The organism is Nocardia seriolae NBRC 15557 (genome assembly GCF_007990715.1).
GTDB lineage: Bacteria > Actinomycetota > Actinomycetes > Mycobacteriales > Mycobacteriaceae > Nocardia > Nocardia seriolae.
In genome coordinates this window covers 1-57671 of sequence record NZ_BJWY01000005.1, presented here as the reverse complement: position 1 = coordinate 57671, position 57671 = coordinate 1, and the positions used below count along the sequence as shown (strand labels likewise).

Here is a 57671-nt window from a genome sequence, read left to right as displayed (position 1 = left end):
GGCAACACCTTCGCCGCCCAGTGGCAGGCCGACGTCCCCGGCCTGACCGCCGAGGTGGTGTCCCTGCTCGAGCGGCTGCGCCTGGTCGAGCTCGTCGACGGCGGGCTGCTCATCCTGCCCGCGCTGGCCCGCTACCGGGGTGCGATCGTCACCATCCGCACCCGTGCGGAATCCGAATTGTTCCTCTCCCCAACGCAACTCGACTCTCACGCGCAAACCAACTCTCCCGCGCACAACGACGCGGACAGCTCCACACAGAAGGGATCCGGGCACTGATGGCCGACCACATTCACGGTGGAGTGCGCTTCGTCCCCACCCGGGCGGGCATCATCAACCTGTGGGACTACCGCGACCAGGAGTTCTGCTTCGCCGACGGCCGCCTGGTGCTGCGCGGGCCCAATGGCTCGGGCAAGACCAAGGCCCTCGAGGTGCTGTTCCCGTTCGTGCTCGACGGCCGGATCGAGCCGCGCCGGCTCAACCCGTTCGCGGGTGAGGAACGCACCATGAAGTCGAACCTGCTCTACCGCAAGCAGGAATCGGCCTACTCCTACGTGTGGATGGAGTTCGCGCGCGGCAGCTGGGACTCCCCGGAGACGGTGACCATCGGCATCGGCATGCGCGCCACCCGCTCAAACGACAAGGTGACCCGCTGGTATTTCGTGGCCGACGGCCGGGTGGGCGTGGACTTCTCGCTGCTGGGCCCCGACGACCGGCCGCTGACCCGCAAGCAGCTGGCCGAGCAGATCGGCTCCGACGCCATCGTGGACCGGCCGGTCGAGTACCGCAATGCCATCGACGCCCGCATGTTCGGCCTCGGTCAGCAGCGCTACGACCAGCTGATCAATCTCATTCTGACGCTGCGCCGCCCACAGCTGGCCAAGAACCTCGACCCGCGCGGACTGTCCCAGGCCCTCACCGACGGCCTGCGCCCGCTCGACGAGCAGCTGATCCTCGACGCCGCCCGCTCCTTCAGCGATATGGAGGAGGTCGGCCGCACCCTCGAGGGCCTGATCCAGGCCGACACCGCCACCCGCGATTTCGTCAAGGTCTACCACAAATACCTTGCCGTGCAGGCGAAGACGGATATCGACCAGGTGCGCACCCGCCTGGACGCGGTCACCCACTCCGGCACCGCCCTGCACGCGGCCGCCGCGCTGCGCCGCCGCCGCGACACCGAGCGCGCCGCCGCCGAGACCCGCGCCGAGGACGCCGACCGCGCCTACGAGCAGGCCCTCGCCGACCGCGAGACCCTGCAGCGCTCCAGCGCCTACGAGGGCAAACAGCAGCTCGACGACCTCGCCGACGCGGTCCGCCGTCTGGAGACCTCCGCCGCCGTCCACAACGACAAGGCGTTGAAGTCGCGCCAGACCGTCGATCAGCGTCTCGAGGAATCCGAACGCGCCCAGGCCGCCGTGACGAACGCATCGTCGGCCCTGGCCCGTGGCGAGGACGAATTGCGTTCCGCCGCCGAGGAAGCGGGCATCCCGTGGACGACGCTGCCCGAGTCCGCCCGCGCCGACAATCTCACCACCACCGTCCGCTCCCACGCCGAGGAACGTGACGCCGACGTCCGCGCCGTCCGCCGCGCCCTGACCCTGGTCGACCAGGCCGTCACCGAACGCACCCGCGCCGAACGCGCCGCCCAGCGTGCCGTGGAGGCGCGCGAGTCCGCGGCCGCCGAATTGGCCGCGGCCGAAGCCGGAGTCGCGCTCGCCCGATCGAATACCGCTGTGTCCCTGCGTGACTGGTGGGACACGCACCGAGAGGTCTACTCCCCCATCCGGACCGGCCTGTTCGAGGCCATCGACGATGCGCTCGCCATGGTCGGCACCGAGCAGGCCCCTCCCCGGGACGCCACCTCCGGCGGCAAGGCGAAGAAGGGGCGCGGTACCGCGTCCGGCGAGGCGGCCGGAAATCGTTCCGCCACAACGGGCGCGGGCGGCGCGGCGTTGGAAGCCGCCGAGGCGAGGGCAGCGCTGGCCATCGCCCTCGACGACGACACCGCTCCCGCCACACCGGCGGAGGTCCTCGCCGAGCGCACCGAACCGCTGACCGACGAGATCCGCGCACGGCGGCAGGAGGCGCGTGCGCGCGCCGCGCAGGCCACCACCCGGGCGGGTGAGCTGCGCGCCGAGCGGGAGTCGGTCGCGGCCGAACGCGACGACGCGCCAGCCGGTTTCGCGGCCCGCACCGATATCCGGCCGGACCGCCCGGGCGCGCCCCTGTGGCGTCTGGTCCGTTTCGCCGATGCCGTCCCCCCGGCGCGGGCGGCGGGGATCGAGGCGGCCCTGCAGGCCGCGAACCTGCTCGACGCGTGGGTGTGCCCCGGCGAGGAACTGCCCGAGCACGCCTCCGATCAATTCCTGGTGCCGCTGCCGCCGGGAGAGCGGCCCTCCGGGCGCACGCTCGCCGACGTCCTCGTGGTCGAGGACGACACCGATTCACTGACCGTGCCACGACAGACCGTGGCCGACGTCCTGGCCTCGATCGCCCTGCACGAATCCGACGCGGCCGACGGCAAGCGGGCCTCCGGCAAGGACGACCCCGCGCCCGGGAGCGGTTCCGCACAGCGGGTTTCCGGTGCGGCGGCCCAACCGGTCGCGTCCGGCGGCGGTGTCGCCATAGGCGCCGACGGCCGCTTCCGGCAGGGGGTTCAGGTCGGCCGTCACGTCAAGGCGGACGCGGAGTTCATCGGCACCACCGCGCGTGCCCGGCGACGCGAGCTGCGCCTGGCCGAGCTGGCCGCTGCGATCGAGGCGGCCGTGACCGAGGCCGAGATCGCCGCGGCCGCCGAACAGGCCGCCACCGACGAACTGGGCCGGATTTCGGCCGCCGCCAAGGCGCTTCCGCGCACCACCGCGGTCACCGCGGCGCTGCGGGGCGTCGCCGAGGCGGCGGGCATGCTGCGCTCGCGGGCCGAGGCCGCCGGGCAGGCGGAGCGGGATCTGGATCAGGCGGTGGCGGAATACTCCGCGGCGGACAAGAAGGTCCGGGCCATCGCGGCCGATCACAAGGCGCCGCGGGATCCGGCCGAACTGGACGCGTTGGCCGCTGCCGTAAGGCATTTCGAGAACGCGGGGACCGCGCTGCTGCGCCTGCGCGGGGATCATCAGCGTGAGCACGAGCGGGCGCGGGAGGCCGGGGATCGGCTCGAGGAGTCCAAGGATCTGGCCGAGGCGTTCGCCGAGGAGGCCGAGGCCGCGCGCAGCGGGTATCAGGAGCAGTTGCGCAAGCTGGAGACGCTGCGCGACGCGCTGGGAGCCGGTGCGGCCGATATCGATCGGGAGCTCGAGGCGGCCCGGGAGAAGATCGACGCGGCCCGCGCCGAGCAGAAGGCGGCCCGCAAGGCGGCCGCGGAGGCCATCGAGGCCGTCGGTACCGCCGAGGGCGCGCATCGGGCCGCACACGACACGCTGGGCACCGCGCTGACCGAATTGCTCGCCGACGTCCGGCATCTGGCGCCCTACGCGCGCCCGGACCTGCTGAGCCTGCTGGGCGCGCCCGCCGAGATCCGCTGGCCCAGCAGCGATGCCGCCTGGCCGACGCCCGAGCAGCTGCTGTACCGGATCGAGAACGGCGACCCGGAGCAGGCGCCGAAGGTGCTGCCCGACGAGGTGTCGGCCCTGTTCGAAACCCTCGCCACCGCAACGGCTTCGGTGCGCGCCGGTGAGGCGGCGCGCAAGGCCACCCGCAGCGCGGTCACCACCGCCCTGCAGGAATTCGACGCGGCGCTCACCGCCGCCCGCCAGGACTACCGGCTGCACTGGGATGCCGCCGACGGCCTCACCGTGGTCCAGGTGCACGACGATCACGGCCTGTCCGCGCTGGCCGATTTCGCCGAGCGCATCGGCGGCGCGCGCCGCGACCAGGAACTGCTGCTCACCGACGCCGAGCGCCGCATCCTGGAGGACGCGCTGCTCACCGGCCTGGCCCAGCAGATCCACGAACGCACCTCCGACGCCCGCGATCTCATCTCCCGCATGGGCACCGAGATGAAGCAGCGGCGCATGTCCTCGGGCAACACCATCGGCGTGCACTGGGTGCTGGCCGACAACCTCTCCGAACCGGCCCGCGCGGTCTGCAAGCTCCTCGACCGCGACTCCGCCGACCTCACACCCGAGGACCTGTCCACCATCCGCGCCTACTTCGCCGCCGAGATCCGCACCGCCCGCACCGCGCACCCGGAACGCTCCTTTCCCGAGATCCTGGCCGCCACCCTGGATTACCGCGCCTGGCGCATCTTCTCGTTCACCATCCTCACCGCCGACGGCACCGAGGACCGCCTCACCGTGGCCCGCCACAGCGCCCTGTCCGGCGGCGAACAGTCGGTCTCACTGCACCTGCCGCTGTTCGCCGCGGCCCACGTCATGCTCGACTCGGCCGACCCGCAGGCGCCCCGCCTGCTGGCCCTGGACGAGGCCTTCGCCGGTGTCGACGACAACGGCCGCAGCGAACTGCTCGGTCTCTCCGTGCAATTCGACCTGGACCTGTTCATGACCGGCTACGACCTCTGGATCACCTACCCCCACGTCCCGGCCTGCGCCCACTACGATCTGGCCCACTCGGCGGCCGAGAACACCGTCAGCGCAACCCTGCTCGTCTGGGACTCCGACGATCTGCTCGCCGAGCACGACGGCTCCGATCTCACCACCGCCCTCGGCTCCCCCAACCGCCGCCGTCTCCCGCACGGCCTCGAAGGCGCGATCCCGCTCGACGAGGAACTCGAAACGGTGGGCTGACAACCGAATCCGCCCCCGGGGGCCGACGCGCCCGGTCGTCGCGTGACGACGCACCGATGCGTGGCCACCGGACGCCGCCGGAGACCTACTGCGGGGCCGACGGTGTCGTCGATTCGTCACACGACGATCCACCGCCCTCAGCACCGGTCGCCTGCGGCGTTTCGGCGCGATACCAGGACCGCAGAGAGCGCATGAAGGTGGTCTGCTTGTCGGCGTGGGCGCTCATGCGCTGCAGGATGTCGTCGAGGGTGGCGACCGCGTCGACGATGCACGGCCCCCTTGTTGAGCATGACGCATTCGGCGCGGACTCCCATGGCGGCGTCGGTGATCTCGGCGCGTGAGGGCCGCCCCGAACGCGCCAGCTGATCGAGCACCTGGGTCGCCCAGATGACCGGCAGGTGGGCCGCCTCGCACAGCCACAGAATCTCCTCCTGGAGCTCGGCCAGGCGCTCGTAGCCGCATTCCACGGCCAGATCGCCGCGCGCGATCATGACACCGGCGCGGGGACGGCGCATCACCTCGAGCAGGATGGCGGGCAGGTTCCGGAAGCCCTGCGCGGTCTCGATTTTCACGATGACGCCGAGTCCGTCGCCGCCGAGCTCGTCGAGGGCGGCCAGCAGATCGCTCACATCCTGGCGGGTGCGCACGAACGACATCTCGACCAGGTCGGCGTGCTCGATGACGAACGGCAGGTTGGCACGGTCGGTTTCGGTCAGGGCGGGCACCGGCAGGGTGGTCTCGGGCAGGTTGATGCCCTTGCCGGCGCGCAGTTTGCTGCCGGGCGCGGTGGCCTCGGTGATGGTGACCGTGATGGTGTCCGCGTCGCAGTCCAGGATCCGGCCGGTGATCCTGCCGTCGTCGAACAGGATCGGCTGGCGGCGGCGGACATTGCCGAAGACCTCCGGCAGCGTACAGCCGATGCGCGGCAGACCCCGGGGCGGGACCTCGGCCGGAACGCAGTCGCGGGTCAGCAGCAGCGTGTCCCCCGGCGAGAGCACCAGGTGCTGCTCGACCGGGGGCAGCGGGCCGACCTCGGTGATGACGCCGGTATCGGCGACCAGTTTCGTACCGGCCAGGATGTAGGCGGTGCGGCCGGTACAGGCCAGCGCGCCCCCGGCGTCGGCGTGCACGACCGTGAACAACCGCTTGGCGTCGCGGGCGTCTTGCAGCCGGAAAGTGGAGGTGGGGGCCAGCTTCGACAGCCAGGCGGCGTCCACCGGCAGCACCGGGACGTCCGCGCGCGGCGGCGGGCCAGGCCGATCGATCGGGGTGAGCCAGCACCACGCCGTCTCGGTGACCCGGCCCAGCACGTCGCGCACCGGGCGCAGCTTCACCACGGGCGGGCCCTGGGCGATCGGGCCGGTGCGCAGCTTCGGTCCCGCCAGATCCATTGCGACACGGCACGATCGCGGGCCCTCCCGCCGCAGTTCGGTGATCATCGCGGCCCAGGCGGCCGGATCGTCGTGGGCGCAGTTGATCCGGGCGACGTCCATGCCCCGGTCGACGAGATCGGCGATGAGCTGGGGGTCGGCCGCGGCCGTTCCGGGCAGGGTGACCATGATGCGGGTCGAGCGCCGGGCGGGCGCGGGCCCCAGCAGCTCGAAGGTGCGCCGCCGCAGCACGTTCGCCCCGGCGGTGTACCCGTTGGGCGGCAACCGGTCCGGATCGTCGGAGTGCGCCAGCGCCCGCGCCGCCGTGCCGATGGCGTTCAGCGTGGATGCCACGTGCCCCTGGCTGCGCCCGAGCGAGGACAGTCCGAACGCGGCCAGCCGCCGTTGCAGCCCGCGCAGATCGAACTGGCGGATCGCCCAGTAGTGCACGAGATTCAGCGCACCCGCGCGATGGCGCGGGTCGACGCCGGCGATCCGGACCGCCCATTGCCGTTCGGCGTCCGCCAGCGCGTCTCGCAGGGTGTCGATTTCGGTGATGATTCGGTCGAGGTCGCCGATGCGCACGGCCCAAGTCTGGTGGCGGGGTGCGGCGCGGCCTAGGGACCTTCGCCCCCGAATGGGATCAATATCGCAATCCGGTTGCGCCACGCCGGGTTCGGCAACCCCGCTGAACGCGCGGTCCGAACCGCGATCGATCCTGCCCCGACTTACCCACTCACCCGCGTGTCGCAGGGCGGCGCGCCGTAAGGATTGGACCATCGGCAAATCAACAGTTTCGCGGTTGGGCGTGTATCGACTAAAAATGTTCTCCGTGCCTACCGGAATCACCTGTCAGCCATCCGGACTCCCTGGACGGGGGTCCAGATGACTATTGAACATCCGCGCGAGGACGAGGTCAGCCAGCTAGCGCAACGGGTCGAGAAGGCCCGGGGTCGGCTGGCCTACCAATACGATCCCGCTCTCACCGATGCGCTGTCGGAGACCGAACTGGTCGCCGAGCGCGATCTAGCCGAGCGCATTCGCGAGCAGGAGCGGGCTCAACGCTGGAAGCAGGCCGAGGCCGCGGCCAATGCCGCCGATCGCGCCCGGCAGACCACCGAAGAGATTGAGAAGGCCGACATTCGCGACTTGCTGCTCGCCCGCAAGGCGATCGCCGCGCAGCGGCGAGAATCGAGCCCGCACGCCAAACTGGCGTCGCTGTACAAACATCGCGCGTGGAGCCAGCGCGCACTCGCGGGAGTGGTCGCCGCGGGCATGCTCTGGTCCGCGGTCAACGTGCAGCACAATATCGCGCCGGGCGGTGCGAGCGATCCGCTCTACTGGTTCAGTTACCTGCTCGAAGGCATGATCTCGGTCTGCCTCGTGATCATCATGATCGGCACCAACAAGGTGGCCGAGTGGGGTGTGATCGACAGCCGCAAGCAGGTCGTGGTCGCCGAGATCGCGCTGCTGAGCCTGACGGTCATCCTGAACACCTACCCGTATCTCAAGCAGGGCAGCTGGTACGACGTGGCGGTGCACACCATCGCACCCGTCATGATCGGTGTGGCGCTGCTGATCCACAATGCCGCGGCCGGACGGTACGGCCTGGCCATCGTGCGGGCCACCGACCAGATCCGGGATCTACCCGATCCGGGCGAACAACTACGCCGCGCCGCACCGACCGTAGTGTCGTGGCCCAGCCGCCCGCAGCCGCCCTCGGCGCCCACCCCGACCCCCGCCCTGCCCGCGGCCCCGGTCGAGGCCGAGCGGACCGTTGAGGCCGATGCCCGGGTGGTCGAGCCCGACACCCGGGCCACCAAGTCCGAAACCCATTCGGACAATGGCAAGTCCGCCGACAAGGAACGCCGCTCCGCCACCGGCAAGACCCGCAAGGCCGAAGAGGACGAGCGCTCCCCGCTCGCCGACCTGACCGACCCGGTGCCCCCGCTCAATGTCTACGACACCGGCCAGTTCCGGATCGCCGAGACCCTGGAGCAGGAACTCGCCGAACTGCAGGCCGCCCGCCGCCGCGCCCGCACCGCCTCCCGTCCCCGCAACGGCAGCTCCCTCGACGACTGAGCCGCCACCCGAATCGGCCACCGCCCCACCGGCTCCGGCCGATCCACCCGCCCGCCACCCCGGTGCCCGCACCCAGCGGCACCGGGGTGGCGTCGTTTCCGGCCGCCGAAATCTCCGTCGGGGGGATCCGGACACCCCTTGCGCCCCTGCGGATTCGCCTGACAGAGTGAGCCGATGCTGAAGCAGGTGGCCGACGGCGTCTGGGTGCGGCAGAGCGCGTGGGTCTGGAGCAACGCGACCGTGGTGCGCGGCGAGGACGGGTTGATCCTGGTCGATCCGGGCATCGACGGCTCCGATCTGGACGAGCTCGCCGATGAGGTTGACCGGCTGGGCATTCCGGTGGTCGCCGGGTGCTGCACCCATCCGCACTGGGACCACCTGCTGTGGCATTCCCGGTTCGGCGACGTGCCGCGCTACGCCACCGCCGCGTGCGCCGAGCTGGCCACGGGAGCCCGGGAACGCGCACGGGCGATGGCGGCGGAGAGCGCGTCGGGCGTCCCCCTGGAGTTGGTCGCGCTCGTCACCCCGCTGCCCGCGGACGGCGGGCCGGTGCCGGGCGAGATCATCGAACACGGGGCACACGCGGTCGGCCACGCCGCGGTCCTGCTCGCCGACCGTGGCGTCCTGATCGCCGGAGACATGTTCTCCGACATCCTGATCCCGATGCTCGACGCGCGCCGCCCCGGCCAGATCGACGCCTACCGGTCGGCCCTCGACCACCTGGAAGAGGCTGCGAAGCGCATCGAGGTCCTGATCCCCGGCCACGGCACGGTCGCCGAGGGGCCCGAGGTAGCCGCACGCATCACCGCCGATCGCGCCTACATCGAGGCCCTACGCCGCGGCGCGGAACCGGACGACGCGCGCCTCGGCCCGGATGCACCCCAAGCCCGGGATTGGCTCCCCATCCACCGCTCGAATATCGAACAGGCTCAACGGCAGTAGCGTCTTTCGATCGCACGGCGGCCGAACTCGATCGGCCGGAATCACCTCGGCGCGCGGCGGTGTCGCTCAGCGAGCGGCGGTCTCGGCGGGTACGACGACGGCCGAGCGGGGCTGGGTGGGGGTGCCCGTGTGCTGGACGTAGCCGAGCCAGCCGGTGCCGACGAAAACGGCGAGCAGGACGGCGGTGGGGAGTTCGAGAATCAGCCAGCCGGTGGCGAATACGGCGTCGCGGACGGGGTGGGCGGAGCGGTGGACTCGGACGGGTGGGCGCTGATGCCGGAGCGTGCCGTGATTGGAACGGTACTGCGTGCCCTGCCTGCCCACCAATGCCTCCATCACTAGGGAAGTCCCGAACCCAGCATGCCGAATCGGCGGTGCTCGCACAGCGGCGAACGAGCGGACACCGCGATGTCCGGTCGGGCTGGGCGTGCACTCGCATCACGGAGTATGCCGAACAGGACGGACATTGGGGTCACATTGCCCGGACATACCGAAAACGGCACGCCCGGTGTGTCGCGCTCACCGGCTGTCTCGGTGTGGGTGGGGCGCGGGCCCTGCTACCCGGCCAGGCCCGAGAAGTCGCGCAGCACAACGTGATTGCGGTCGAGCAGACTGCCCAGCGCGTGGTCGGGGTGCAGGCCCAGGTATTGGCTGCGGGTGCGGGTGCTCCAGCGGCGGGCCGCCTCGGAACGTGTCTTGCAGAAGTTGACCATGTAGCCGCCCTCGTAGACGCGCAGCAGTGTGTAGCCGCCCGGGTATTCCTTGACCGCGCCGACCTCGAGGAACTCCACCCCGACGCCGGAATCCGGACGGCTCAGTCGGTTTCGGTGGGTGTGGCCGCTGTGATGCAGGAAAACGCCCGGCGCGGCCGCGTAGATGGCGTGCAGTGCCGCCGCGTTGAGCCGGTCCATGACGAATCCGGGGCCGCCCGGATTGCTCACCGCCGCATGCCTGGTCACCGGGTGGTGGCCGAAAATCAATGTCGGCCGATCGGGTTCGCCGCGCAGGAGTTCGCGCAGGTGGTCCAGCTGCGGCGGGCTTATGGTGCCGCCCGCGCCGCGCGGGCGAGTGGTGTCCAGTCCGATCAGGCGCAGGCCGCCGACGAAATATTCGACGAGCCGCTCGCGCGCGTGGAACGCCTCGCCCCAGTGATCGGGCTCCCCCGGCGGCCGGATGTCGTGATTTCCTCTGCACGCGAAGTAGTCCCGGCCGAGGCTGCCCCATCCGTCGAGAAGTTCGCGCACGCCCCGCGATTGCGCGGCCGTCCCCGAATCGGTCATGTCCCCCGCCACGATGAGCTGGTCCGCCGCGCGGTCCGGGAGTCGCAGATCCTCCAGCACGGCCCGCAGCATGAATTCGGGATATTCGTCGGTACTGTGGCGCAGTCCCTCGAACAGGCCCGCGAACAGTCCGCTGGCGAGTTCGCCGAAGTGCAGGTCGTTGGCCAGGGCCAGGGTCCGGATCAGCCGTCCGGGCGGCGGTGTCAAAGTGGTGAAAACACCGGTGGATTCGGGTGTTCCGGACCGCCGGGTGACCAGTGTGCGCGCGGGCGTCGCCCGCCGGCCGTCGGAGTAGGCCGCGAAGCGATAGGCCCGCCCCGGTTCCAGATCGCGGATCTCCGCGTAGTGATAGGCGGTCCGCCGCCCCTCGAAATGCCAGATCCGCGGTTCGGCGCGGCCGTCGGCGGGCCCGATGCGCACCTCGGTGTCGGCGGGCACCGGCCGCAGTCGCCCGGCCCGGTTGCGCGCCCGCGTGGTCCAGGTGATGACGGCCGAATGATCGGTCACCGTCACGACTTCCAGGTCCGAGGCCACCACGGCCTCGCGCTGCTCACGCCGCGCCTCCGCGGCGAACAGCGGGCGCGGCGTGCGCACGGCCACCGCCGCGCCCGCGCTCGCCGCATTGGCCAGCCACATGGTCCGAAGCCGCGGTTCCAGCATCACATCTCCGTCCGCCGAGCCCTTCAGGGGCGACGGTACGGTTACCAGATAAACCTCCAGGTGCCCGAATATGACCGATCAGCTTCCAATTACGGACATTCAGGTCATACCCGGGCGGCCCGGCGTCAGAAGGGCTTGGCGGGCAGGTACCGCGCGCCGGATCAGCGCAGGCTGGCGTCCGGCAGGCGGGCCGGGCAGGGGCCGTCGGGGGCGGTGGCGAGTTCGAAGTGCCACCACTCGTTGTCGTACATGCGGCACAGGCCCCAGTGGTTGCCGTTGTCCTCGAGCCACTGGGCGCCCTCGCGGGGGCCCACGTCGATGGCTTCGCCTGTGACGTGGGTCGATTCGCCGGGTGGGAGGACCCAGCGGCGGGCCGCCTCGGGGGTGCCGTAGGTCTGGATTCCGTCTTCCCAGAGGGCTTCCTGTTCGGCGGGGGTGCGGTAGCCGGAGGTGATCCACAGTGCGACGCCGTTGGCGTGGGCCTGGGCCGCCGCCGAGGTGTAGGCGGCGGCCAATAGCGGATCGAGGCCGTCGGTGCCGGCGGCGATGGCCTGGGCGGTCGGGATGCCCTCGCCGTTGATCGAAAGATCCTGTGGCAGGACAGGAACCGCGTGCACCGCGGGGACGGCGGCCAGCGAGCCGCCGAGCAGCACGGCCATGGCCGCCACGCGGCGCACGCCGCGCCGCCGGATCATCGGCATCTCGGTGCCGCCGTCCACGCTCATCGGATCAGCCGCGTTCCTTGGAGCGCTCGCGCACGCGCAGGGCGATCGGCTTGGAGGTCTCGGCGAAGAAGTCGTTGCCCTTGTCGTCGACGACGATGAAGGCGGGGAAGTCTTCGACCTCGATCTTCCACACGGCTTCCATGCCGAGCTCGGGGTATTCGAGCACCTCGACGGATTTGATGCAGTCCAGCGCCAGGCGCGCGGCGGGGCCGCCGATGGAGCCGAGGTAGAAGCCGCCGTGCTCCTTGCACGCCTTGGTGACCTGCGCGGAGCGGTTGCCCTTGGCCAGCATGACGTGCGAGCCGCCCGCGGCCTGGAACTGGTCGACGTAGGAGTCCATGCGCCCGGCGGTGGTGGGGCCGAAGGAGCCCGAGGCGTAGCCGTCGGGGGTCTTGGCCGGACCGGCGTAGTAGACGGCCATGTCGCGCAGGTACTGCGGCATGGGCTCGCCCGCGTCGAGACGTTCCTTGATCTTGGCGTGCGCGATGTCGCGGGCCACGACCAGCGGGCCGGTCAGCGAGAGCCGAGTTTTGACGGGGTACTTGGACAGCTCGTCGCGGATCTCCGACATCGGCCGGTTCAGGTCGATCTTGACGACGTCGCCGCCGAGGATGGAGTCGGTCTGCTCCGGAAGGTAGTGCGCCGGTTCACGTTCCAGCTGCTCGAGGAAGACGCCCTCCGGGGTGATCTTGGCCAGCGCCTGCCGGTCGGCCGAGCAGGAGACCGCGATGGCCACCGGGCAGGACGCGCCGTGGCGCGGCAGCCGGATGACGCGCACGTCGTGGCAGAAGTACTTGCCGCCGAACTGCGCGCCGATGCCGAAGGACTGGGTCAGCTTGAAGACCTGCTCCTCGAGCTCGAGGTCGCGGAAGCCGTGCGCGGCCATCGAGCCCTCGGTCGGCAGGTTGTCCAGGTAGTGCGCCGAGGCGTACTTGGCCGTCTTGAGGGCGAATTCGGCCGAGGTGCCGCCGATCACGACCGCCAGGTGGTACGGCGGGCAGGCCGCGGTGCCCAGCGAGCGGATCTTCTCGTCGAGGAACTCGAGCATGCGGTCCGGGTTCAGGATCGCCTTGGTCTCCTGGTACAGGAACGACTTGTTGGCCGAGCCGCCGCCCTTGGCCATGTAGAGGAACTTGTAGAACGGGTGCGCGGGATCGCCGGGCTGCGAGTACAACTCGATCTGCGCGGGCAGGTTGTTGCCGGTGTTCTTCTCGTCCCACATATTGATCGGGGCGAGCTGCGAGTAGCGCAGGTTCAGCTTGGTGTAGGCGTCGAACACGCCGCGCGAAATCCATTCCGCGTCATCGATTCCGGTGAGCACGCCCTCGGACTTCTTGCCCATCACGATGGCGGTGCCGGTGTCCTGGCACATCGGCAGAATGCCACCCGCCGAAATGTTCACGTTCTTCAGCAGATCCAGCGCCACGAACCGGTCGTTGCCGCTGGACTCCGGATCGTCGATGATCTTCCGCAGCTGCGCCAGATGCGCCGGGCGCAGGTAGTGGCTGATGTCGTGCATGGCCTCCGCGGTGAGCATCCGCAGCACCTCGGGCTCGACCTGCAGGAAGGTCCGCCCAACCGCCTCGAACGTGCTCACACCCTCGGTGGTGAGCAGCCGATACGGCGTCTCGTCCTTACCGATCGGCAGCAGATCCGAGTACAGAAAATCAGGCGCGGTCACGAATCGCACTCCTCGAGCAGGGCTGGGGGCTGGTCAGCCAACGGTTCAAGCAGAGTGACTCTATCCAGCACCCAACAGGCCGTTGCGAACAGGTACAGGTTGCACCTTCAACCGGGCGGGTGTTACCTGTGCATGATGCGCTTGTCGGCGACGGGGAGGACTTAGCATGGCAGTGGAACCCGGGAGTGGAACTGTGGCCGAAACCCGTTGGCTCGACGATGTCGAGATGCGCGCGTGGCTGGGATATGTGTTCACCCGCGATCTCATCGCCGCGGCGGTCGGGCGGGATTCGCTGCGCGTTTCGAATCTGACCTATGTGGAGTACACGGTGCTGGCCCGGCTCGCCGACGCCACCGATCATCGGCGCAGCTTCGCCGAGCTCGCGGCGGTGCTGGAGTGGTCGCAGTCGCGGCTCTCGCATCAGATCACCCGGATGGAGAAGCGCGGACTGGTTGCGCGGGAGTCCATTCCCGACGATGCCCGCCGCACCGCGGCGGTGCTCACCGAAAAGGGCGCGCAGGTCCTCGATTCCGCCGCCCCCTCGCATGTCGACAGTGTGCGCCGTCACATGATCGATGTGCTGGATCGTGGCCAGCTCTCCGCCCTGGCCGACATCTACGACACGCTGCTGGCCCACCACCGAAGACCCGAAACCCGCGACGAGCACACCTCTTGACGACCGAGCGGCGACCTGGGTTTGGTTTGGGCCGCATGGGGTAGTGGGTAAGACTAGGCTCGGCACCGGCTTCCGACGGTGGTCGGCACCGACTCAGCGAAAGGGGCAGGAGTTTTCATGTCCGACGTGTCCATCGGTCTCTCGGCGGATTCTCTGCCCGCGGGTCCCGTCGACAATCTGCTGCCGCAGCTTGTCGAACACCTGCGGCAGAACCGCACCGAACTGCGCGAGGAGTGGGCCCGTCGCATTACCGATGCCCAGCTGCTCACCGCCATGACGCCCGAGGAGATCTTCTCGGAAGCCACCTCCGTCTACGACAACTACGTCGAGGTGCTCGAGACCGGTAGCGTCGAAGCGCTGCAGGCCTACGCGCGCGATCTGTCCGAGCGCATCATCCCCCGGGGCGTCGAGACCGACGAGGTCGTCGGCATCGTGCTGCTGCTGCGAGACGTGCTGGCGCGCAGCCTCTTCGAGAAGTACCAGTCCGACTTCGAACTGCTGAAACTGGTGCTCGACGCCTACGAGCCCGCCGCCAACCGCATCGCCAACACCGTGGCCGTGTCCTTCGTGCAGGAGCGCGAGCGCGTCATCCGCCAGCAGCAGGAGGCGATTCGCGAGCTGTCCACGCCCGTGCTCCAGGTGCGCGAGCAGCTGCTCATCCTCCCCATCATCGGTGTGCTGGACTCCCAGCGCGCCCGGCAGCTGACCGAGCAGTTGCTGCGGGCGATCCGCGCCAATCGCGCCAAGGTCGTCGTCATCGATATCACCGGTGTGCCCGCGATCGACTCCACGGTGGCCAACCACCTGGTGCAGACCGTGGACGCCTCCGGACTCATGGGTGCGAATGTCATCATTACCGGCCTGTCGTCGGAGATCGCGCTTACCCTGGTCACCATCGGCCTGGATTTGTCGAAGATGAATGCCGTCGGTGACCTCCAGGGTGGCATCGAGGAAGCGGAGCGGTTGCTCGGCTACGAGGTGTCGCGCGTCACCGATCGCGACGGACGGTAACCAGGGCGGGGCAGATGCCGGTACCCATTCTGAAGCAGGGCACCTACCTCATCGCGTCGGTGCAGTCAGCGCTCACCGACGCCGATACCGAACGCCTGCAAGACGATCTGATGACCTACGTCAGTCGCTACCGCGCCCAGGGCATCATCGTCGATGTCACCGCAATCGACGTAATGGACTCCTTTGCCGCCAGATCGCTGCGTACCATCGCCCACATGACCAAGCTGCGGGGAGCGGAAACGGTCATCGTGGGCCTGCAGCCCGAAGTCGCCTTCGCCATGGTGCAATTGGGACTCACCTTCGAGGGCATGCACACGGCCCTGGACCTCGAAGAGGGTCTGTCCTGGCTGAACAAGAAGATCCACAGTCGCAGCCAAAAAGACGGTCGTGATCGTGGCCGCTGACGACGTGGTGATCGCGGTGAACGTGTCCAACGACATCGTGACCGCTCGGCAAGCGGGGCTGGAGTTGGCTGCCAAACTCGGCTTCTCGCTCTCCGATCGCACCATGATCGCGACGGCCATTTCCGAAGTGGCGCGCAATATCACGAGTTACGCGGGCACCGGGGAGATCCGCCTCGGTGTCCATGATCGGGACGGCCAGCGCTCGATGGTGGTGCAGGCCAAGGACAATGGCCCCGGCATTCCGGACATTCCACGCGCGATGGAGGACGGTTTCTCCACCGGACGCGGTCTGGGCCTGGGCCTTCCGGGCGCCAAGCGCCTGATGGACGGCATGGTCATCACTTCCGAACCGGGGCACGGCACCCTCGTCGAAATGTGGAAGTGGGTACCCACCGGTGCGTGAGGACGGCTTCATCGGCACGGTCGAATGGGCCGTCGCCGGTCGCGCGCTACCCGGGCAACGAGTTTCGGGCGACCGGTCGGTCGTGCTCGACGCGGGCGGGGGCTCGGTGCTCTTCGCCGTGCTCGACGGCCTCGGCCACGGCGCCGCCGCCGCGGACGCCTCCGATCGCGCCGCCCAGGTGCTCGCCGAGAACCGCGCGGAGCCATTGGACGTGCTCATGCTGCTGTGCCATCGCGCCATGTCCGACACCCGCGGTGCGGCGGTCTCGCTGGCGCTGTTCGACTCTCGCGACCGGGTGCACTGGCTGGGCGTCGGCAATGTCGAATCCCGCATTGTCGCAGCGGCTCCGGGCAAACCGGCCATTCGCGCCACCGCCCTGCTCTCGGGCGGCATCGTCGGCTACCTGCTGCCCCCGAACCTGCAACCCCAGACGGTCGCGGTCCGCCCGGGCGATCTGCTGCTGATGTCCACCGACGGCATCACCAGCTCCTTCGTCGATTCCATCGACCTGGCCAAGCCGACCGCCGAGATCACCGCGGAGGTGCTGGCCCGCCACGCCAAGGACACCGACGACGCGATCGTGCTGGCCGCCCGCCATCGCGGGCATTCCCATCCCGCCCAACCCATTCCGGCGGTGAAGTCATGAGCGGAATCCCGGCGTGAGTGCGGTACTGGCCGCCTTCCGCGAGGCGTACGCCGCCGCGCTCCGCCTGCACCTGCGCGCACCCAATCACAACAGTCTCGCCGAGGGCTACGAACTCGGGCGGCGGGCGCTGGTCGAGGGCGTGAGCATTCTCGACCTCACCGAGCACCACTACCGGCTGCTCGAACACGACGGGCTGATGCCGGTGCCGGACGGGAACGACCGCACCGAGGCGGCGCTGGAGTTCCTGTTGCAGACCATGGCGGCGCTGGACGTGGCCACGCGTGGATTCCTCGACGGCACCCGCCGCTACGAGCAACAGCGTTTGCGCGCCGACGATCTCGCGGGCCGCGACGCCTTCCGCACCGCGCTGGTGGAATCGCTGCAGGACGGCTTCTGCGTGGTCGATTCGCACGGCACGCTGATCGAGGTGAATTCGGCGTTCGGCGCGCTGACCGGCTATGGGTCCGAAGGCATTCCGTACGCGCTCCCCCATCCGTGGACCGTGCCCGAGGCCCCGCGCTATCCGGATCTGGGCACCGATGCCGCACGCTTCGTCATGCCCATCCGCCATCGTGACGGGCGGCGGCTGTGGCTGGCGGTGTCGACCAGCTCACTGGTGAAACCCGAGGACGGCGAACGTATTTTCGTCGGAACCCTGCGCGATGTCACCGCCGAGCACGACGCGCAGGCCCGCGACCAGGCGGTGTCGCGGCTGGCCACCGCGGTCGGCGCGGCCACCAGCGTGGTGGAGGTGCTCACCGTCGGCCTCGAGGAGCTGCGCCGCACCGTCGGCGCGGAGGCCGCGGTCGTCTCGGTCTGGCCCAATCGCCACACCGGCCCGGAACTGTATGTCTCCGAGGACACTCCGTACACCGGCGCGGGCGTCGCACCGCACGACACGCAGCCGATCGCCCGGCCCGACCGCTTTCTGAACGGTGGCGAGTCCCGCCAGGTCCTCGACGCGCGGGCCCGCGCCCTGCTGGATCGGGCCCGATTGCAGCCCGGCCGCACCATGTTCGCGATTCCGGAGGGCGCGAGCAGTTCGGAGGGCATCGTGGCCCCGCTCGGCGAGAGCGGCGATTCGGCGCTGTGGCTGCGCTTCGCCGCGCCGCGCGTCATCACCCCCGGTGACTGGGCGCTGTTCTCGCTGCTGATCGGCCATCTCAGTCTGGCCGTGCAGCGGGCCCGCAACTTCGATCAGGCCCGCTCCACCTCGCTGACCCTGCAACGTGCCATGCTCGGCCCGATCGAACTGCCGCCGCGTTTCTCGGTGCACTACGAGCCCGCGCTGCCGCCCCTGGAAATCGGCGGCGACTGGTACGACGTGGTGCGCCTCGAGGACGGCACCATCGGCGTGGTGGTCGGCGACTGTGTCGGCCGGGGCCTGTCGGCGGCGGTCGTGATGGGCCAATTACGCACGGCCGCACGGGCATTGCTGCTGCGCGGCGCGGGACCGGCCCAGCTGCTGGCCGAACTGGACACCGTCGCCTCCCGCATCCCGGGCGCCATGTGCACCACCGTGTGCGCGGCCATTCTGGATCCGGTGCGCGGGCTGGTGCGCTATTCCAATGCCGGGCACATGCCCCCGGTCCTCGCCGAACCCGGCAAACGCGGCAGACTGCTCGAGGGCGGTCGCGCGTTCCCCTTGGCCACCTTCGATATTCCGCGCCGCCCCGAGGCCACCACCCCGATGTCTCCCGGCTCCACGCTGGTGCTGTTCACCGACGGGCTGGTGGAACAGCGCAACGTCGATATCGCCGACCGTTTCGACGAGCTGGCCGACGAATTGGCCCGCGTCGCCGGTCAGTTGCCGCGCGAGGTCGCCGACTCGGTGCTGTCGCGGCTGCGGCCCGCGGGCGGCTACGACGATGACGTGGCCATGGTGGTGTACCGCCAGCCGCCGCGGACCCTGCGCCTGGACGTGCCCGCCGAAGCCCGTGAGCTGTCGGGCATCCGGCGCGCCCTGCGCGCGTGGCTCGCGGCCGCCGCGGTCCCGCACGACACCGCCGTGGATCTGGTCTCGGCGGCGAACGAGGCCTGTAGCAACAGCATCGAGCACGCCTACCTCGGCGGTGAGCCGGGTCGCGTCCGGCTCACCGCGGACTGCGGGGTGGACAGCCTCTCCATCGAGGTGGCCGACACCGGCGCGTGGCGGCCGCTGCCCGCGGATCCGGGCAATCGCGGGCGCGGCATCGCCATGATGCGGGCGCTCACCGATCATCTCGACATCGATTCCTCCGGGCCGGGCACGCGGGTACGGATGTCGGTGCGACTATTGGCCGTTTCATTCTCCGCGGCCGGGCGTATGTGAATTCGGGCCCGCTGGCGCAAATGTGGCGGGCGGTTTCGGGGACCTCCGAAAGAGTGCGTTAGCTGGGGTTTTCGCGATAACGCCGACTATCGAACCAATACCGATGTGGCAGACCATGCAGCACGAACGGACGGATCATGGCAGATTTGGCAAACGTGACCACTACTTCCGGAGACGGCTATCCCTTCGCCGAGTCGATGACCACCTCGGTCACCCAGCGCGATGCTGCCACCGTGCTCGCCGTGGCCGGTGAAGTCGATCTGGCGACCGCCCCGGCCCTGGAGAACGCGATCGACGCGGCCCTGACCGCCAAGCCCAGCGCCCTGGTGATCGATCTGTCCGAGGTCAGCTTCCTGGCCTCGGCGGGCATGGCGGCACTGGTCGCGGTGCACAAGCGCGCCGGGGACACCAGGATCGCGGTGGTGGCCGATGGTCCGGCCACCAGTCGGCAGTTGAAGATGACCAGCCTGGATCAGGTGTTCTCGCTGCATTCCACGCTGGATGCGGCGCTGACCTCGCTGCGCTGACGCTGAACGAAACAGCAGCCGAGTCCGATTCGATCGGACTCGGCTTCTCGCTTCGTAGTTCGCTCAGACCAGCTCGCGCAGCTGCTCGATCAGCTTCACCCGCTCGGCCGGGGTGGCGGCCATCGGGACCACGTTCAGGGCGGTGACACCGGCCTCGCGGAACGCGGCGACGCGCTCCTTGACGAAGCCCGCCGAACCGATCAGGCAGACATCGCGCACCAGGTCGTCCGGCACCGCCTTGGCGGCAGCCTCCTTCTCGCCCTTCAGGTACAGCTCCTGGATGCGGTCGGCCTCGGCGCCGTAGCCGTACTTGGTAGCCAGGGTGTGGTAGAAGTTCTTGCCCTTGGCGCCCATGCCGCCGATGTAGAGCGCCAGGTGCGGCTTGACCCATTCGCGCAGGCCGTCCACATTGTCGCCGATGGCCAGGGCCGGACCGGCGAAGATCTCGAGGTCGCCGCGCGCCGGATCACGCTTGGCCAGACCGGCTTTCACCGATTCGCCCCAGACCGCGTCGGCCTTCTCCGGCAGGAAGAAGATGGGCTGCCAGCCCTCGGCCACCTCGGCGGCCAGTTCGACGTTCTTCGGGCCGAGCGCGGCCAGCAGCACCGGAATGTTCTCGCGGACAGGGTGATTGATGAGCTTGAGCGGCTTGCCCAGGCCGGTGCCCTTACCCTCGGGCAGCGGCACCTGGTAGTACTTGCCCTGGTATTCCAGGCGTTCGCGCTTCCACACCTTGCGGCAGATTTCCAGGGCCTCGCGGGTGCGGCCGATGGGCGCGTCGTAGGCCACGCCGTGGAAGCCCTCGATCACCTGCGGGCCGGAGGCGCCCAGGCCCAGGATGAAGCGGCCGTCGGAGACGTAGTCCAGGCCCGCCGCGGTCATGGCGGTCAGCGTGGGGGTGCGGGTGTAGAGCTGCAGGATGCCGGAAGCCAGCTGTACCCGTTCGGTCTTCGCGGCCAGGTAGCCGAGCGCGCTCACCGCGTCGAACGAATACGCCTCCGGCACGAAGACGATGTCGAGGCCCGCCCGTTCGAGGTCGGCGACCTCGGCGGCGATCTCCTTGAAGCCGTCGGTGTAGTTGATCGATAGCCCGATACGCATGCCCGGACCTTACCCAACTAATTGCATAGGCACACCGGGGGGTTGCTGGTGGCGGCCACCCAGGTTCCGGACAGCGACCCGGCGGCCGGTACGGTAGGCGGCGAAATCACCCGAATTCGCCGTACTGCCAAGGGAGGCCACCCCTCATGACTCGCGACACCACCGGCTTCGGTGACTCGACTCTGCGGGGGTATCTGGACGAACTGGCCGCCAAGGTGCCCGCCCCCGGCGGCGGCGCGGTCGCCGCACTGCACGCGGCGCAGGGCGCGGCGCTGGTGGCCATGGTCGCGCGCTACACCACCCGGGCCAAGGACGCCGCGAACCGTCCGGTCGTCGACCGCATCATCGAGGCCGCCGACGCCGCTCGCGAGCGCGCGCTGGCGCTGGCCGACGCCGATGCCGCGGCCTTCACCGGCGTCGGCAATGCCTACAAGCTGCCCAAGGAGACCGAGGCCGAGCAGGCCGCGCGCGGCGAGGCCATCACCGCCGCGCTGCTGCAGGCCGCCCGGGTGCCCGCGGCCGTGGTCGCCGAGGCCGACGAAATCGTCTCTCTCGCACACGAACTGCTGCCCATCGGCAATCCGAACGTGGTCACCGATATCGGCGCGGCCGCCGACTGCGCGCGCTCGGCCGCGGGCAGCTCGCAGCTCAATATCGCCATCAATGTGGCCTCCCTCGACGGGGCGGCGGGCGCGGAGTTCGCACCCGTGCTGAAGCAGATCGAGGAAATCATCGCCCGCGCCGACGCGCTGCACAACGACGTGGTCGCGGCCATCACACGCTGAGTCGTTCGAATAGGCTTGTGCTGTACCCCGTTCCGTTATGGAGCGGGGTACAGCCGTTTTCCGCCCTCCTACCTGGCGACACGAACCGAACAAAGCCCCCACGCCGGGGCAATGGTTACGAACCGGGAACATTTCCGGATGGGACTGATCATCTGGTCATAGGCTGAGGAACCCAGGCCCACACCCTCTCGAAGGGATGGAAGGATGCGGAAAGCGCTTCGCTCGCTGTTCGTCGCAAGCTTCGTCGCGGCGGCTGCCGCGTTCGGAACCGGAGCCGCGGGTGCGGTTCTCACCTCCACCGATCTCCCAGCGGTTCAATCGATTTCACCCCGGCCCGGTCAGGTGATGGGCATCGCGGCCCCGGTCACGGTCCAGTTCGCGTCCGCGGTCACCGATCGTGCGAAGGCCGAGCGCACGGTCGATGTCCGGGCCGGGAACGCCCTGGCGGGGCACATCACCTGGCTCGATGACAGGCAGATGATGTGGCAGCCGGACAACTTCCTGCCGACCTCGTCACCGATCACGGTGTCCGCGGCGGGTCAGCATCTGAAGTTCGCGACCAATGGCGGCACCACCGCCGATGCGGACATGTCGGCGCATACGTTCACGGTGTGGATCAACGGTGTCGCCCGCACCATGCCCGCCTCGATGGGCAAGCCCGGCCGCGAGACCCCGGTCGGCACCTTCCCGGTGCTGTCCCACGAGCGCTCGGTCACCTTCGATTCCAGGACGATCGGCATCCCGTTGAGCAGTCCCGAGGGGTACTTGATCACCGGCGAATTCGCCGAGCGCCTGACCTGGGGTGGCGTCTACGTCCACTCCGCACCGTGGTCGGTCGACTCCCAGGGCGTCGCGAACGTCAGCCACGGCTGCATCAACCTCGCCCCCGCCGACGCCGAGTGGTACTACGACAACGTCTCCATCGGCGACCCCGTCACCACCCACTGGTGAGAACAAGATCAGGGAGCTCTCAGCGCGGGGAATCGGACGGATTCCCGCGGTGAGAGCTCCCTGATCTTGTTGGTCAGCGGGTGGATTCGGCGGCTTCGACCACGTGGCGCATGAGGAGGGCGGTGGTGACGGGGCCGATGCCGCCGGGGACGGGGCTCAGGGCGGAGGCCTTGCCGGTGACGGAGTCCGCGTTCACGTCGCCGGTGATGTTGCCGTTCTCGTCCTCGTTGGTGCCCACGTCGATGACGACCGCGCCGTCGCGGACGTGCTCGCCGGTGATGAGGCCCGCGCGGCCGACCGCGGCGACGACGATGTCGGCGGCCGTGGTGACGGCGGGCAGGTCCGCGGTGCGGGAGTGGGCGATCGTGACGGTCGCGTTCTCGGCCAGGAGTAGCTGAAGCAGGGGCTTGCCCACCACATTCGAGCGGCCGACGACGGTGACCAGGCGGCCAGCGAGCGGAACCCGGTGGAACTTGGCCAGTTCCACGACGGCCTGGGAGGTGGCGGGCGGGAAGCCCGGCAGGCCGGAGGCGAGCAGGCCCAGCGACAGCGGGCTGACGCCGTCGACGTCCTTGGCGGCCGCGATGGCGGGGCTGACATCGTCGAGGCCGACGCCCTTGGGCAGTGGGGTCTGGAGCATGATGCCGTCGACGGACGAATCCCCCGACAGCTCTTCGAGCTTGGCGCGGATCTCCTCGGCGGTGGCCTCGACGCCGAGATCGACGTTCTCGCAGGCGATTCCGAGGCGCTCGGCGGCGCGGTTGAGGGACTTCACGTACCAGGCGCTGGCCGGATCGTCGTTCGCGATCACCAGGGCCAGGCGGGGCGCGGCACCCTGCTCGGCGAGAGCGGCGGCGCGCTGCTTGGTGTCGGCATTGAGAGAAGCGGCCAGATCCTTGCCGATGAGCGAAGTCGTATCCACGGGTCCACACCCTATCGCGCGATCGGAATGGGCCTGCGCACCGCATCACCGGGCCCGGACGGTCGGGGGCGATTCTCGCGCGCGTTCCCGGTGTGACAACTGATCAAACCTGCGAAATCTGTTGGGCAAATACCCGACAACGGCGGTGGGCAGTCGTATCGTGTCCACATTCGGTTCTGAGCCAATAGCCAGCAAATTACATAGATAGCCAGCAAAGCAATGCGTGACCCCCTCCGAAAGGTCGTTTGCAGTGCAGATCGCCAGGCGTTTCCCCACTTTGCTCGCGGCGGCGGCCGCGGCGCTCACCATTCTCGGCACCGGCACCGCGCACGCGGATCCCGGCGCCCTCTACAACTCGGCACAGGACAATTTCACCGATGGCAACGAGGCGGCCGGGCTGGCCGACCTGCGCCAATTGCTCAGCGAGTCACCCGATGACGCGCAGGCGCTGTCTTTGCAGGCGATCTGGTCGGACTACACCGGGGATCTGATCACCCGCGAGATGGCGGTGAACCGGCTCAACGGGATCGACGCCAAGCTGGCCGCCGGAACCCGGAACCTGTTCGGCGCCATCGGCGCGGCCGTCGGCACGCTGCCCAATCCGATTCCGGCCATCGCGGGACCGCAGACCGGCATCGCGGTCCTGGGCTACGGCCTGCTGCCCGACGGCTCCATGCGCCCCGAACTGGTGAACCGCCTGCAGGCGGCCTGGCTGCAGGCCATCGCCTCGCCGATGTCCCCGATCCTGGTGACCGGCGGCAATCCGCAGAACGGCATCACCGAGGCGGCTGCCATGCAGGGCTGGCTCATCGGCCACGGCATCCCCGCCAGTCGCATCCTCGCCGACCACCGCGCCGGCTCGACCGTGCAGAACGCCCTGTTCGGCGTGCAGATGCTGCGCGACGCGGGCGCCACCAGCACCATTGTGGTGACCTCCCCCAACCACATTCGGCGCGCGGTCGCCGACTTCATCGTGGCGGGCATCCCGGTCGTCGGCGCGACCACCTCCCTCGAACAGCTGGTCTCGCAGCTCCCGCCCCCGGCCCGCAGCAACCAGCGCGGCATCTACCTCGACGCCAGCCGCACCCTGCGCCTGCCCGCCGAGCGCTGACCTCCCACTCCTTTCGCGCGCCCGGACCCCGCCCGAACTGGGCAACCGTCCGGGGGTGCACAATGACGCGGTGAGCTCCCCCGACACCGATACCCTGGTCGCCCGCCTGCGTGCGGCCGGATGCGTGTTCGCGGAGGACGAGGCCGCTCTGCTGCTGGCTGCCGCCACCGATCCCGGCACTCTGGAATCGCTTGTCACACAGCGAATTGCCGGATTTCCCCTGGAACATCTACTGGGCTGGGCCGAATTCCGGGGGCTGCGCGTCGCGGTCGCACCGGGTGTGTTCGTGCCGCGGCAGCGCACCGGCTTCCTGGTCGAACAGGCTGTTGTCCTGGGCCGCGACCGTGCCGGTCGATCCATGCGTTCGGAGCGCGGACGCACTGCCCTGCGGCCCGAGAACCCGCGGGCCGCAGCGGCATTGCCGACTCCTGCCGCGGGCGGGGAGATTCCGCCGGGTGCCGAGGGAGACACGTTGACAGCCCTCGATATGTGTTGCGGTTGTGGGGCTTTGGGCTTGGCATTCGCGAAAGAACTGACCGCCGAGGGGATTCGGGTCGATCTGACAGCGGCGGATATCGAACCGGCGGCGGTCGACTGTGCGCGAGTCAATCTCGAGCCGGTGGGCGGACGGGTGTTCGAGGGAGATCTGTTCGAGGCGGTGCCGACGGATCTGCTCGGGCGCGTGGACGTTCTGCTCGCGAATACACCGTATGTGCCCTCGGAGGAGATCGCGTGGCTGCCACCCGAAGCGCGCGATCATGAGCCCCGGCGGGCGCTCGACGGCGGGGCGGACGGGCTGGATGTGCTGCGGCGGATCGCGGCGGTGGCCGGTGACTGGCTCGCGCCCGGTGGGCATCTGCTGGTCGAGGAGAGTGACGAGCAGGCTCCGGTGGCGGCGGAGGTCATGCGGGCGCACGGGTTGCGCGCGCGGATCGCGGAATCCGAGGAGTTGGGTGCCACCGTGGTGATCGGGACTCGGGCGTGAGTATTCGCGGCGTGCTCTTCGATGTCGACGACACGCTCGTCGACTATTCGGCGACGGTTCGGATCGCGATCGTGGCGCACCTGGCGGCCGAGGGAATTCTCGACCGGTTCGAATCACCCGGGTCGGCGGTGGACCGGTGGCGGGTGATCGAGGAGGAGGAGGAATACCCGCGGTTCCTGACCGGGGAGCTGACCTTCAAGGGCCAGCAGCTGGTGCGGACGCGGCGGTTCCTGGCGGAAGCCGAAGTGGTGAGCGAGGATCCGGCGGCCTGGTTCGCCCGCTATGCGGCGCAACGGGATACGGCGTGGGCCGCGTTTCCCGATGCCGCGCCCGTGCTGCGGGCGCTGGACGGGCGGGTCCGGCTGGGGGTGATATCCAATGCGTCGCGGCCGTACCAGATCGGGAAGCTGCGCACCGTCGGACTGCTGCGCCACTTCGGGGACGCGGTCCTGTGCTCGGACGAATTCGGTGCGGCCAAGCCGGATCCGGCGATCTTCCACACCGGATGCGAGATGCTCGGACTGCCGCCGGAGCAGGTCGCCTATGTCGGCGACCGCTACGACGTGGACGCGCTCGGGGCCAGAGACGCCGGGCTGCGGGCGTATTGGCTCGATCGCGCCGGGCTGGGCGGCGACACCCACGACCGGGTCACCGTCATTCGCTCACTGGCGGAACTGGATTCGCCCGTCGCCGGGCCGTAGCCTGCACAGTCTGCGCGTCACCCGGCCGGGGCGCAGCGCCTCGCCCCGGTTCAGCTCGCCTCGAGGGATTTGCGGATCTCGGCCTCGAGGTCGAGTTGCGCGCGGGCCGCGGTGAGCCCGGCGGTCACGTCGGCCGCGGTGCGCTGGGTGGCGGCCGAGACATATTGTGCGACCGCTGATTCGATGGTTTCGACGCCCTTGGTGGCGGTGGCGCGCTGGTCGTCGCGGGCGGCGGCGGGCAGGGCGGCGATGGCGACCAGGCGGTCGTCCCAGGCCAGGGCGGCCTGTTCGAGTTCGGCGCGCAGCACGATGGTGGTGCCGTCGTCGAGGGAGTTGGCGGTGCGCAGGGCGGTCATGGCGTCACGCAGGCGGCGGTGCAGGCGTGGTTCCGGATCGTGCGAGCCCGCCCAGGAGGCGGGTGCGCGGGTGGGGGTGCCGGGCACGACCTGGTTGGCGTCCGCCGTCACGCGTTTCTGGCGCGCGGACAGCAGCATGAGCCCGCCCGCCACCGCCGCCAGCAGGATCAGCACGACGAGCACGAAAATCAGCATGGTCAGCTCACTTTCAACGATGGGTGGCGGGATGCGGCGCGATGGTGGTGCGGCCCGGTCCGGTCGGATGCGCGGGAGTGTGCTGGCCGCGCGTCGCCAGATAGACGCCGACGATCGCCGCGATGATCGCGAGCACCGCCAGGATCGCGGCGATGATCTTCACCTTGCTCCACGGCCGGTCCCCGGACACTTCGCCGGTGAGGCCGTTGATGTACACCTGATAGGGCTGGTTCATGTACATGACCGTCAGCAGCCAGATCGGCAGCAGCAGATGCTTGTACGCCAGCCAGTTCCACGAGGTGTTCAGCTCGTGGATGCGCTGGTGGTCGCCGCCGATATCGGCGCGCACGCTGGATTCGATGGCCGACTCGATCCGCTGCTGCGCCTCCGGGAACGACTGCTCCGCGTCGTGGTCGTAGGTGCGGCACAGGTGCCCGGCCACGAATTCCGGTGAATAGGCGCGCGCCTGCTCGACCGGCCACGGCTCCAGCGCCCGGATCCGATCACGGTTCAGATTGTCGTTGGCCAGCACCGGCAGATCGGCGAAGTCATTGCCGACCTCGCCCGCCACCGGATACCACCGGGTCCGGGTCTCGTAGACGGGATCGCCGTCCTCATCGGTCCCGACCCGCACCTGATAGTCGTCCCCGCGCTCACCCTGATACCAGCTCGCGGTGTCGGCGTCATAGGTGAAATACACGGTGTACAGACTCGAGAACGCCCCGATCCGCTTGTACTTCTTGAAATTCGACGGCGCGAACCAGCGCTTGGACACCCACTTGTCGACCAGCTCCCGAGCCTGCTTCTCCCCCACCAGGAACGGCACCACCCCGTCCACGGGCAGCCGAGCCGGAGCATTGTGCACGTCATCGCGCTGAATGGGCGTGGCGCAATACGGGCACCGAGTGGCGGTGAGGCTCCCGTTGAACCCGGTTGTCCCACCGCAGTTCTGGCACTTCACCTCCCACTCCCCCGTCACCTGCGGCCCCGACTGCCCGGCCTGCATCTCCCGCAACGCCGCCATGGCGGGCCCCAACTCCCGAGCCTGCACCGGCACATTCGGCGCGGTCACCGGCGACCGATTCCCGCAACTGGGACACAGCAAATCCTGCCCCACCGGATCGAACACCAACTGCGCCCCACACGCGGAACACGGATAGGTCCGAGTCATCTCGGTGCCGTGCAACATCGCCCGATCCGGCGCAGCCGACCCCGCCACCGGCGCACCGCTTTCCGGTGGCGCACCGCCGAACTCAACCCCGGGCGCGATCACCGGAGCCACGATCACGGGCGGTGCCATCCCACCCATCGGCGCGCGCCCCGGCTGATTCGGCGCGAGCCCACCGGGCAGGGGCGGCGGGGCCGCCTGACGCCCGGTCTGCGGCGGAAGTGGCGGCGGCAGCGGCGAACCCGTGCCCGGGGCGGGCAGATCGGTTGGGGTGGGGGGCCATTGGCTCGCGGGTGGCTGCTGGCCGGTGGGGAGCGGCGGCGTCCAGGGCTGGGGGGCGGCGGTGGCCGGCTGGGCGGGGTGGCCTTCGGCCGGGGTGCCGGTGGGGAGGGGCGGGGGGCCGGGGCGGTGGGGTGGGGGCGGGGTGTCAGTCATGGGAGCTCACTCGGTGCGGCGGACTCGACGGTCGCGCCATTGCTGGGGAGGGACTTTCGGGACGCACCGAGTTGTCGGGCGTGGTGGGCGAACGGCGGCGCGGGGCGCGGCGAAGCGGCCCGGTGGGCGAGGCGAGGGTGCCGCGGTGTTCGGCTGCGGCGGTTCGTGGTTCACGGTCGGTGACTCGTCTCGGCGCGGGTTCGGCCGGGCGTTGCCGCGGGCGGCAGCGGAGCGCTGCCGCCGCGCGGGCGATCGCTACCGCGGGGGCAGGGGCGGCGGGGTGCCCGGGAGCGGGGGCGGGGTGGTGAACAGGGCCTGGAGAGCCGGGACGGAGATCGCCGACTGCCAGCCGGACATGCCTTCGGTCCAGACGTTGGTGTCGCGGTTCAACTGGCCCGACGAGACGTATTGGCGCAGTTGGTCGATGGTGAAAGGACCCGCGGGCTGGCCGCCGTTGTCGAAGTGGAACTGCTGCTGGCCGGGCAGCGGCGGCGGGGCGGGCTGCTGCGGGGCGGCGGGGGCGGGCTGCTGCGGCTGGGCGTAGCCGCCCTGCATGGCCCCGGCCATCTGGCCGCCGAGGACGACGCCCATGCCCGCCTGCATGGCGGCTCCCATGCCGCCGCCGGGGTTCTGGGCGGCGGCGAGCATGGCGTCGGCGGCCTGCATCTGCTGGTAGCGGTTGAGGTCGACATTGTTCATGAAGCCGCCCGCCTCGACGCCGCGCGCCACACCGCGGGTCATGGCCTGCTGGATCTCCTCGGGCAGCGAGATCGTCATGGTGACGCCCTCGACGCCGATGCCGAAACCGGACAGCCGCTGGCCGACGAATTCGCGCAGCTTGTCCGACAATTCGACCTGACGGCCCTGCAGGTCGATGGCGCCCAGCCCGGAGGCCAGCACCATGTCGGAGAAGGCCAGCGCGACATTGGCGCGCAGCTGCTCGCTCAGCGCCTCGGCGTCGACCTCGGCATTGGTGCCGATCATCTGGCGCAGGAACACCTCGATGTCGGTGACCCGGACATTGGCGGTGCCGTTGGCGCGGATCTGCACCATGCGGAAGTCGGGATCGCGGACGGTGACCGGCTGCGGTGTGCCCCACCGCATATCGGTGACCGCGCGGTTATTGACGAAGTACACCTCCGACCGGAACGGCGAGTTGAAGCCGTACCGCCAGCCCTGCAGCGTGGACATGATCGGCATGTTCTCGCTGGTCAGCGTGTAGTGCCCGGGCCCATACCTGTCGGCGAGCTGTCCGCGGTAGACGAAGACGGCCTGCTGCCCCTCCCGGACGATCAGCTCCGCGCCGTTCTTGATCTCGTTCTCGTAGCGCGGGAACCGCCACGCCAGCGTGGTGCGAGTGTCGTCCAACCATTCGATGATGTCGACGAATTCGCCGCGGATCATGTCGAACAGGCCCATTGAGTTCTCTTTCCTCCCTCGGGCGCTGCGCCGCCCCGGCCGAGTATCGCACGGGCGATCGACGCGCGCGGTCACCGTCACGTGGCTATCGAGCGAACCACGAGCAGTGTTAATGATTCATGAGGGAGCCCGGCCCGCAAAAGTCGAGAACACGTTACAGTCCGCTCGTGAAATATCTTGTGGGATGCGCCATGGCCCTGTCGTTCGCGACGGGTTCGCCGGTTGCGCAAGCGGATTCCGCACCGACGTGTACCGACACCCCGAACGCCTACACGCCGGGCTGGCAAACCGCCTGGGCGACCTATCAAACCGAGCAGAAGGCTCCGTCCTCGGGCCAGGTGTCGCGCACGGTCGATCTGCCGGTCACCATCAACGCGCCGCTGGCCAAGGTGTGGTCGGTGTACTCGAACCTGCGCAACGACATCGGACGACATCCGTTCCTGCAGGACATCATCACCCATCGCACCTGCTCCGACGGCCTCACGCAGACCATCGATTTCACCGCGCTGGAGAACGTCCCGATGGGTTCGGTCGACTACCCCGCGAAAACCCAGGCCGAGCAACGCCTCTACCCCGCCGACCACTACTACCTCACCGACAGCTACGACCAGGGTGACGTGATCACCCACCAGAAGATCACCTTCACCGACAACGGCAACGGGACCACCACGGTGAACGAGCACATCACCTTCCTGGCGAACCCGCTGCTGATCTCCTTCACCGCCGACAACGGGACGTCCTCGCACCGCGCGTACCAGGCAGCCCTCAAGCGCGATATCGAGAACGGCACCCTCTGAGCGGTTCCGGCGTGGCGGCCGCGGTCCCCTTCGCGGCGCGTTCGGCCCCCGGGCCGCCATCCCGGCCACTCGTAAGTTCGTGGAGCACCAGCGGTCACATCGTCCAAGGAGTTCCCCGTGCGTATCGACATCCATGCCCACCTGTGGAGCGAGGGCTACCTCGATCTGCTCGACTCCTACGGGCGCACCGACACCGCCACCCAGCGCGGCATGGGTGCGGGCGAGACCCCCGCCGAGCTGGAAGCGCGTTTCGCGCTCAATGATTCGGCCGGGATCGAGCATCAGGTGCTGTCGGTGACGCCGCAGAGCCCGCACTTCGACAATCCCGAGCACGCCGTGAGCGCCGCCCGCGCGGCCAACGACCTCTACGCCGATATCGTCGCGCGTCACCCCGATCGGTTCTCCGCCTTCGCGGCGCTGCCGCTGCCCCACCTCGATGCCGCCCTCACCGAAATGTCGCGCGGCCTCGACGATCTCGGCATGGCCGGGGTCGCGGTGACCACCGACATCCTCGGCCGCTCCCTGGCCGATCCGCTGTTCGAGGCGGCTCTGCTCGGACGCTGAACGGCCGCCCCGGTTTCCAGCGCCCCGGAAAGATGGGGCGCTCACAGAAAACCGAACGGTATGAAACATTCGTTATGCTCCGCCGGTGATCGAAGGCACCATCCCCATGCGCACCGCGGTCGTGCTTCAGGAGACGGCGGCGAGAGTCGGCGCGACACCCGGGCACATCGCCGGCGTCTCGGGCATCGATCAGTCCCGGCTCGAGGACGACAAGCTGCGCGTACCCATCGAGTCGGCGTGGCGGATGTGGGAATTGATCGGCGCCACCGGCGGGCCCGGAGCGGGCCTGTGCGCCTCGGCCACCGCCGAGCGCGGCGCCCTGGGGGTGTGGGACTACCTGCTCACCAGCCGCCCGACGCTGGCCGAGAGTCTGCGCACCGTCATGGAATTCCGGTCCGCGGTCACCGATCCCACGGTGGTGTGGGAGGTCCTCGAGGACGGCGGCCTGCTCACCGTCCGGGTCGGGGTGGCCGTGGAGTCCGACCCGGTCTTCGTCCCGGTCGAGGAATTCGTGCTGTCGCTGATCCTGCGCCGCGTGCGGGAAGCCACCGGCCATCACATCGTCCCCGTGCGCGTCGCCTTCACCCACCGGGTCACCGCCCGCCACCGCGACCTCGTCAACGAATTCGGCACCACCAGAATCGATTTCGGCGCGCCGTTCTCCGAGATCACCTTCCTGGACGCGGGCACGCTGCCCACCGGCGAGGACCCGGTCCTGGGTGAAATGCTGTGCAGCTACGCCGAACTCATGCTCGCCACCTCCCGCCGGGCGCCCGACTGGCGCGAGCAGCTGCACCACGCGATCCACGGCGCCCTCGAGACCGGCGGCTGCGGCCTCGACACCGTGGCCCGCCGCCTGGCGATCAGCCCGCGCACCCTGCAACGCCGCCTGTACGAACGAAACAGCACCTGGCGCACGGAGGTCGAGCAGGTCCGCCGCGACCGGGCCACGAATCTGCTGCGCGAGACCGGCCTGCCGATCCAGTCGGTCGCCGCGCGGGTCGGCTACTCCGACGCCCGCGCGCTGCGCCGCGCCTTCCACCGCTGGACCGGGCAGACACCCGACACCTTCCGCAAGGACCCGCTCACCGAGCGCACGGCATAGCACTGGCTCGGACTCAGGAATACTGCACGAGACAGGATTCGTGCCCTTCGAGATCGGCCATCACCACGACCACACCGGCGTCGTAATCGTTTCGCTCACCGGTATTTCGGCCGCCGAGCGCTTCGACTTGCGCCATCCCCGCCCCGATGTCGTCCACGGCGACGTCGAGGTGCAGCCGCACCTTGCCGTGCGTGGACTCGGGCACCGGCTGGAAGACCAGGCGGGGCTGCTGATCGCCGGGGTGGCCCAGGTAGACCCAACCGGGTTCCGACGGTCCCCGCGGGCGATCCAGCAGCGCACTCCAGAACGTCGCGACCCGTTCCACGTCGACGCAATCTATCGTCACGCCGACCCATCGGTTTCCCATCCGGCCAGTATGGCGGTACCGGCCGGGCGGGGCCCGAAATGCTATTTGCGGCCGGTGAATTCGTCCATGGAGTGGTAGACGCCGACGGTGTTGAGATAGAAGTCGCGGACCTTGAGCGGGAGCAGGCCCGAGATCGCCCGGTTCAGCCGCGAGGTCCAGGGCAGGACCACCAGGGCCGAACCCTTCTTCATCTCGGTCCAGGAGGTGTCCACGACCTCCTCCTGCTCCAGGATCGGGGTGAACCAGAAACCCTTGGCGCCGTCGAACATCCCGGTGTTGATGTAGGTCGGGCAGACGGTGGTGAACTTGACGTGCTCGTTGCCGGACTGCTCGAGTTCCAGGCGCACCGAGTCCGACCAGCCCAGCGCGGCCCACTTGGAGGCGGCGTAGACGCTCATGCGCGGGTTGGCGACCAGACCGGCCGAGGAGGCGATGTTCAGCACGCGGCCCTCGACGCCGGTGTTGGCCACCATGGCGGGCAGGAATTCGAGGGTGATGTACATGGGGGCGAGCGAATTGATCGCCATCGTCTTGTCGATGTCGGCCTTGTTCGCGGTCTCCCAGAAGTAGCCGTTGCCGCGCACGATGCCCGCATTGTTGACCAGCACGTCGATGCCGCCGACCTCGGCGCGCACGATCGCGCCCGCCTCCGCGATCGCCTGGCGGTCGGAGACGTCCACCACGTAGTGGTGAATCCGGCTGCCGCCCTGGGCCGCCAGCTCGGCCGCGGTCTCCTTGAGCGCGGTCTCGTTGATGTCCCAGAGCACCACGTCGGCGGCCTGCTCGGCCACCGCGCGCTGGGCGAAGGACTTGCCCAGCCCCATGGCCGCACCCGTGACCAGCACCTTCTTGCCCGCTACGGTCTTCATACCCCTCTGTTCCCCTGTCGAATGGTCGGTGGAAATCACTTCTGGCGCAGTGTCTTCATGACGCCCAGGTAGAGCGTCATGGTCTTGGCCCACAGTTGTTCCGACATGCCCGGCAGCGGCGCGATGGGCAGGCCCCGCTGCACCGCGATGGTCTGGGTGTCGATGTATTTCAGCAGGCCCTCGGGCCCGTGCCGGCGACCGGTGCCGGAAATGCCGAGCCCGCCCGAGGGCGCGGCCACCGAACCCCAGGCGGCGATGAAGCCCTCGTTCACGTTCACCGATCCGGCGCGCACCCGCGCGGCCACCTCGCGGCCCCGGTTCACGTCCTTGCTCCAGACGCTGGCATTGAGGCCGTAGGCGGTGTCATTGGCCTGGGCGACGGCCTCGTCGTCGGAGCCCACCCGGTAGACGGAGACGACCGGCCCGAAGGTCTCCTCGCGGTAGACGGTCATGCCCTCGCGCACGCCCTCGAGGATGGTGGGCTCGTAGAAGTAGGGGCCCAGATCCGGTCGTGCCTTGCCGCCCGCGAGCACCTTCGCGCCCTTGGCGACCGCGTCGTCGACATGCTTGCTCACCGTGTCGCTCTGGCGCGGGAAGGTCAGCGAGCCGATCTCGTAGGAGAAGTCCAGGGTCTTGCCCAGGTTCAATTCCTTGGTGTTCGCCACGAATTCGGTGACGAACTGCTCGTACACCCTGTCGTGCACGTAGATCCGCTCGATCGATTCGCACAGCTGCCCGGCCGAGGCGAAGCAGGCCCGCACCGCGATCTTGGCGGCGGCGGAGACATCCGCGTCTTCGAGCACCAGCAGCGGGTTCTTGCCGCCCAGCTCCAGCGAGTAGCCGATGAGCCGCTCACCCGCCTGCTGGGCGATGGTGCGCCCGGTGGCGCTGGACCCGGTGTAGTCGACATAGTCGGCGCGGGCGATGACCTCGGTGCCGACCACCGCGCCGCGACCCAGCACCGCCTGCCACAGGCCCTTGGGCAGGCCCGCGCGCTCGGCGATGTCGATGGCCCACAGCAGCGTCAGCGCGGTCTGGTTGTCCGGCCGCCCGATCACGGCATTGCCCGCGAGCAGCGCGGGCAGCGCGTCGGAGGCGCCCAGCGCGAGGGGGTAGTTCCACGGCGAGATGACCGCGACCACGCCCTTGGGCCGGTTGCGCACCTCCACCTGGGTGAGCATCGGCATGACGCCGCGCGGCTTGCGGTGCGCCAGAATCGATTTGCCCTCCGCGGCGTAGAAGCGGGTGTTCACCGCGACATCGGAGACCTCGTCGAAGGCGTGCACCCGGGACTTGCCGGTCTCGAGCTGGACGATGTCGAGGATGGTGTCCTGCTCGGCGAGCACCAGATCGTGAATGCGGCGCAGCAGCGCGGCCCGCTCCCCGACCGGCACCCGCGCCCACTTCTCCTGCGCGGCGCGCGCGGTGGCGAAGGCGGCCTCGATATCGGCGATCGAGGACTGCGGCAGGTCGGCGATCTTGGCTCCGGTGGCGGGCGCGAACACCTGCACCGAGGGCGCACCGCCCGCGACGGCATGGCCGAGCAGCCGCTGGACCAGGTCAAAAGGCAGCGCATCGGCGGCGGCGAGCTGCTGGGCAGTCGTCATTGGTCGCCCTCTCGAGGAGTCGGATCTCTATTTAATGAACATCGGTGTTACATGAACACTGGTGTTAGATTAATAGACGTGACGCACACCATGTCAAGCCCTCCGGCGGACAAACCCACCCCGGCTCGTCGCGGCCGCCCGCCGCAGACGGAGAAACAGGCCGACCAGGTGCGCGCCCGCATCATGCTGGCTACCGCCGAGGTCTTCGCCGAACAGGGTTCGCGCGGGCTGAGCGTGGCCCGCATCATCGAGAAGGCCGGGCTGGCCCGGCCCACCTTCTACCGGTACTTCGCCAATGCCACCGAGCCGCTGCACGCGGTGCTCGCCATCTCCAACGAGGATCTGGTCGGCGGCATCGGCGCGGCCCTGGACCGCACCGAGCAACCGGTGGAACTGGGCATCAATCTGATCGAGGCGTACCTGCACTGGGCGGGCGGGCACGGCCCGATGCTGGCCCCGCTGTTCGCCGAGCTGCACGATCCGGGCTCCCCGGTGTCGGCGTATCGGGAGGAGGCCATCGCCGCCATTCGAATCCTGGTGCGCGACAAGGTGATCTCCCTGGGCCGGCCCGCGCCCGCCGAGCTGGATCTCGACACCTCGCTGCAGATCTGCGAGTTCGTCGTCTACCGCATCTCCGCCGCGGCCCCGCACGGCGAGCCCGATCAGCCCACCATCGATGCCGCCCGGATCACCATGGTCCGCGGCGTACTGGCCATGCTCGGCGTTCGCGCGGACCTCGAGTACGCCCTCACGATCCCGGGCCTCTTCGAATCCGGATAGGGTGGCCGCATGCCGGAAACCACCCCGTCCCAAGCCTTCTCGGCTGTCACCCGCACCGTCGTCCTGGACGTGCCGGTGAGTCCCGCCAAGGTCACCGACCGCATCCAGACCCGCCGCATCACCATGCCCGCGGGCACCCCGGCCGGACTGCACACCCACAACGGCCCGGTGGTGGGCAGCATCGTGTCCGGCTCGGTGGCCTATCGCATCGACGGCGAGCCGCTGGTGATCCTGCGTCCCGGTGACGTGTTCTTCGAGCCGGAGGCCACCCGCATCGCCCAGTTCGACGCCCTCGACGAAGACGTCGTGTTCCTGGGCCATTTCCTGTTGAGCTCGGAGCAGGAGCCCGCCATCGAATGGCCGCGGAGTTGAGCACCGGACGGCCGGAGGTCTAGGCGCTTTCGAAACGCAGCGCCGGGTCGGTGATCCTTCCGAAGCGCAGGGCCGGGACATCCCGCAGATAGTTCTGATGCAGCCGCCAGGGGGCTCGATCACCCTGTTTCGGGAGCAGTGGCAGCGCGCGTAGCACGTAGCCCGGCTGGAAGTCCAGGAAGGGCGTGGTCCCGACCGATTCGTCGCGGACCGGGGTGACACGGGCGTAGCCGCCGGCGTCCATGTGCCGCAGCAGCCGAATCACGTACTCGCACACCAGGTCCGCCTTCAGGTTCCACGAGGCGTTGGTGTAGCCGATGATGAACGCGAAGTTCGGGATGTCGGACAGCATCATCGCCTTGTAGGCCATGGCGTCGGGCAGGTTGACCTTGCGGCCGTCCACCACGAGTTCGACGCCGCCGAAGGGGACGAGGTTCAATCCCGTTGCGGTGATGATGAGGTCGGCGTCCAGGTCGCGGCCGGAGGCGAGGTGCAGGCCGGTTTCGGTGAAGGTGTCGATGCGGTCGGTGACCAGGTCCAGCTTGTCCTGGCGGATGGCGCGGAACAGGTCGCCGTTGGGAGACAGGCACAGTCGCTGGTCCCAGGGTTTGTAGGTCGGGTTGAAGTGGGTGTCGATGTCGTAGCCCTTGGGCAGCCAGCGTTCCTGCCAGCCGCGGATCCAGGCGCGCATGCGCTTGGGATAGCGTTGCGAGAGTTGGTACATGATCGTGCTGAGCGCGACGTTCTTGGCGCGCGCGAGGCCGTAGGCGGTGCGGGCGGGCAGGAATTTGCGTGCGCCATTGGCGAATCCGTCGCGCGCGGGCATGGAGATGATGTACGAGGGTGAGCGTTGCAGCATGGTCACGTGCGCGCCCTGCTCCGCCAGGGCAGGGCCGAGGGTGACGGCGGTGGCCCCGGAGCCGATGATGACGACCCGCTTGCCTTCGACCTCGACGTGCTCGGGCCAGTGCTGCGGATGGATGATCGGACCCGGGAAGCGTTGCGTCCCTGCGAAGTCCGGGGTGTAGCCCTCGTCGTAGCGGTAATAGCCCGAGCAGCTGAACAGGAAGTTCGCGGTCATCACCGTCTGCTCGCCGTCGTGCTCGGCGGTCACCGTCCAGCGATTGTCCGCGGACGACCATTCGGCGCGGACCACCTTGTGCCGATAGCGGATGTGCTTGTCGATCCCGTTCTCGGCGGCGGTGTCGCGCACGTAGGCCAGGATCGAGTCGCCGTCGGCGATGGCCTTGTCGCCCAGCCACGGCCGGAATCGGTAGCCGAGGGTGAACATGTCCGAATCCGAGCGAATCCCCGGGTAGCGGAACAGGTCCCAGGTGCCGCCGCTGGCCTCGCGCATCTCGAGGATGGCGTAGGTGCGCCACGGAAAGGCGCGCTGCACATGGTAGGCGGCGTCGATCCCGGACAGTCCGGCTCCGACGATGAGCACGTCGACGTGCTCGGGCGTAGTGGCCATAGCCTCAGCGTATCGACCGGGGACGCGCCGTGGTCACGGGTGACACTACGAACGCGAAAAGAATTCGCGCACGATCCCCGCGACGCGGTCCGGATCGACCTTGTCGATGCCGAAGCGGCCGACAAGGGCCGATTCCCACTCGCCCAGCGGCGAAGTCTCAACTTGCCCTATGAATGGGATGAACCCGCGATAGGGCGCGCTTCGCATCCGCGAGCGAGATCAATTGGTCCTCGCCATCGAGTTCGGCAACGGCGGCCTCCGCCCATTCCCTGATGCGGGTCGAGACACCGACGGTCCGTTCATCGGCGAGCTCCTTGAGTCTCGTGTGCAACTGGAGCGGGAGCCGAATCGAGGTAGTGACCACAATGTCCTCGCCAGGCCCGAGCCGTGGCGGCAGCTGTTCAGCCGGAACCGGCTCGTCGCTGAAAACCAGCCGGTCCATGAACGCGGCCGTCTCGTCCGGACTGGACGGAAAGTCCTTCTCACTCATCATCGACTCTCCTCTTCCCACCGGTCGAACCCCATACCACCATACTACAGTCATATTATTGCTGGTAGTTGGCTTTATCGAAAGCAAGGCGGCCGGTTCCCTGTCATTCCCGGTTGCGCAGCCCGCTCGCCCGCAGTACCCGGCGGGCGATGCCCGAGCAGATGGATTCCTCGGTGCCGAGGACGCGTACGTGGCGGCGGGCGCGAGTAATGGCCGTGTACAACAGTTCCCGGGTCAGCAGGGTGGATTCGGGGCCGGGCAGCACCACCGAGACGGTGTCGTACTGGCTGCCCTGGCTGCGGTGGATGGTCATGGCGTACACGGTGGTCACGCCCGGGAATTGGGTGGGGTGCACCAGGTACGGTTCGGTGCCGCGTTGTAGGGCGGCGCGCAGGGTGCCGTCGGGCATGCGGACGATCACCCCGGTGTCGCCGTTGTAGATGCGGGCCTCGTGGTCGTTGGCGGTGACCAGCAGCGGCTGGCCCGGAAACCAGTGCCCGGCACCGGGATCGGCGCTGATGCCCGCGGCCGTCACCCAGCCGCCGGCCAGCCGGTCCCACCGCTCGACACCGTAGGGACCCTGCCGGTGGGCGCACAGCAGCCGATGCGATTCGAGTGCGGTGAGCGCGGCCGTGGCGTCCCCGGCCAGGGCGGCGTCGGTCGCCTCGCGGGAGGCGCGCAGCACGTCGGCGCGCACCTCGGCAATGTCCTCGGGCGTGTGCAGGGACAGTTCGTCGCCGCCGTCGGCGAGCAGCGCGAGCGCGGCATCGGCGTCGCCCGCGCGAATGGCGACCGCGAGTTCGGCGATGCGCCCGCCGAAGCGGCGGCCCCGGGTCAGTCGCACGATCCCGCCGCGCAGTCGTTCCCGCTCACGATTGGACAGCGCGTCCGGATGCGCGGCCGCGCCGCCCGGATCGCCGCCCAGAATGCGGTCCAGGGCCGGATTCGCCTGTCCCGGAACCGGTCCCGCCACCAGGTCGGCCAGCACCGCGCCCGCGTCCACCGAGGCCAGCTGGTCGGGGTCGCCGACCAGGACCAGGCGGGCGTCGGGGCGCACGGCGGGCAGCAGGCGGCTCATCATGGTCAGCGACACCATGGAGGTCTCGTCGACCACGATCACGTCGTAGGGCAGGCGGTTGAATTCGTTGTGCTTGAACCGGCCCGCGCCGCCGCGCTGCCAGCCCAGCAGCCGGTGCAGGGTGGCGGCGGTGAGTTCGGGCAGGCCGATGTCACCGGCCTGCTCGCGCACCGATTCCTGCATGCGGGCCGCGGCCTTGCCGGTGGGGGCGGCCAGGGCGATGCGCAGCGCGGGCGCGCCGGGCACGGCCTGCTGGTGCGCGACCAGCAGGGCGAGTACGCGGGCGATGGTGTGGGTCTTGCCGGTGCCGGGCCCGCCCGCGACCACGGTCGTCCACTGGGTGGCGGCCAGCGCGGCCGCGAGCCGCTGCCGGTCGGGCGGCTCGCCCGGTCCGGCCTGGTCGGGGAACAGCCGATCCAGTTCGCGGCGAACCAGTTCCGCGTCCACCATGGGGTGGCTCTCGGCCCGCTCGGTCAGCACCCGGCGGATGGTCTCCTCTTGCCGGTAGTACCGGTCCAGGTAGAGCAGCGGACCCGAGTCGGTCCCGCCGGGCGGGTCGATCAGCCGCAGCGGGCGCAGCGGCCCGGCCGGGCTGCCGGTGACCAGCGGGCTGACCCGCAGTGCGGCGATGACGGATTCGACCTCGGGCCAGGGCAGGGTGGCCGGGTCGATGGCCGATTCCTCGGTGCCCTCGGCGTCCACGCCGATCTCGTGCATGCGCCGCACCTCGAGGCACACCGACCCGGAGCGCACGGCGCGCACGGCCAGCGCGGTGGCGAAAACCGCTGCCTCCGAACGCTCGCCGCCGAGTCGGGACAATCGCAGCGCCACGTGCACGTCGGCCGCCGACAGCACCCCGGCGTTGTTGAACACCTGCAGCAGCCCGGTGCCGCGCTGCGCCAGTTGAATCGCGGTCACCTTGGCAGTACCTCCGTGTCTCCGGCCAGTAGCGCGGAGAGTTCGACGATCAGGTCCGGCGGCGGCAGCCAGTCGAAAACGCCCGCGCCGCCGGGTGTCTCGGGGCCGATCATGCCGCGCACGAACAGGTACCGGATGCCGCCCAGGTGCTCGGCCGGGTGGTAGCCGGGCAGCCGCCAGCGCAGATACCGGTGCAGGGCAACCGAATACAGGATGGCCTGGAGCGGATAGTGCGAGCGCATCATCTCCGCACCCATGCGGTCGCGGGTGTAGTGGGCGACGGTCAGATCACCGGTGCCCAGGCGGTTGGTCTTGTAGTCGACGACCAGGAAGCGCGGCCCGGTGGTGCGCAGCACGGCGTCGATACTGCCGGTGAGGTAGCCGCGCAACGGGGTGTCGTCCAGGTGCGCCAGCTGATCGGCGTAGGGGGCGAAGATGTCGTCGGCGGGCACGTGACGCCGCCACAGCTCCGCGATACGCGGCACCGTCACCCGGGCGGCCGTCGGGTCGTCGCCACCGGCCAGCGGCAGTTCGAAATCGAGCTCGCTCAACCGGTCCCGGGTCGAGAAGTCCGCCAGGGTGCCGCAGCCGATGGGCGTGTGCATGACCGCCAGCAACGCGCCGGAGAGGACGTCCGGGTCGGCGTCGAACATCTGCTCGCCGACCGCGTGCAGGCAGCGGGCGTGGATCTCGGCGGCCAGATCGGGGGCGTCGGTGTCGACGTATTCGAGGACTTCGTGCACCAGGGTGCCGAACTCCGCGCCGTAGGGCAGCGAATTCATCAGGGAGGGCGCGGCTCCCGCGAGGATCTCGAGGTCGTCGGCGAGCACCGACGGGGTGGCCGGTTCGTCGGCGACGCCGCCGCCCTCGGGCAGGTCGGCGGCGGGCAGGGCGTCGTGCGCGCCCGCGGTGAGCGCCGAATAGGAAGTGCGCCGCCACGCCTGGTCCAGGGTGCGGCCGAAGTGGGCGGCCGCCAAAGGCTCGGCGGCGGTGGCGGTGTCGTCCACGGGCAGGCGGGCGCGGGTGAACTCGCGGACCGGTTCGATGGCGACGACCCCGGGTTCGGCGGTCGCCGCCCATTCCCGGATGCGTTCGAGGACTACGGAATCCGCGGGTACCGGCACCTTGTCGGCGACGGCCGGGCTGCCGGGTTCGCGGCCCAGCAGCATGCGGTGCAGGGGCGCGGTCTGGGTGTCGTAGGACGGCGCCCACCAGGCGATCACCTGGGCGCCCGCGCGGGTCAGCGCCACATACAGCAGGCGCAGTTCCTCGGCCTGCTCCTCGGCCTCGGCGCGCAGGCGGCGCGCGCTGTAGCCGGGTGCGTCGGGGCCGCCCACATCCAGCACGCGCCGGCCCTGCTCGTCGTGGAACAGCAGGGTGGGCGGGTTGCGCAGTTTGGCGGCGTCCCAGGCGAAAGGCAGGTAGACGACCGGGAATTCGAGGCCCTTGCTGGCGTGCACGGTGGCGATCTGCACGGCGGCGGCGTCGCGATCGAGGCGGCGGCTGCGGCCCGCGACGCTGCCCGAGGCCGGGTCGCGGACGCGGTCGGCCAGCCAGCGGGTGAGCGCCGACAGGCCCAGGCTCTCGCGCAGGGCGGCGTCGTCGAGCAGTTGCGCGAGCTGGCGCAGGTCGGTGAGCTGGCGTTCGCCGCCCTCGAGGGCGAGCAGGCGCGGGGCGAGTTTCGTTTCGGCGGCCAGCTTTTCGGCGACGGCGGCGAAGCCCGCGCGGGCGAACAGGCGCGCCGAGTCGCGCAGTTCGGCGCTGAGGCGGCCGACCAGATCGGCTCCCCCGGAGTCGATATCGGCGGCGCTCAGACCCAGCAGCGCGGTCCCGGCGGCCAGGCGCACCCGGTCGGCGCGGTGCGGCTGTTCGAGCGCGTGCAGCACCCACAGCCACTCGGTGGCGGCGGCGGTGCCGAAAACGCTGGCGCCACCGGCCAGTACGGAGGCGACACCGGCGGCCTCGAGTTCGGCGCGCACCAGTTCGAGCTGATTGCGGTTGCGGACCAGAACCGCGATATCGCCCGGTCCGAGCGGCCGCTCCCCGGGTGTGCCCGCGTCGATGCGCGCCCCCGATTCGAGCAGGCCGACGATATCGGCGGCCACATCGATGGCGACCCGTTCGCGCTGGCGGCCCACGGTCGGATACCCGGACTTGTTCAGCGGCCCGGCCCCGCTGCGTGGCAGGCAGCGCAGCCGCAACGGAGTCACCCGCTCGGGCGCGCCCGACAGCCGCGAGAACGGCCGCGTCGCCGCGACCCGGTGCACGGTGATCTCCTTGTGCCCCCGGGCCGCTCCGCCGTGCAGGTGCTCGAGCGCCGCCAGCAGTCCGGCGTCACTGCGCCGGTTGGTGGTGAGCTCGCGCTTGGCGTCCGCGTGTGCCACCGCGTCCAGATAGCTGAGCACCTCGGCCCCGCGGAACGCGTAGATCGCCTGCTTCGGATCCCCGACCAGCACCAGCGTCGCGTGGCCGTGGAAGGCCCGGCGCAGGATGTCCCACTGCAACGGGTCGGTGTCCTGGAATTCGTCCACCAGCGCCACCCGGTACCGGTCCCGGATGCGGCGGCGGGCCAGCGGCCCGTGCTCCGGATCGGCCAGCACCCCGTGCAGCAGCACCAGCAGATCGTCGAAGTCGCGCAACCCCGAAAGCCGTTTCCGTCGTGCCGTTTCCACCCGCGCCGCCGCGGCGAACCCGACCCGCTCCGCGGCCGGATCGCCCTCGCCCTCGCCCTCGGCCTCGGGCAGCAGCAGCGCGTGCGGATCCCCCACCGCCGCCGCGGCCAGCCGCTGCGCGTCCGCGGGCCCGAACGGCGCACCCGCGCGCGCGTACCGGCTCAGATACAGGTCGTCGGCCACCGTCGAGACGACATCCTCGATCCCCTCGACCAGCCGCGCGCCCGGATCCTGCTCCCCCGCCAGTCCCAGCTCGTCGAGCATCCGCTGGCAGAAACTGTGCGTCGTGGCAATCGTCCCGGCGTCGAAATCCGACAGCGCCGCCAGCAATCGTTCCCGCCGCGCCGCGATCTCCCCCGGATTCCCCTGCGCCAGATGACGAATCAGCTCGTCCCCGGAGGCCAGCGCCCGCTCCGGATCTCCCAGGGCCGCGGCCACCCCGACGAACCGATCCCGGGTCCGCTCCCGCAACTCCTGGGTGGCCGCCCGGCTGAAGGTCACCAGCAGCAACTCCGAGACATCAACCCCCAGCTCGGCCACGAATCGCACCGCCAAACCCACGATGGCATAGGTCTTCCCGGTCCCCGCACTGGCCTCGAGCACTGTCGTCCCCACCGGCAGCGGCCCGGTCAGCTCGAACCGGTTCCCCGAATCCTCGTGCACCACAGCGGAACCGGCTACCTCGCCGATACCGCCCGACGCCGCACCGTCATCCCACAGGCCCTGCCCGGCGGGCACCTCATCGGTCACGGCGACGAGATCGCTTCCCGCCGCCTGCGTGGCGGTCGGCAGTTCGAACAGGTCCGCGGCCACGGGCTCCGGTGCGGCGGACTCGCGGCGGGGTTCGCCCGCGCCGGAACCGCTCCGGCGGCGGGTGCGGGGGGCCGGGGCGGGGGCCAGGTCCGGGTCGGTGAGGGAGAACAGGTCGTCGGTCATGCGGGGCTCCCGGGAGTGGTGACGGGCAGGGGATTCCTCCTCGGGGCGGTCACGGTTGACCCTGATTCTCGTTGGCGAGCAAGGGATTCCACAGGCGGCGCGCCAGTTCGCCGAAACGGGTGGGTTCGGATTCCACGCCGGGCAGGGCGCGGGCGGCGGCCTCCGTCAGCTGCTGGAAGCGGGGGGCCGGGCCCAGGATGTGGCGCAGGTAGCGGTCGGTGTGTTCGCCGAAGCGGTCGCCGAATTCCTTTTCGGCGGCCAGCAGCGCGTCCTCCGGGGTGCCACCGGCGAGGCGGCGCTCGGCGTAGGCGGCCGAGGCGGCGGGCGCGATGGGCAGCGGTTCGGACAGGCCCTCGTCGCGCAGCGCCACCAGGTCGCGCAGGATGCCGCGGGCCAGGGCGGCGGTGGGGGCGGTGAGGGTGGATTGCCAGGCGGGGCGGCGGTGCTGGCCGCGGCCGATGGTGAGGGCGCGCCAGCTCTGGTGGGTGCCGGTGGCGGCCAGGGCGAGCAGGCGGATCCAGGCGGCCATGCGGTGTTTGGGGGCCAGGCGCGAGTAGGTGGTGCGCAGCAAGGCATCGTCGTGGACGTCGGGGACGGTGCCGGTGAGGCGGCGGCCCTCCCCCAGGTCGACGGCGATATCGATGGTGCGGGAAGGGATTTCGTGCAGTGGCCGGGCGACCCGGACCAGCTGGTCGACGGTACCCTCCACCTCGTCGAGCACGGCCGAGCCCATGGCGAACGGCGGCAGCGTGCCGCGCCGCCACTCCGCCGCCCGCAGCACGTTCGGGTCGACGCCGGTGAGGCGGGCGGTCAACATGCGCTCGCCCATGTTCCATTTGGTCAGCCCGTCGAGCTCGACGGGGAGGCGGTCGGCGATCTCCCCCTCTTCCTCGGGCACCCGAATTCCCAAGCGCTGCCACAGGAATGCCCGCACCGGATGCTCGGCGAAGGCCACCAGCTCCGCCAGCTCGACGTCACCGCGTTCGCCGTGCGGCAGCGGCGCGGGCAGGAACAGCGGCCGCGGCGCGGGCGCGCGCCCGGCGGCCCGCGCCCCGGCCAGCGCGACGGTGTCGAAGCTGAACGGCTCCCCGGCCCGGAAGTTGCGGCGATCGAAGGGCTGCAACGGATGTCGCGTCACCACCCGGTCCATGGCGGACGCGCCGACGTGCGCGCGCACGGTGTCGAGCAACTCCGCGAGGGGAATGGCGGGCGGGCGGTGCGCACCGGTGACCGGGTCGGATCCGGTGTGCAGCAGCACCAGTCGCTCACCGGCGGCCATGATGGCGTCCAGCAGCAACTGCCGGTCCTCGCTGCGCGGGTCGCGGTCGCCGGGCAGGCGGTGCCGGGCCAGCGCGTCGTCACCGTCGATGCCGCCCGCGCGCGGGAACACCTCGTCGTCGAGTCCGAGCAGCACCACCACCCGGTGCGGCACCGACCGCATCGGCACCATGGTGCACACGGTCAGTTCCCCGGTGCGGAAGTTGGCACGCGAGGGCCGCCCGGCCAGCCGTGCGGTCAGCAGCGCCCCGATATCGCTGAGCCGCAGGGGAATCCGCCCCGCGGGTTCGAGCGCGGTGGCCAGTTCCCGGCGCGCCTGCACCCCCATCCAGCCCTGGCCGTTCGGAACCTCGGTGAGCAGATCCAAGGCCCGGCCCAGCACCGCGGCCCAGTCCGCCGCGGCCCGCGCCGACCCGGCCGGTTCTTCGAGGGTGGAGCCGCGCAGATCCCGCAGGCACACCGCGAGCCGGTCCACGAATTCCGCGAAGCGCCCGGCCAGGTCGATGTCATTGCTGTCCACGTCGTCCAGGGGCAGCACCAGATCCAGCCAATCCTCGCTGGATTCGCCCGCCGCCACCCCGAGCAGAATGCGGTCCACCGCGGCATTGAGGGTGTTCTGCGCGAAGTCGCCGAGCCCGAACGCCTGCCGCTGACGCTGCCCGATTCCCCACCGCGCACCGGTCTCGGTGGCCCATTCGCGCAGCCGCTCGATGTCATCGTCGTCGAAGCCGCAGCGCAGCCGAACCGGTTCGGCCGCACACAGATCCAGCGCCTCGGTCACGGTGACCCGGCCGTCGGCCAATTCGAGCAGCGTGCCGATCACATCCAGCAGCGGGTTCGCCGCGAGCTGCGCCCGGTCGGCCAGCCGCACCCGCAAACCGTGCGCCGGATGCCCGGGCTCGGCCCCGTCCAGGGACCACTGGCCGAAGGCGGCGCGCACCAGCGGCGCGTAACTCTCCACATCCGGGCACATGACGATGACGTCGCGCGGCTCCAGAGTCGGGTCGGCGCCGAACAATCCGAGCAGCGCGTCCCGCAGCACCTCGACCTGCCGCGACGGCCCGTGGCAGGAGTGCACCGCCACGGTCCCGTCGGCCAGGCTCGGGTCGGGCATGATCGACCAGCGGTCCTGCCGCACCGCGGCCTGCAATTCCGAGAGCAGGGTGCGCGGGCCCGTCGCCTCCGAACGCTGAGTGCCCGACTCCGGGCGTCGATCACCCGGCTCGAGGCGCTGATGAGCCGCCTCGGGCCGCTGCCGATCGTTCTCCGGGCGCGGATGGTAGGTGTCGATGTGGTCGTACCCGGCCAGCCGCTGCTGCAATTCCCGCACATCCCGGCCCAGCGCCGACAGCAGCGGATGCCGCACCCGGACACCGGGATTCGGGATCACCTCGGCATCGGCGAGCTTGGTCCACAGCGCCGGGCTGGGATGCACCAGCCACAGGTGCACTCCCCGCCCGGCCGACAACGCCGAGAGCACCTCGAGCTGATCGGTGGTCAAACGGGTCACCCCGAACAGCGAAATCCGTTCCGGCAGCGCCACGATCGAGGGCTCGGCCCGCAGCCGCGCGCACGCCGCGCCCAGCCGCTCGGCCGGACCCGGCACCCCGACCACCCCGCGCAGCCGCCGCCACAGCCTGGGCTGCCAGAGCAGATCCGGCGGCAGCGCGTTCCCGGCCCCGTCGGTGTCGCGGCCGTCGGCCCAATCGGTCATCATGGCCGGGCGCTGCGCGGCGTAACCGTCGAACAGGGCCGCGATCCGCGCGGCCGTGGCATAGCGCCGCCCGACCCGGTACCCGCCCGGATCCCCCTGGCCCAGATGCCGCGCGAGCACCGCGGCCCACGATTCGGCCAGCACCTCGTCCAGCACCGGCAGCAGCGTCCACACCAGTCGCGCCGGGGACCACGGATCCTGCTCGGGATCCACTCCGGTCGCCTCGGCCAGCACCGTCGTCACCAGCGCGGCCGGATCCGCGAAATCGATATTGGCCGAAATGCCGTCGGTCCCGGCGCCGGTGCCGAGCACGGCGGCCAGGCGCTGGTTCAGCCAGCGTTCGATTCCCTTGGCGGGAACCGCGACCACTTCCGGGGTGAACGGATCGCCGAGCGGATCGGCGAGCAGCCCGGCCAGCGCGTCGGCGAGCGTGTCCGCTCGTTCGGCCCGGTGAATGTGCACGACCCGTGTTTATACAGTCGGCGAACGACATGCAAACACCACCCCTCGCGGCTCGCCGGGTGACGCCTGCCACACGCCGGGGATTTGCTAGGGCGCGTCAGCGCGAAATTCGAGTGTGGTATGCGACAGTGCCTTTCGGGGAGGTTCGGTTTGTCTTCGAAAGGCTGGTTCGCGTCGATGTCTGCGTCGGTGATTCCCCTGGTGCCCAGAACCGGGTTCACGGTTCGCCGGGTGGGAGACCGCTGGGAGCTCGTCAACTCGCGGCATTACGGCCGCGGCGTGGTGCTGGCGTCCTGGCCCCGGGAACGACACGGCGAGGCATTCGAGCACTGCTATCGCCTCAACGGGCGCAGTATCGAAGAGCTACGGGCGGCATTTCGGTGAGAAGCGCGAAATTCGTTGCGACAGTGTCGATTCGATAACAGAAGCGGCGATGTCCTGCAAGACGTGCGTATCGGGCATTGTCCCCTCTATTGTGTTCCCTCGTGCGTTCCCCCAAGGCCCGGCGCGTGGCCTCCTCCGCTTGTGTGCTCGCTGCCGCGGCACTGATTCCGGCCGCCCCGGCCTTCGTTCCCGTCGCCGGCGCCTTGCCCGGAAACAATGGGACCCCGCTCCACACCCAGGGCCCGATCGCGGGTTTCGACGCCGATATGAGCAACCGCATTGCCGCGGTCGACAATTACCTCGCCACCCGCCCGGGCGTCACCGGCTATGTGATGCGCGACCGGGTCACCGGCGGCATTTATCGAAACGCCAACGCCGACACCAGCTTCTGGACCGCTTCCACCATCAAGCTGGCAATCGCGGAGGATCTGCTCAACCGCGCCCGGATCGGCGCCATCACGCTGGGTCCCGACGACCGCTCGCTCATGGAGTCGATGCTGGCAACCTCCAATGACACTGCCGCCGACATCCTCTGGAACAAGTTCGCCGGCTTCGACCGGATGTCGTTCAACAACGCCTTCCGCGCCAACGGCATGACCGGCCTGGTCCCGCTGCCGCCGACCACCTCCATCGAACAGGTCAAGATGTTCCCGGACTGGGGTTTCCAGCAGTGCGCCCCCGCCGACCTGGACCGGCTCATGGACAACGTGCTGACCCGCATGCACCCCGACGACCGCGCCTACCTGCTCGACCGCATGCGCCGCGTCGACACCAACCAGCACTGGGGCGTCTGGGGCGCGGGCGCGGCCATGAACCCCGGCCTCAAGAACGGCTGGTCCGACGAACAGGGCGGCTGGGTCGTCAACTCGGTCGGCTTCGCCGGCCCCGCCGAGCGCTACACCCTCGCCATCATGACCGAACAGGGCAACCAGGGCGGCTACACCGACGGCGCCGAAACCACCACGCACGTCGCCCAATTGCTGTTCCAAGGGCGCTGACCCACCCGATTTCCGCCACGCCGCGCAATCCTCGCCGACCCGACCGGCCGATCTTGTATCTTCGAGACGGTTGTCTAAAAGGTCTGTTTGTCGGTTGGTCCTGATTGGTCGTCGCGACTCACCCTGCACTACCGTTACGGGTGAGTTGTCGTGTTTCACCGTCTGGCGAGGAGCAGGAACTAGATGAACGCCGAGAAATCCGTCGCACAGCGTCATCGCGTGGTGGTGATCGGGTCCGGGTTCGGTGGACTGTTCGCCTGCAAGCACCTACGCAAGGCCGACGTCGACATCACTCTCATCTCCAAGACCTCCACGCACCTGTTCCAGCCGCTGCTGTACCAGGTCGCGACCGGCATCCTGTCCGTCGGTGAGATCGCCCCCGCCACCCGCATCGTGCTGCGCAAGCAGCAGAACGTGCGCGTCATCATGGGCGAGGTCACCGATATCGACGTCGAGGGCGGCAATGTCACCTCGCGCCTGCTCAACCAGGACTACGTCACCCCGTTCGACAGCCTGATCGTGGCCGCGGGCGCGCAGCAGTCCTACTTCGGCAACGACCACTTCGCCACCTACGCCCCGGGCATGAAGACCATCGACGACGCGCTCGAGCTGCGCGCGCGCATCCTGGGCTCCTTCGAGGAGGCCGAACTGGCCACCGATGCGGAGACCCGCGAGCGCTTCATGACCTTCTGCGTGGTCGGCGCGGGACCCACCGGCGTCGAATTGGCCGGGCAGATCGCCGAACTCGCCGACCGCACCCTCGACGGCACCTTCCGCAATATCGACACCCGCGACGCGCGCGTCATCCTCATCGAGGGCGCGGGCGCGGTGCTCGCCCCGATGGGCCCCAAGCTCGGCTCCAAGGCGCAGGCGCGGCTGGAGAAGATGGGCGTGGAGATCCAGCTCAACGCCATCGTCACCAATGTGGACGCGCGCGGGGTCACCGTGAAGGACCCCGACGGCACCGAGCGGCGCATCGAATCCGCGTGCAAGGTGTGGTCGGCCGGTGTGCAGGCCAGCGGGCTGGGCAAGATCCTGGCCGACAAGTCCAAGGGCACCGAGGTGGACCGGGCCGGACGCGTCATCGTCGAACCCGACCTCACCATCAAGGGCTACCCGAACGTCTTCGTCGTCGGCGACCTGATGTCGGTGCCGGGCGTGCCCGGGCAGGCCCAGGGCGCGATCCAGGGCGGCACCTACGCGGCGAAGGCCATCAAGGCCGAGGTCCAGGGCAAGCAGCAGGTCTCCGACCGCAAGCCCTTCAAGTACTTCGACAAGGGCTCGATGGCCACCGTGTCGCGGTTCAGCGCGGTCTGCCAGGTGGGCAAGCTCGAGTTCAGCGGCTTCATCGCCTGGCTGGCGTGGCTGGGCCTGCACCTGTGGTACCTGGTCGGCTTCCGCAGCCGGTTCGTCACCGTGCTCGAATGGTTCGTCTCCTTTCTGGGCCGCCACCGGGGTCAGATGGCGGCGACCGAGCAGTGGGTGTTCGCGCGCCTGGCCCTGGAAGCACTCGACGACCCCGCCGAGGCCGCGCAGCTGGCCAAGCAGATCGGCGCCGAATCCGCCTCGGGGAACGGCAAATCCGTGGCGAATGGCAAACCGGGCGAATCCACGGAACAGCGCGCGGGCTGACCGCACCTACCGTGCGGTCTCGATAGTGGCCTGACCGGGCTGCGTGTCCCGACCAATCCGGCACACCGGCCGGATCCGAATGTTCGACATCCGTTGACATTCGGGAGAAAGGTCATTCATGGGCAAACGCCAACCGGTCGATTTGGTTCAGACGCGGCGACAACGCCTGGGTTCACTGGCGGTCGCGGGCGCGCTGCCGCTGGTCGCCGCCCTCGCCGCCGCCGGAACCAGTGCGGCCGAACCGGTTTCGTCCGACGACACCCAGCCGGCCGTGGTCGACAATCAGCCCGCCGCCGCGGGACCCGGCGGCACCGACGCGCAGCCCGGCGTGGTGGTCGACACCCCGTTCGGCAAGATCGCGGTGCCGGTGCCGCAGGCCCTGGCCGACGGGGCGCACAACTATCTCGCCGCCACCGCGGCCGAGGTCGAAGGCACCGCCGCCGAGGGCACCGCCGCCGAGGCGCTCGACAATGCCGGCGCGCTCGACAATGCCGAGGCGCTGGCCCCGGCACCGCCCGCCGCGCCCGTGCGGGTCGGCCGCAACTCCGCCACCGGCGTGCGCGACATCCCCAACGCGCCGCTGGCGCCGGTGGATCAGGGCAAACTGCACCAGCCCAATCCGATGTCGGCCCCCGATGTCGCGCCCATCGCCGCACCCGAGGGCAAGCTGCGTTTCGGCGACACCCAGGTCGACATCCCGGCCTGGCTGACCCCGGAGCAGGCCGCCCAGGTGAACGCGCTCGCCGCGGGCGCGGAGGCCGAGCTGGCCCGCACCTACGATTCGGCCGGTTTCGAGCCGAGCCGCTCGGACCGGATGGCCGCGCAGACCGTCGGCACCGCGGCCGTGGGCGCGGCGGTGGGCGTGGGCGTCGCGGCCCCGCTCGAGATCGCGGGCGGCGTCATGGGCGGATTCATCGGTGCGATGGCGGGCACGCCGTTCGCTCCGGCGGGCTGGGTCTTCGGCCCGGCCGTGGGCGCTTCCGCGGCCGTGACGCTCATCGCCATCCCCGCCGCCACGGTCGGGGCCGTCATCGGCGGGACCGTGGGCGCGGTGAACGGGTACCTGGCTCCGGCCACCCCGGGCGCGCCCGTGGACGCGGCGGTATCGGACCAGGCGACCGCGGTAGCCGACCAGTCAGCTATCGAAGAGTCGTAGCCGATCCAACGGGGCCGGGATCTCTCACCAGGGATTCCGGCCTCTTTCGCGCCCGAATACCGGCAAGTTAGCTAATCCCTAGTTATGACAACGATTTCCAGACGTCCGATTCCCCACCAATCCGGGTGACCGGTGGGTTCGAATGTCGGTCGTCGATGTGCCCTGAGGAAAGGTTATGCATGGCCGCAGGTAAGCACCGAGCACTGAACCCCCACCGCAACAAGGTCGGAAACGTGGTGGCGGCAGGTGCGGTCCCGCTAGTCCTGGCGATCGTCGGATCGGGCGCAGCCAATGCCGCCCCGGCCGAGGTCGCTCCGGTGGCGCAGCACGACGACGCGCCCAAGCCCCAGTGGCCCGCCGCTGATTCCCCGAATGTGAGTCCCTATGAGGGCCTGCACATTCCGGGCGACACCAAGAGCTCCATCCAGTGGTCGCGCCAGGCCCCGGACAAGAGCTATCTGGCCCCCGTCGGCGTGCTGCACCCGCCCGCCCCGGTTCCGGCCGTGCCGCCGATCGCCCCGCCGCCGGGCATGTTCCGGTTCGGCGATGTGCAGGTCCCGGCTCCCGACTGGATCGACAAGGAACAGGCGATCCAGATCAATGACAATGCCGCTCAGCTCGAGGCGAATCTCGCCACCTTCCTCGACTCGATCGGCATGGAGCGCTCCCGCTCCGACCGCATTGCCGGGCAGACCATCGGCACCGCCGCCCTCGGCGCTGTCGCCGGAGCCGCCACCGCCGCCCCGATCGAGCTCACCTCCGCCGCCGTCGGCGGTGTTGTGGGCCTGGTCGTCGGCGCCGGTTTCGTTCCGGTCGGTCTGGTCGCCGGTCCCGCCCTCGGCGCCGCGTTCGGCGCCGCGGTCATCGCCATCCCCGCGGCCGCCGCGGGTGCCGCGGTGGGTGCCGTTGTGGGCGCGGTGAATTCGTTCAACGCACCACCCCGCGTCGTCGGCGACTGACAACCCCACTGAAATCCCTTCGACGACAGCCGCTTCAGTGAGCAGATGTGCGCACGCGGTGGGAACCGGCGGTGAGGTCCGGTTCCCGCCGCGCACGCGAACGCGGCCCCGCGAGTGTGTTGCGGATCATGTGCTGAGCGCCCAATATGTGATCTGGATGGCGGGTTATCGGACCATTGACGTGATCCGACACCGGTGCTACTGAGGACATTTGTCCGTTCAAGCGGGCTGGTTTGCTCACTAATGTCCAAGGCATGGACATACCTTCCGCGAACCGCAAAGGGCTGAGTCTCTTCGCCCTGATCATGATTGGCATCGGCTCGATCTTCGGGTCGGGCTGGCTCTTCGGGGCCGGGCAGGCGGCCCAAGTCGCCGGACCGGCCGCGATCATCGCCTGGGTGATCGGCGCGGTGTTCATAGGCTTGATCGCCATGTCCTACGCGGAGGTGGGCGCCGCCTACCCGTTCCCCGGATCCATGGCCCGCTTCGGTTCCATCTCACACGGCCCGGTGCTCGGTTTCATCACCGGCTGGGCGGTCTGGATCGCCGTCGCCGCCCTCATCCCCATCGAATCCATCGCCAGCACGCAGTACATGTCGTCGTGGAGCTTCTCCTGGGCACAGGGCCTGATGGAGGACGGCTCGCTGACCCTCGCGGGCATGGGCATGGCGTTCGCGCTGACCGTGGTGCTGTGGCTGTGCTGCTACTGGTCCGTCGGACTGCTCGCCCGGGTGAACAATCTGCTCACCGCCGTCAAGTTCGGCATCCCGGTGCTGGCCGTCGCCTCGCTCATCGCATCGGGCTTCCACACCGAGAACTTCCACGGCTACGGCGGTTTCGCGCCCAACGGCTGGGCCGCGGTGCTGACCGCGGTGAGCACCTGCGGTGTCGTGTTCGCCTTCAACGGTTTCCAGGCCGTGGTCAATCTCGGTGGCGCGGCGAAGAATCCGGGCAAGGCCATCCCGGCCGCGCTCGTCGGCGCGCTGTCGATCGGCCTGGTCATCTACATGCTGCTGCAGATCGCCTTCATCGGCGCGGTACCGCCGGAGCAGCTGGCCGAACACGGTTGGGTCGGAATCAATTTCAACTCGCCGTTCGTCGATATCGCCAAGCTGCTGATACTCGCCTGGCTGGTGATCATGCTCCAGTTCGGCGCGTTCATCTCGCCGTCCGGCGCGAACATCGCCAACGTGGCCTCGGCCTCGTACATGGTGCAGAACCTGGCCGAGACCGGCTTCTTCCCCAAGAAGCTGCGCGAGTCGCACCCCCGATACGGCACCGCGCGCCCGGCCATGTGGCTGAACCTCGCCTTCTCGCTGGTCCTGCTGCTGACCGTCGGCCACAGCTGGCACGCGCTGGCGGGCATCGTCTCCGCGGCCATGGTGATCTCCTACCTGATCGGCCCCATCGCCGTGGGCGTGTTCCGCAAGACCAAGCCCGAGCTGCCGCGCCCCTTCCGGCTCCCGGCCGCCAATGTGATCACGCCGCTGGCCTTCACCCTGGCCGCCTGCGCGCTGTACTGGACGCACTGGCCCAACACCGGCCGCATCGTGTTCATCACGCTGCTGTCCGTGCCGGTCGCGGTGGCCGTGCTGTGGCGGCGCGGTGAGCGCACCATCGCCGCGCAGTTGGCACCGGCCTGGTGGATGATCGCCTTCCTGATCTTCATGGCGACCGTGTCCGCCCTGGGTTCGCCCGATTTCGGTGGCACCGGCCTGATTCCGGGCGGCATCGATATCGCGCTGGTCGCCGGGGCCGCGCTGGCCACCTACTACTGGGCCGTGCGGGCCGGTGTGCAGGCCCACGAGTCGGGTCTGCCCGGACCGGATCCGGTGCTCGACGCCGAGCCGGAGAGCGAGATCGTTCCGCTCGACGACCTCATCGGCAGCGAGTCGGATCGTAATCTGCAGCCCGCCTGAGCAATTCGTCCCATCCAACGCCCGAGCAGTCAAAGGTCTGGTCATGGCACTGTCAGTCTTCGATTTCTTCTCCATCGGTATCGGTCCCTCCTCCTCGCATACCGTCGGCCCGATGCGTGCGGCGCAGTTCTTCGCCAACCGCCTCAAGGAAGACGGCCTGCTGTCCCAGACCGCCTCGGTCCGCGTCGAGCTGTTCGGCTCGCTGGGCGCGACCGGCCGCGGGCACGCCACCCCCAAGGCGGTGCTGCTCGGGCTGGAGGGGCACTCCCCCAACACCGTCGACCCGGATGTCGCCGACGAGGACGTGGCGCGCATCCGCCGCACCAAGCGGCTGCGGCTGCTGGGCACCGAAATCGGTGACACCCACGAGATTCCGTTCGATGAGCCCACCCAGCTCATCCTGCACATGCGCCGGGCGCTGCCGTACCACGCCAACGCCATGACGCTGTTCGCCTACGACCGCGACGGAATCCCGTTGCTGGAGAAGACCTATTACTCGGTCGGCGGCGGGTTCGTGGTGGACGAGGACTCGGTGTGCGCCGATCCCGACAACGACGACACCACTCAGCTCGCCTACCCGTTCCACAGCGGGGCACAGCTGCTGAAGTTCGCCAACGAGACGGGGCTCTCGATCTCCTCGCTCATGCTGGAGAACGAGAAGGCCTGGCGCAGCGAGGAGGAGATCCGCACCGGGCTCCTGGAAATCTGGAAGGTCATGCAGGAGTGCGTGAACCGCGGGCTGAATCGTGAGGGGATTCTGCCCGGCGGACTCGAGGTGCGCCGCCGCGCCGCCACCTCGGCGCGGCAGTTGCGTGCCGAAGGCGATCCGATGATGCATCGCACCGAGTGGACGACCATCTACGCGATGGCCGTCAACGAGGAGAACGCGGCGGGCGGCCGGGTCGTGACCGCGCCGACCAACGGTGCGGCCGGTGTACTGCCCGCGGTACTGAGCCACTACATGAACTTCGTACCCGGCGCGGACGAGGAGGGCATCATCCGATTCCTGCTCACCGCGGGCGCGATCGGCATGCTCATCAAGGAGAACGCGTCGCTCTCCGGTGCCGAGGTGGGCTGCCAGGGCGAGGTCGGCTCGGCCTGCTCGATGGCCGCGGGCGCATTCGCCGAGGCCATCGGCGGCACCCCCGAACAGGTCGAGAACGCCGCCGAGATCGGCATGGAACACAACCTCGGCCTCACCTGCGACCCGGTCGGCGGGCTGGTCCAGATCCCGTGCATCGAACGCAACGGCATGGCCGCGGTCAAGGCGGTCACCGCCGCCCGCATGGCCATGCGCGGCGACGGCAGCCACAAGGTCTCCCTCGACGAGGTCATCAAGACCATGAAGGAAACCGGCGCGGACATGAGCGTCAAGTACAAGGAGACGGCGCGCGGCGGGCTCGCGGTGAACCTCACCGAGTGCTGAGATCCGACAACGGAAAGCGAGAGTCCTTGCGGCTCAAGCCATCAACAAGCGGGCGGTACGCGTGAACAGCGTGCCGCCCGCGGCCAGTGGCAGCAGGGCCGCGTCCAGGCCGACGGTTTCGGACTGCCGCTCGTCCGGGTACGTGAGCACGCTCTCCAGGGCGCGCGGAGCCGACAGTGCGTCATCGGTGACGGCGTCCGAGCCGAGTTCGAGACGGTGCCGCAGCAGCGGGGTCGGGCCGACGTCGGCGGTGAGCTCACCGCTCCAGTAGCCGTGGTCCTCGCCGGTGCGGCCGATCTGGACGCGCTCCCGAAGGCGAAGGCGGGCACCGTCTTCCAGGGTGACCGCGGTGAAGGTCTCGTGCTCGGCGCCGCCCGCGACCACGGTGGGTTCCGGGTCGAAATTGAGCTCACCACCCGCGGCCACTTCGAATCGCCAGTGCGCTACGGACTTACGGGTCTCGCGTCCGGGCAGCGCGATGGTGGCGGCGACCGAACGGACGGTCAGCCGAGCGCCCTCCCCCACGGAGACAACGATATCGAGCACATCGCCACCGAGCGGCGTGGCGGCCGTGCCGATGAAGTGCACCGTGTCGATGCCGGTGCGCCGCGCCGCCAGGCCGCCGACCGCGTGAATGTGCGGCAGCGTCCCGGCGGTCGCGGTGATGCGGAGCTCAGTGCGAATGGGCAATGCCCGCCGCCGCATCCTGTTCGGCGGCCAGCTTCAGCTGGTCGCGCACCCAGGCCAGTACCGGTGTCGCGGCCGGGTCCTCGGTGAGCGAGGTGAATACGAACGGGCGGCCCTCGCGCACCTTGGTCGAATCCCGGTCCATGACAGACAGATCCGCGCCCACCATGGGGGCCAGGTCGGTCTTGTTGATGACCAGCAGGTCCGACCAGGTGACGCCCGGGCCGCCCTTGCGCGGCACCTTGTCGCCACCGGCCACGTCGACCACGAAGATCTGCGCGTCGATCAGGCCCGAGGAGAAGGTGGCGGTGAGATTGTCGCCGCCCGACTCCACCAGGATCAGATCCAGTGGCGGATTCGCCTCGATCAGATCGTCGATGGCATCGAGGTTGGCGGTGATGTCGTCGCGGATCGCGGTGTGCGGGCAGCCGCCGGTCTGCACGGCGGTGATCCGCTCATCCACGAGCACCGCGTGCCGGCGCAGGAAATCCGCGTCCTCGGTGGTGTAGATGTCGTTGGTCAGCACGGCCAGCGACAGCTCGTCGCGCAACTGGCGGCACAGCGCCGCCGTCAACGCGGTCTTCCCCGAACCGACCGGTCCGCCGATACCGATCCGGAGCGGCTCCCCCGGTGTCCGCTCGCGCCGCGGGCGGTCGTGGTCGTGATCGTGCGGTTCCCCGTCGATGAGGTGAGGTGGCATGTTCGGCACCTTTCCACCCCATCCTGGCCCAGCCAGGTAAACCGGATGTAACCCGCCCCGCGACCGGCTACGACGCGAACAGCGGCATTTCGCGGCGCAGGTGACGTTCGGCGAGCACGTCCTGGAGCGGATCCGAGAGTGCGGCAGGCGTTTTGGCCGCCTCGGCGGCGGTGGCATCGCAGACCTGCGCGAGCCGGATGGTGCAGGCGGCCACGGCGGCCGGGTCGAGGGCGAGGAGGCGCTGGGCGGCGGTGGCGGCGCCGGTCATGGTGGTGTAGACGGTCACCGCCGCGATGTCCTCGGGCGAGGCGCCGCAGAGCGTGCCGACCACGCCGAACACCGTGGACAGGTGTGGCCGGGTGCCGAGGGGAAGCCAATCGGCCTGCGGCCACACCCGTTTGGCCAGGCGCAGCAGCCCGCGGCCCTGGGCGCGGGAAGCGGCGCGGGCCGACGGGGACGGGGTGCGGGCGTCGGACTCGAGTTCGGCGCGGGCCGGGTCGAGGGTGCCCGCGGTGACGGCCGCCGCGAGGGAGGCCGCGACCAGGCCCGAGGTCCGGATGCGGCGGCGCAGGTAGAGCTCGACGGTGGTCACATCACGCACCAGCCCGGAGGCGATGGCCTCCTCGACGCCACCGGAATGGACGTGCCCGCCGATCGGCAGCCGGGAATCGGCGAGGGTGAGCAGGGTGGCCAGGCTCATCGGCCCACGTCCGGGTTTCGCATGGCCCGATCCTAGTGTCG

Annotated in this window: 49 protein-coding genes (1 of these 49 running past the window's edge); 28 read left to right on the top strand and 21 right to left on the bottom strand. The window is 69.8% G+C overall.

The genetic code is table 11. From position 1 onward, the window contains the following. Positions 1-276 carry the final stretch of a TIGR02678 family protein gene (locus tag NS2_RS02540; protein ID WP_081985584.1) on the top strand. 1164 nt of this gene lie to the left of the window's left edge, so 276 of the gene's 1440 nt are visible here — the last part of the coding sequence; its start codon lies beyond the left edge, outside the window; the stop codon is at positions 274-276. Next, on the top strand, positions 276-4739 hold the full coding sequence (locus NS2_RS02535; RefSeq protein WP_033085402.1) for an SbcC/MukB-like Walker B domain-containing protein: 4464 nt from the start codon (positions 276-278) through the stop codon (positions 4737-4739). Before NS2_RS02540 ends, NS2_RS02535 begins: the two co-directional genes overlap by 1 nt. A 137-nt stretch (positions 4740-4876) precedes the next feature. Here the strand turns inward: NS2_RS02535 and NS2_RS02530 are convergent, their stop codons facing one another. After that, positions 4877-6694 carry a pyruvate kinase gene (locus tag NS2_RS02530; RefSeq protein ID WP_306455113.1) on the bottom strand — a complete coding sequence of 606 codons (1818 nt, stop codon included), beginning with the start codon at positions 6692-6694 and terminating at the stop codon, positions 4877-4879. Between the two features lie 300 nt (positions 6695-6994). Here NS2_RS02530 and NS2_RS02525 point away from each other — a divergent pair, with 300 nt between their 5' ends. Both NS2_RS02525 and NS2_RS02520 read left to right on the top strand, forming a co-directional pair. Beyond that, positions 6995-8191, top strand: coding sequence for a hypothetical protein (locus NS2_RS02525; protein WP_033085403.1), 1197 nt, complete (start codon positions 6995-6997; stop codon positions 8189-8191). Between the two features lie 174 nt (positions 8192-8365). Beyond that, a complete protein-coding gene (locus NS2_RS02520) occupies positions 8366-9133 on the top strand; it encodes an MBL fold metallo-hydrolase (RefSeq protein ID WP_033085404.1) in 768 nt (255 codons plus the stop codon). Positions 9134-9199: 66 nt separating this feature from the next. On the opposite strand, the gene NS2_RS02515 is transcribed toward NS2_RS02520, so the two are convergent. The 4 genes from NS2_RS02515 to NS2_RS02500 form a co-directional block, all read right to left on the bottom strand. After that, positions 9200-9457, bottom strand: coding sequence for a hypothetical protein (locus NS2_RS02515; protein ID WP_143161345.1), 258 nt, complete (start codon positions 9455-9457; stop codon positions 9200-9202). 233 nt (positions 9458-9690) lie between these two features. Next, the gene (locus tag NS2_RS02510; RefSeq protein ID WP_033085406.1) at positions 9691-11073 is read right to left on the bottom strand and encodes a metallophosphoesterase; all 1383 of its coding nucleotides are present in this window, start codon (positions 11071-11073) and stop codon (positions 9691-9693) included. A gap of 161 nt (positions 11074-11234) precedes the next feature. After that, entirely contained in the window at positions 11235-11798 is a 564-nt protein-coding gene (locus tag NS2_RS02505) for a M15 family metallopeptidase (RefSeq protein WP_228102772.1), read from the bottom strand. 4 nt (positions 11799-11802) lie between these two features. Continuing rightward, positions 11803-13479 carry a fumarate hydratase gene (locus NS2_RS02500; RefSeq protein WP_052085955.1) on the bottom strand — a complete coding sequence of 559 codons (1677 nt, stop codon included), beginning with the start codon at positions 13477-13479 and terminating at the stop codon, positions 11803-11805. 193 nt (positions 13480-13672) lie between these two features. Here NS2_RS02500 and NS2_RS02495 point away from each other — a divergent pair, with 193 nt between their 5' ends. The 7 genes from NS2_RS02495 to NS2_RS02465 all read left to right on the top strand — a co-directional run bounded on the left by NS2_RS02495 (position 13673) and on the right by NS2_RS02465 (position 19457). Continuing rightward, a complete protein-coding gene (locus NS2_RS02495; RefSeq protein ID WP_052486547.1) occupies positions 13673-14155 on the top strand; it encodes a MarR family winged helix-turn-helix transcriptional regulator in 483 nt (160 codons plus the stop codon). A gap of 117 nt (positions 14156-14272) precedes the next feature. After that, positions 14273-15166 carry an STAS domain-containing protein gene (locus NS2_RS02490; protein ID WP_033085408.1) on the top strand — a complete coding sequence of 298 codons (894 nt, stop codon included), beginning with the start codon at positions 14273-14275 and terminating at the stop codon, positions 15164-15166. 14 nt (positions 15167-15180) lie between these two features. Continuing rightward, positions 15181-15570 (top strand): STAS domain-containing protein, encoded by a 390-nt coding sequence (locus NS2_RS02485; RefSeq protein WP_033085409.1) that lies wholly within the window; start codon positions 15181-15183, stop codon positions 15568-15570. After that, positions 15560-15973, top strand: coding sequence for an ATP-binding protein (locus NS2_RS02480; protein ID WP_081985592.1), 414 nt, complete (start codon positions 15560-15562; stop codon positions 15971-15973). Before NS2_RS02485 ends, NS2_RS02480 begins: the two co-directional genes overlap by 11 nt. Next, positions 15966-16619: a SpoIIE family protein phosphatase gene (locus tag NS2_RS02475; protein ID WP_033085410.1), complete on the top strand. Its 654-nt coding sequence runs from the start codon at positions 15966-15968 to the stop codon at positions 16617-16619. Before NS2_RS02480 ends, NS2_RS02475 begins: the two co-directional genes overlap by 8 nt. A 13-nt stretch (positions 16620-16632) precedes the next feature. Then, positions 16633-18930, top strand: coding sequence for a SpoIIE family protein phosphatase (locus tag NS2_RS02470; RefSeq protein WP_033085411.1), 2298 nt, complete (start codon positions 16633-16635; stop codon positions 18928-18930). Positions 18931-19127: 197 nt separating this feature from the next. Next, a complete protein-coding gene (locus NS2_RS02465; protein ID WP_033085412.1) occupies positions 19128-19457 on the top strand; it encodes an STAS domain-containing protein in 330 nt (109 codons plus the stop codon). 63 nt (positions 19458-19520) lie between these two features. Here NS2_RS02465 and NS2_RS02460 read toward each other — a convergent pair whose 3' ends face one another. After that, positions 19521-20558 (bottom strand): LLM class F420-dependent oxidoreductase, encoded by a 1038-nt coding sequence (locus NS2_RS02460; protein ID WP_033085413.1) that lies wholly within the window; start codon positions 20556-20558, stop codon positions 19521-19523. Positions 20559-20704: 146 nt separating this feature from the next. On the opposite strand from NS2_RS02460, the gene NS2_RS02455 reads away from it, so the two are divergent. Beyond that, positions 20705-21343 (top strand): cyclodeaminase/cyclohydrolase family protein, encoded by a 639-nt coding sequence (locus NS2_RS02455; RefSeq protein ID WP_033085414.1) that lies wholly within the window; start codon positions 20705-20707, stop codon positions 21341-21343. Positions 21344-21547: 204 nt separating this feature from the next. Beyond that, positions 21548-22294 (top strand): L,D-transpeptidase, encoded by a 747-nt coding sequence (locus NS2_RS02450; RefSeq protein ID WP_036551902.1) that lies wholly within the window; start codon positions 21548-21550, stop codon positions 22292-22294. A 73-nt stretch (positions 22295-22367) separates the two neighbouring features. Here the strand turns inward: NS2_RS02450 and NS2_RS02445 are convergent, their stop codons facing one another. Next, positions 22368-23216: a bifunctional 5,10-methylenetetrahydrofolate dehydrogenase/5,10-methenyltetrahydrofolate cyclohydrolase gene (locus tag NS2_RS02445; protein ID WP_033085416.1), complete on the bottom strand. Its 849-nt coding sequence runs from the start codon at positions 23214-23216 to the stop codon at positions 22368-22370. Positions 23217-23466: 250 nt separating this feature from the next. Here NS2_RS02445 and NS2_RS02440 point away from each other — a divergent pair, with 250 nt between their 5' ends. From NS2_RS02440 to NS2_RS02425, 3 genes are all read left to right on the top strand, one after another. Continuing rightward, positions 23467-24327, top strand: a complete 861-nt coding sequence (locus tag NS2_RS02440) for a YdcF family protein (RefSeq protein ID WP_096490546.1) — start codon at positions 23467-23469, stop codon at positions 24325-24327. A 70-nt stretch (positions 24328-24397) separates the two neighbouring features. Further along, a complete protein-coding gene (locus NS2_RS02430; protein WP_033085454.1) occupies positions 24398-25312 on the top strand; it encodes a methyltransferase in 915 nt (304 codons plus the stop codon). Further along, positions 25309-26013: an HAD family hydrolase gene (locus tag NS2_RS02425; RefSeq protein WP_033085418.1), complete on the top strand. Its 705-nt coding sequence runs from the start codon at positions 25309-25311 to the stop codon at positions 26011-26013. Before NS2_RS02430 ends, NS2_RS02425 begins: the two co-directional genes overlap by 4 nt. 50 nt (positions 26014-26063) lie before the next feature. On the opposite strand, the gene NS2_RS02420 is transcribed toward NS2_RS02425, so the two are convergent. From NS2_RS02420 to NS2_RS02410, 3 genes are all read right to left on the bottom strand, one after another. Next, entirely contained in the window at positions 26064-26564 is a 501-nt protein-coding gene (locus NS2_RS02420) for a hypothetical protein (RefSeq protein WP_033085419.1), read from the bottom strand. Positions 26565-26577: 13 nt separating this feature from the next. After that, the gene (locus NS2_RS02415) at positions 26578-28167 is read right to left on the bottom strand and encodes a hypothetical protein (RefSeq protein WP_183121203.1); all 1590 of its coding nucleotides are present in this window, start codon (positions 28165-28167) and stop codon (positions 26578-26580) included. A gap of 255 nt (positions 28168-28422) precedes the next feature. After that, positions 28423-29586 (bottom strand): SPFH domain-containing protein, encoded by a 1164-nt coding sequence (locus tag NS2_RS02410; RefSeq protein WP_033085420.1) that lies wholly within the window; start codon positions 29584-29586, stop codon positions 28423-28425. 167 nt (positions 29587-29753) lie between these two features. Between NS2_RS02410 and NS2_RS02405 the strand changes: the two genes are divergently transcribed. The 3 genes from NS2_RS02405 to NS2_RS02395 all read left to right on the top strand — a co-directional run bounded on the left by NS2_RS02405 (position 29754) and on the right by NS2_RS02395 (position 32052). Then, positions 29754-30383, top strand: coding sequence for a hypothetical protein (locus NS2_RS02405; RefSeq protein WP_143161346.1), 630 nt, complete (start codon positions 29754-29756; stop codon positions 30381-30383). 117 nt (positions 30384-30500) lie between these two features. Continuing rightward, the gene (locus tag NS2_RS02400) at positions 30501-30947 is read left to right on the top strand and encodes an amidohydrolase family protein (protein WP_052085950.1); all 447 of its coding nucleotides are present in this window, start codon (positions 30501-30503) and stop codon (positions 30945-30947) included. An 85-nt stretch (positions 30948-31032) separates the two neighbouring features. Further along, positions 31033-32052 (top strand): helix-turn-helix domain-containing protein, encoded by a 1020-nt coding sequence (locus NS2_RS02395; RefSeq protein WP_147207065.1) that lies wholly within the window; start codon positions 31033-31035, stop codon positions 32050-32052. 13 nt (positions 32053-32065) lie between these two features. Here NS2_RS02395 and NS2_RS02390 read toward each other — a convergent pair whose 3' ends face one another. The 3 genes from NS2_RS02390 to NS2_RS02380 are packed head-to-tail and all read right to left on the bottom strand — an operon-like array spanning position 32066 to position 34895. Beyond that, positions 32066-32419, bottom strand: a complete 354-nt coding sequence (locus NS2_RS02390) for a VOC family protein (protein ID WP_033085422.1) — start codon at positions 32417-32419, stop codon at positions 32066-32068. Between the two features lie 41 nt (positions 32420-32460). Further along, a complete protein-coding gene (locus tag NS2_RS02385; protein ID WP_033085423.1) occupies positions 32461-33288 on the bottom strand; it encodes an SDR family NAD(P)-dependent oxidoreductase in 828 nt (275 codons plus the stop codon). A gap of 35 nt (positions 33289-33323) precedes the next feature. After that, positions 33324-34895: a succinic semialdehyde dehydrogenase gene (locus NS2_RS02380; RefSeq protein ID WP_147207064.1), complete on the bottom strand. Its 1572-nt coding sequence runs from the start codon at positions 34893-34895 to the stop codon at positions 33324-33326. Positions 34896-34985: 90 nt separating this feature from the next. Between NS2_RS02380 and NS2_RS02375 the strand changes: the two genes are divergently transcribed. Both NS2_RS02375 and NS2_RS02370 read left to right on the top strand, forming a co-directional pair. Beyond that, the gene (locus NS2_RS02375; protein ID WP_033085458.1) at positions 34986-35675 is read left to right on the top strand and encodes a TetR/AcrR family transcriptional regulator; all 690 of its coding nucleotides are present in this window, start codon (positions 34986-34988) and stop codon (positions 35673-35675) included. 9 nt (positions 35676-35684) lie between these two features. Next, positions 35685-36047: a cupin domain-containing protein gene (locus NS2_RS02370; RefSeq protein ID WP_052085952.1), complete on the top strand. Its 363-nt coding sequence runs from the start codon at positions 35685-35687 to the stop codon at positions 36045-36047. Positions 36048-36066: 19 nt separating this feature from the next. Here the strand turns inward: NS2_RS02370 and NS2_RS02365 are convergent, their stop codons facing one another. The 5 genes from NS2_RS02365 to recC form a co-directional block, all read right to left on the bottom strand. Continuing rightward, positions 36067-37521, bottom strand: a complete 1455-nt coding sequence (locus tag NS2_RS02365; protein WP_147207063.1) for a flavin-containing monooxygenase — start codon at positions 37519-37521, stop codon at positions 36067-36069. A 157-nt stretch (positions 37522-37678) separates the two neighbouring features. Beyond that, a complete protein-coding gene (locus NS2_RS02360) occupies positions 37679-38011 on the bottom strand; it encodes a hypothetical protein (RefSeq protein ID WP_143161347.1) in 333 nt (110 codons plus the stop codon). 103 nt (positions 38012-38114) lie between these two features. Continuing rightward, on the bottom strand, positions 38115-40007 hold the full coding sequence (recD, locus tag NS2_RS02355) for an exodeoxyribonuclease V subunit alpha (RefSeq protein WP_033085426.1): 1893 nt from the start codon (positions 40005-40007) through the stop codon (positions 38115-38117). Beyond that, on the bottom strand, positions 40004-43615 hold the full coding sequence (locus NS2_RS02350) for a UvrD-helicase domain-containing protein (protein WP_081985590.1): 3612 nt from the start codon (positions 43613-43615) through the stop codon (positions 40004-40006). The genes recD and NS2_RS02350 overlap by 4 nt, the downstream gene beginning before the upstream one ends. A gap of 49 nt (positions 43616-43664) precedes the next feature. After that, positions 43665-47069, bottom strand: a complete 3405-nt coding sequence (recC, locus tag NS2_RS02345; protein WP_033085427.1) for an exodeoxyribonuclease V subunit gamma — start codon at positions 47067-47069, stop codon at positions 43665-43667. 177 nt (positions 47070-47246) lie between these two features. Between recC and NS2_RS02340 the strand changes: the two genes are divergently transcribed. From NS2_RS02340 to NS2_RS02310, 7 genes are all read left to right on the top strand, one after another. Next, positions 47247-47453 carry a hypothetical protein gene (locus NS2_RS02340; protein WP_071811915.1) on the top strand — a complete coding sequence of 69 codons (207 nt, stop codon included), beginning with the start codon at positions 47247-47249 and terminating at the stop codon, positions 47451-47453. 89 nt (positions 47454-47542) lie between these two features. Next, on the top strand, positions 47543-48451 hold the full coding sequence (locus NS2_RS02335) for a serine hydrolase (protein ID WP_155239630.1): 909 nt from the start codon (positions 47543-47545) through the stop codon (positions 48449-48451). Positions 48452-48634: 183 nt separating this feature from the next. Beyond that, positions 48635-50083, top strand: coding sequence for an NAD(P)/FAD-dependent oxidoreductase (locus NS2_RS02330; protein WP_033085428.1), 1449 nt, complete (start codon positions 48635-48637; stop codon positions 50081-50083). Positions 50084-50201: 118 nt separating this feature from the next. Beyond that, entirely contained in the window at positions 50202-51239 is a 1038-nt protein-coding gene (locus NS2_RS02325) for a hypothetical protein (protein WP_052085953.1), read from the top strand. 179 nt (positions 51240-51418) lie between these two features. After that, positions 51419-52198 carry a hypothetical protein gene (locus NS2_RS02320; protein ID WP_045436084.1) on the top strand — a complete coding sequence of 260 codons (780 nt, stop codon included), beginning with the start codon at positions 51419-51421 and terminating at the stop codon, positions 52196-52198. A gap of 254 nt (positions 52199-52452) precedes the next feature. Then, entirely contained in the window at positions 52453-54117 is a 1665-nt protein-coding gene (locus NS2_RS02315) for an APC family permease (protein ID WP_045436087.1), read from the top strand. Between the two features lie 43 nt (positions 54118-54160). Beyond that, positions 54161-55543 (top strand): L-serine ammonia-lyase, encoded by a 1383-nt coding sequence (locus NS2_RS02310; RefSeq protein ID WP_033085429.1) that lies wholly within the window; start codon positions 54161-54163, stop codon positions 55541-55543. Between the two features lie 33 nt (positions 55544-55576). On the opposite strand, the gene NS2_RS02305 is transcribed toward NS2_RS02310, so the two are convergent. The 3 genes from NS2_RS02305 to NS2_RS02295 form a co-directional block, all read right to left on the bottom strand. Beyond that, positions 55577-56227, bottom strand: a complete 651-nt coding sequence (locus NS2_RS02305) for an urease accessory protein UreD (protein ID WP_033085466.1) — start codon at positions 56225-56227, stop codon at positions 55577-55579. Next, entirely contained in the window at positions 56217-56930 is a 714-nt protein-coding gene (gene ureG / locus NS2_RS02300) for an urease accessory protein UreG (RefSeq protein WP_033085467.1), read from the bottom strand. The genes NS2_RS02305 and ureG overlap by 11 nt, the downstream gene beginning before the upstream one ends. Positions 56931-56997: 67 nt before the next feature. After that, positions 56998-57630, bottom strand: a complete 633-nt coding sequence (locus NS2_RS02295; RefSeq protein WP_033085430.1) for an urease accessory protein UreF — start codon at positions 57628-57630, stop codon at positions 56998-57000. Positions 57631-57671 lie beyond the last annotated feature (41 nt).

Coding starts and splice junctions, on each gene's coding strand:
- NS2_RS02465 (WP_033085412.1), top strand. CDS start 19,128: ATGACCACCTCGGTCACCCAGCGCGATGCTGCCACCGTGCTCGCCGTG.
- NS2_RS02380 (WP_147207064.1), bottom strand. CDS start 34,895: ATGACGACTGCCCAGCAGCTCGCCGCCGCCGATGCGCTGCCTTTTGAC.
- NS2_RS02460 (WP_033085413.1), bottom strand. CDS start 20,558: ATGCGTATCGGGCTATCGATCAACTACACCGACGGCTTCAAGGAGATC.
- NS2_RS02410 (WP_033085420.1), bottom strand. CDS start 29,586: ATGGGCCTGTTCGACATGATCCGCGGCGAATTCGTCGACATCATCGAA.
- NS2_RS02455 (WP_033085414.1), top strand. CDS start 20,705: ATGACTCGCGACACCACCGGCTTCGGTGACTCGACTCTGCGGGGGTAT.
- NS2_RS02525 (WP_033085403.1), top strand. CDS start 6,995: ATGACTATTGAACATCCGCGCGAGGACGAGGTCAGCCAGCTAGCGCAA.
- NS2_RS02330 (WP_033085428.1), top strand. CDS start 48,635: ATGAACGCCGAGAAATCCGTCGCACAGCGTCATCGCGTGGTGGTGATC.
- NS2_RS02325 (WP_052085953.1), top strand. CDS start 50,202: ATGGGCAAACGCCAACCGGTCGATTTGGTTCAGACGCGGCGACAACGC.
- NS2_RS02390 (WP_033085422.1), bottom strand. CDS start 32,419: ATGGGAAACCGATGGGTCGGCGTGACGATAGATTGCGTCGACGTGGAA.
- NS2_RS02295 (WP_033085430.1), bottom strand. CDS start 57,630: ATGAGCCTGGCCACCCTGCTCACCCTCGCCGATTCCCGGCTGCCGATC.
- NS2_RS02510 (WP_033085406.1), bottom strand. CDS start 11,073: ATGCTGGAACCGCGGCTTCGGACCATGTGGCTGGCCAATGCGGCGAGC.
- NS2_RS02505 (WP_228102772.1), bottom strand. CDS start 11,798: ATGAGCGTGGACGGCGGCACCGAGATGCCGATGATCCGGCGGCGCGGC.
- NS2_RS02365 (WP_147207063.1), bottom strand. CDS start 37,521: ATGGCCACTACGCCCGAGCACGTCGACGTGCTCATCGTCGGAGCCGGA.
- NS2_RS02385 (WP_033085423.1), bottom strand. CDS start 33,288: ATGAAGACCGTAGCGGGCAAGAAGGTGCTGGTCACGGGTGCGGCCATG.
- NS2_RS02450 (WP_036551902.1), top strand. CDS start 21,548: ATGCGGAAAGCGCTTCGCTCGCTGTTCGTCGCAAGCTTCGTCGCGGCG.
- NS2_RS02360 (WP_143161347.1), bottom strand. CDS start 38,011: ATGAGTGAGAAGGACTTTCCGTCCAGTCCGGACGAGACGGCCGCGTTC.
- NS2_RS02350 (WP_081985590.1), bottom strand. CDS start 43,615: ATGACCGACGACCTGTTCTCCCTCACCGACCCGGACCTGGCCCCCGCC.
- NS2_RS02375 (WP_033085458.1), top strand. CDS start 34,986: ATGTCAAGCCCTCCGGCGGACAAACCCACCCCGGCTCGTCGCGGCCGC.
- NS2_RS02340 (WP_071811915.1), top strand. CDS start 47,247: ATGTCTGCGTCGGTGATTCCCCTGGTGCCCAGAACCGGGTTCACGGTT.
- NS2_RS02315 (WP_045436087.1), top strand. CDS start 52,453: ATGGACATACCTTCCGCGAACCGCAAAGGGCTGAGTCTCTTCGCCCTG.
- ureG (WP_033085467.1), bottom strand. CDS start 56,930: ATGCCACCTCACCTCATCGACGGGGAACCGCACGATCACGACCACGAC.
- NS2_RS02320 (WP_045436084.1), top strand. CDS start 51,419: ATGGCCGCAGGTAAGCACCGAGCACTGAACCCCCACCGCAACAAGGTC.
- NS2_RS02535 (WP_033085402.1), top strand. CDS start 276: ATGGCCGACCACATTCACGGTGGAGTGCGCTTCGTCCCCACCCGGGCG.
- NS2_RS02310 (WP_033085429.1), top strand. CDS start 54,161: ATGGCACTGTCAGTCTTCGATTTCTTCTCCATCGGTATCGGTCCCTCC.
- NS2_RS02415 (WP_183121203.1), bottom strand. CDS start 28,167: ATGACTGACACCCCGCCCCCACCCCACCGCCCCGGCCCCCCGCCCCTC.
- NS2_RS02490 (WP_033085408.1), top strand. CDS start 14,273: ATGTCCGACGTGTCCATCGGTCTCTCGGCGGATTCTCTGCCCGCGGGT.
- NS2_RS02370 (WP_052085952.1), top strand. CDS start 35,685: ATGCCGGAAACCACCCCGTCCCAAGCCTTCTCGGCTGTCACCCGCACC.
- NS2_RS02420 (WP_033085419.1), bottom strand. CDS start 26,564: ATGCTGATTTTCGTGCTCGTCGTGCTGATCCTGCTGGCGGCGGTGGCG.
- NS2_RS02485 (WP_033085409.1), top strand. CDS start 15,181: ATGCCGGTACCCATTCTGAAGCAGGGCACCTACCTCATCGCGTCGGTG.
- NS2_RS02520 (WP_033085404.1), top strand. CDS start 8,366: ATGCTGAAGCAGGTGGCCGACGGCGTCTGGGTGCGGCAGAGCGCGTGG.